Here is a 50384-nt window from a genome sequence, read left to right on the forward strand (position 1 = left end):
TGGTAAACCCTTGATTTTAAAATCAAGGGTTTACCATTAATTAAAATGTATTAGCTTATGAATAAAGTATTAGATAGAAAGAAGCATGGCAATCTCTATAGATTTTGCTATAGAGATAACTGTACAAATGCTGTGTTTGACGATTAATTAGAAGGAAATAGGAGGGAGGGAATTAGTTATTTTGAACAACAAAGACGAGATTATTTTCCCTCATTATTATTAAAATAACGTTCAATGTATTCGCTTGGAGATTGAGTTGTAATGCGTTTAAATACCCTATTAAAATTTGTAATACTGTTGAAGCCACAACTATATGCCACATTAGCAATGGTCTCGTTGTTACTATTGGTTAATTTTTTACAGGCTTCATTTATTCTTACTTCGTTAAGAAATGACAAAAAAGTATGGCGAGTATGTTTTTTGAAATACCTACAAAACGCATGGGGCGTCATGTGGGCTTTATTCGCCGCATCCTCAAGTGTGATAGGCTTTTCGTATTCTTGCATGATAAAATTATAAATATTACTGATTCTTACGCCTTCGTTTTCGCTATAATTCTGCGGTTGAGTACTCATTGAAAGGGGTAAGAGTGAGGGAATTAATGCGATACTTTTAAGCAAATCAATAAAATATAGCATCTGGCTAACCCCAGTACTCTTTTTAATCAATAGTATTTTATTAATTACTTCCGCTACATTTTCTTGCGGAATTTTAAAGCCATTAGAATGTTGTTGAAGGAATCGTTTTAGCAAGTTAATTTCTGGTAAGTCGAAAAATGAAGCTAATTGTCCGCTTGGGTTAAAGAAAATAGCAGTAGCTATTACTTTTTTTTTGCTTTTTGGCTGAAAATACGAGGCTTCACTTTTGAAAAGATGAGGTTGGTTAGCACCCAACCAATAGATTTCATTTGAACGAAATCTGTGCATATTGTTATCAGCAATCAATGTGCCTTCTCCTTGCTGAATCCACATAATCTGAATTTCCTGATGCCTGTGTAAATGGGGATAAAAATGAGGGAGAACGTCCTTTTGAACAATGATAGTTTTATCATGAGGCACTGGAATCGTAAATGGCAGGACTTTCATATTGATTGTGTTTCTTAATGAATTAGAAGCTATAATATTCTAATTACATAAAAATAAAACATTGGCTTTATTTTAACAAGCACAAGCGTAAATTATTCAAAATGATGTTAATATTCGAGTAGTCATTGCTAAGATATGCTAATTATGAGGTAAGCATTGCTACCTCATAATTAGCATAAACTATTATAAACTTTTCACTTTTATATTACGCCATTTTACCTTTATACCACCACCGCTATGAATTTGAAGGGCAATAATACCTGCACGTCCTCCAATTTTATCATCATTCAAGATAATCATTTCTTGTCCATTCACCCAAGTAGTTACTTGATTGCCCACCACTTTTATTTTCATGGTATTCCATTCGCCCATTTTCAAAGCTTTGTCTTTATCGTCCGTTGGTTTAATCAGCCATCCTCTACCATAAGATTCATAAATCCCACCAGTCCAACGCCCTGGAGGAGCTACTTCTGCTTGCCAGCCTGTAATTTTTGTACCTTCAATACTTGAGTGAAAAAACACCCCACTGTTACCGTCTGCTTCTTGCTTAAACTGAAGACTTAATTCAAAATCCTGAAAGCTTTGCTCTGTACCTAGATAGCCATATTCTTTGTCTGGCCCACTTTCGCAAATCAATTCACCGTTTTCAACATACCATTTTTCGGTACCATAAATCTTCCAACCACTTAAATCTTTTTGATTAAAAAGATTAATCCACTTACCTTTTTTAGGTGTCTGGGCCTGTGTAATAAAGCTTAGCAATAAGCTTATGATGAGTAAGTACGCATTGATTTTTTTCATATTTATTGTTTTAATTAGCATTTAGCCGTAAATGTTTATTTTTTTAAATGACAACTTCGCATTCCAAACTCAAAATTCCTTACTTTACAAGTTTCCTTTTCTCAATTCTTTTACAGCATAATCTGCTGCACGGGCAGTAATGGCCATAAAAGTTAATGATGGATTCTGGGTTGAAGTTGAAGTCATACAGGCACCATCTGTTACGAATACATTTTTACAAGTATGCAACTGGTTCCATTTATTCAACAGAGACGTTTTAGGGTCTTTTCCCATGCGTACACCGCCCATTTCATGAATATCTAGTCCAGGGGCTTTATTAGGCTTATCATGGGTTTGGATATTGATAAAACCAGCTTTGGTTAACATCTCTGACATCTCGTTATGAAAATCTACAATCATCTTTTCATCATTATCATCATAAGCCACTGAAATTTTCAATTGTGGAATTCCCCAAGGATCTACCAGATTGCTATCTAAAGCTACAAAATTACTTTCTTTAGGAATGGTTTCGCCCATCATGTGTGAGCCCACTCGCCAATTTCCATATTGTTGTTCGTTTAAGCTTGCTTTTAACGATTCGCCTATGCCCGAAGTATCATTTGAAGTAATTCTACTTGAGCCAAATCCTGCGGCGTAGCCTCTTAAGAAATCCGTTTCTTGCTTGAAAACATTCCTAAAACGAGGAATGTAACTACTGTTTGGACGAATACCTTCTGTAGTAGTATTTAAAAAACCTTCGTACTCAGCTGTAATAGTAGTTCTGAAATTATGAAAAGCCATATATTTACCCAACAAACCATTATCATTTCCTAAGCCGTTCTGGAAACGATTTGATTTAGAATTCAGCAAAATCAAGTTAGAATTCAATGTAGCAGCATTCACAAAAATGATTTTAGCATAATACTCCGTCATTTCCTTCGTATGCGCATCAATCACCCTAACGCCTGTTGCTTTGTTTTTCTTTTCATCAAAAATGATAGAATGTACTACTGAATCAGGCTTCAATGTCATTTTGCCAGTACGAGCCGCCCAAGGTAGGGTAGAAGAGTTACTACTGAAATATCCACCATAAGGACAGCCACGTTGACATAAGGAACGGTTTTGACATTGCCCTCTACCTTGTTGAAAATGAATTGGTTGAGGTTTGGTAAGGTGCGCACATCGTCCGATAATTACAGGACGAGTATTATTATAATGCTTGGCTGTTTGTTCACTAAAGTGCTTTTCTACACAAGACATCTCGTGAGGTGGTAAAAACTCACCGTCTGGCAAACTGGCTAAACCATCTTTATTCCCTGAAATCCCTGCAAATTTTTCAACGTAACTATACCAAGGAGCAATATCTGCATAACGAATGGGCCAATCTACAGCAAAACCATCACGAGCGGGGCCATCAAAATCATGTTCTGACCAGCGTTGTGTACCTCTTGCCCACATCAACGATTTCCCTCCTACCTGATAGCCTCTAATCCAATCAAAGGGCTTTTCTTGTACATATGGGTGTTCAGCATCTTTTACGAAAAAATGGGCTGCGTCTTCGTTGAAAGCATAACATCTGCTGACAATAGGATTGGCATCTTTAATCGCTTTTGGCAATTGACCAAGGTGTTCAAACTCCCAAGGATTCATCATCGTGGTAGGGTAGTCGGTAACGTGCTTTACGTCACGGCCACGTTCCAATACTAAGGTTCTTAATCCTTTTCCTGTTAGTTCTTTAGCAGCCCAACCACCGCTAATCCCAGAGCCAATCACGATGGCATCAAATGTACGGTCTTTTACAGCGTTGATATTTAAATATGACATCTTATAATTCATTTAGTAATTGAGAGAATGAGTGAGTTGTGCATTAACATCACCCTAAAATTTTATGCCGAAGCTGATGACCGACGACTGAAGGCTATCTAGGAATCGGTACACAGCCATGATAATAGCCAGGAGCCATATTGAATTTCAATTGATTCACCATGTAATATTCTGAATTGGTGTAGCCCTGAATAGTCAATCGCTTAATCATGTCTGCAAATTGCTTTGCAACAGGATTAGCCTCAGTATTCATTTTAAGCAAGACATTGGTGCGTTGATTGACATTGCTTTCCAGAAAAGTCTTATTATTTATTTGTTGAGAAAGCTCATTTACTAGTACAAGACCTTGTTTGAGCGTATTCTGTGCTACTTCGCCATAACAATCATTAATCATGCGCATGGCAAACTGATGCACTTTTAATGATTTGGCCCCGGGGGTATTCGTTTCTGGAATGATGGTCTCTACAATCTCAGCAAGAAGAGCTTCATCATTGATGGCTAAAGTAGAAAATTGTCCGATACTTTGGCTCGTCCAACCCGAAGCCCAAGTAGGTAAACTTACCAAGCCACCTATAGCCATCGATAAGTTTTTAATTGCAGAGCGTCTTTTCATTACATTTAAAGGTTTGTTAATATTAAATCTATACAAATCTATATTTTTTAATCTGTATACCTTACAGTGTTTTGACCTGTATTGTAATATATTGCTGATTGTTTATTTAAAATTAATTATTTTATTAACTAAAAATAGAAAAATGGATACAAATAACATATTTGTGACTAAAACAGGATAATTATTATCTTTGAAGTAATTAGTTTTGATAATCGTAATCTCAATTTTAACATTTAAACTTCATGACACTTCAAAAACAATCTATCAAAGTCCTCGTAGTGGGTTGCGGTAATATGGGAGCTTCTCATGCTATTGCATATCAACATACCGAAGGCTTTGAAATTTGCGGAATCGTTTCTACTGGAAAAAGTAAAGAAGTACTCAACGAACGTTTGGGTGGGGGCTATCCACTTTTTAGTGATTACGCTGAAGCACTAACCGCTACACAACCTGATGCCGTTTGTATTTCTACTTATCCGGATACACACGAAGCATTTGCAATGATGGCTTTAGAAGCTGATTGTCATGTATTTATCGAAAAGCCTTTGGCAGATACCGTAGAAGGAGCAAAAAGAGTAGCTGATTTCGCGGCTAAAAAAGGAAAGAAAGTAGCAGTGGGGTACATCCTAAGACATCATCCTTCTTGGGAAAAGTTTGTAGAAATTGCTCAAGAAATGGGCAAACCTTTGGTCATGCGCATGAACTTGAATCAGCAAAGTCATGGCGTGATGTGGAATGTACACCGTAACCTGATGAAAAGTTTAAGTCCGATTGTAGACTGTGGTGTGCATTATATTGATGTAATGTGCCAAATGACACGCTCGAAACCAATACAAGTAAATGCGATTGGAGCGAGATTGACTGAGGATATTCCTGAAGGAAATTATAATTATGGACAATTACAGATTCGTTTTGAAGATGGTTCTGTAGGTTGGTACGAGGCTGGTTGGGGCCCTATGATGAGCGAAACTGCATTTTTCATCAAAGATGTTATCGGTCCAAAAGGTTGTGTGTCTATAGTGGCCAAAGAAGCTGGCGGGGCTGGAAAGTCTGATAATGTAGATTCACATACCAAAACGGAATCTTTAAGAGTCCATTATTCAGATATTAATTCCGAAAATGCTTTTGTAAAAGCTGATGAGTGGATTAATCTTACCGATGAGCCAGACCATCAGGAATTGTGTAATCGTGAACAACGTTTTTTCTTAAAAGCAATTCAAGAAAACATGGACTTGACAGACCATCTGGAAGACGCTGTAAATAGCCTTCGTATTGCTTTTGCTTGTGACGAATCTGTAAGAACGGGCTTACCCGTGATGTTATAGTGAATCTAGTTTATCCAAAATGGTAGCATCTACAGCTTCATTGAATTTACGTGCAAAGAGTTTTCCTGAGTTAAGAAGGGTTGGTAAGTCGTTGATAGTAAATGTTTTCGGACTAGATTGCCCTTCTGACCAGTCTATATAGCGAAGGTTATCATTTACCATATCTTTTTGGTAAATAGAATTATAAAGGAGTGTCTGAAATACGAATTCGTCACTTCCCCATGTAAGTTCAAAGAAACGTCTTACATGTTTGTGTTGTGCTAAATAATCTACGATATACTTAGCATGCGTTTGAGTAATAGCAAACCATTGAGAACGCCCAACAGGAATCAAATTGTTGGGCATTTTTCTTTTAGGCAAAAGCATATTAAGATATTTTTCTACAGTATGTTTTCTCCAAAAATTATAATTAGTTAAATGATATTTTGTTACCCTTTGGATTGCCTCGTGCCATTCTTGCTCAATAATTAAAGTCTCCATAAAAGCTTTCCCTGGATTCTCTTCAAAGTATTGGTGTATCTCAGCCGTGTTTTTCAATGGATAGTCTTGTCCACTTAGCAAATTAATATAATCATATTGTTTTCCAGATAGTAATATCTCTTCCATGCTATTTACTGTTGCTTGTACAATACTGTACGCACCCCAATACACACTTTCACGCTTTTTGACAAGGGTTACATGGTCATTAGCCAGAGCAAGAAACGGAGTAATATCTGTTTTGAAATCTATATGGATATAAAAATATGCATCTGGATGAGCCAGACGATTTACTAATCTTTGTAATTGCAAAGGATTTGCATGAGCTAAAATCAAATGGGCAATCTTCATTATCCAACTGTTTTGTTTTTGAATACGTACTCCTGCAATATCATTCTAATTTCGATAAATCCAGTTTTAAAAAATCCCAATAGTGTGAAATCCAGATATTTTCTTAACCAATAATATCCAAATGCTACACCCGATAAAAATGTAAATAAAGTGGCTAAACCTACACCGACGATATTTCCGAAAACATAAATACCAATGAAGTCAAAAGTAACATTTATCGCAAGCATTACTAATACTTTATAAAAATTAATCTTGGGTTGATGGATAATATCCAAGGTAATGCCCAGAAACCTATCTATAGGGAAAAATAGCGCAAACGACATTAAAATACGATAGACAACTACAGCATTTGTACCAGAATATTGTTTTCCTCCTAATAGCGTAATAGCAAAATCGGCAAATATAATTGCCACGACAGATACAGGAAATAATGCTAACGTAAGCGTTCCAGCATACTTTTGCATGATTTCTACTACTTCTATTTTATTTCCCCTATTGAATGCTCCTGACATAGACGGCATGGCTGTTGACAAAAAGCTTCTTAAAGGAATTTCTATAATCTCCATTAAACGCATCGGAACAGTGTACATCGTTACAGCGGCTGGCCCTGCTGCCCCTAAAACCGACATAATAATAAAAGTATCCGAGCTTCTAAGCAAGTTGGTGCTAATAGTAGTTCCTACGCTGTATTTCCCAAAATGGAATAGCTCCATGATGCTTTCTCTAGTTCTCTTGCTCAATGTACTGATGCGTGTCCAACCTTTAAAAATACAATATAAACTTACGATACCAGAGCTCAATGCATTGATAACTAATAACAAATCAAGGCTTAGTTTCATAAAAAAGATAACTAGCAATACCATGATAATGAATGCTCCTTGAGTAATAAAACGCAATAATAAAAGCCTGTCAAAGCGTTCATCCGACTGTGAAATCCAAGAGGCAATCGCAGAAGGCAAAGTAAATAAGAACGTAATGCCAAACCATTTGATGATGCTAATAATACCGATACTATCAATATAGGGCAAAAAGAATGCTGCGATAATATTTACACCAACGAGCGTTCCTGTAATCAATAAACTCAAAAACCAAACAGACCCTAATACAGTATCAGCTCTGCTTTTTTCAGCACCAGTATAAAACTTTATCATGGCAATCTGTAAGAAGCCAACCCTAAAAGTATCCAATAAAACAAATACTGACTGAAAGAAAAACCAATAGCCAATTTCCCCAGGCTCCATATTACGGAGTAATATACTCACGGTTAACATTGCCAAAACAGACATTGAACCATTGCCCAGAAGAGACAAGAAATGTTTGTTTTTTAGTTTTAAGATGATATTTTGAATGTCCATATGTGGTAGTAATATGTTTTGCTGAAAAGTCCGTGTTTGTTTTTGAATAAAAACAGGAATATATCTATTGATTTCGTTTAATCTAGCTCTTCAGCAATTGTTCTTGTACTGAATAAATCTGTGCTACACAAGCTTCCCAAGTATGGCTTTTTGCACAGACAATAGCGGATTTCCTTGCTTCTTCGCTTTGTGGTAATAAAGCCTTACTGATGGCTTTATTATACCCTTCTGTTCCCAGAGCCAGCTCTACATGTGGTAAAAACATTTTCATCGCTGGTGTTTCTGTTGCTACGGTTGGTTTTCCCATGGCCAAGTATTCATCTATTTTCCTTGGGTAATTTCCAATTGTCAAAGCATTTACCAATTGAGGATTCATGCATACATCCAAGTACTGCATATAGGATGGCAACTGGCTTGAATCTTTTGAACCTAAGAAATGTACATTCTTTATTTTGTGTAAACGGCTTTGTTGAAACATGATTTCTTCAGGGCCAATTAGCACTATTTGCCAAGTAGGGTTTGCATCTGCTATGTTTTCAAGCAATTTAATGTCTAATCTTTCGCCTGTCAGAAACCCCACATAGCCAATTCTAGGATGAGGAATACTAGCCAAATCTGTAGGCTCGGTATAAGTAAAGTCTGCTTGGTAAATATCTGTTTCACATCCTTGACCAATATCTAAACTAAGCGGATTATGCTTTCGTGCATAGTCAGCTAAGTATGCGGAATTGGCAAAAACAGCATCTGCTAATGCGACTGTTTCAGGTTCAAGCCTACTGCCATGATATTTAAAGTAGGGATGTTCAACCAAATTATCTCTGATGTAGTAAAAACTCAATAATGGTTGGAGATATTTTTTGGTAAAAAGGCCAGTAAATATTTGGCTATCATTCAGTACTACAACTTTGTCATGATGCCATCCTAATTTTCTAAGAGCATTATTTAAACTCTTAAAAAAACCTTTACCATTTCGTTCATTTAAGAAATTATAGAGGCTTAAATTTTTCAGCTTATTGACAGAATAGCTAATCGTAGAAGGCGTATGAACCCATAAGTTCTCCCCGACTTTGACTGTATCTTCTCCAAAACCCAGCGAAATTTTTAGTCGCTGTTTCTCATGGGCAGTTTTTGTTTGAGTCAGGAGCGTCTTGATGCCCATTGCTGGATTGACATACAACACAGGTTTAGACTTGCTAAACTCCACTGCCAAGTTTCGGGCATTACTTCCCAAGTCTAATGCCCATTCTTGTTGTGCAATAATGATATATGCTTCAACTTTTTCTGACATTTCTTCTATTTTTAGTTTTTAGTCCTTGCATAAAACCCCAAACGAGGCATATAATGGCTGGTAAGGCAATAATTCCCCAAGGCATATTTTTAACTGTTTAATGCTCACTATCACCGTGAGGCGTATGGATAAACTGCTTACGTGCTTTCCCAATTTTCATCATGGCTTTCATCATAGAAATGATTGCTCCGGGTATTTGTAAAAATGCCATCAAAAGTTGCTTGTTATACCATCTTGTAGGAATTCCTAATAATAGCGAAATACAAAAGAGGATGAATAATCCTATGCTATAATTCAAATACTGAGAAGAAATAATAAAAGAAAACGCTAACCAAACTAACATTACTGCTACAAGCATTACCCTAGGAAATATCAAGGTTTGAAACGCCTTGTTGAAGAAGGCAATATTCCCTTTAAAAAGCTGTACCCAACCTTCTACAAAGTACTTCTCTAAAACCTCTATTTGCATGGCAAACCATCTACTGCGTTGTTGAACGAATACGTCAGATTTAGCTACTTTTTCATCATATACATATTGTCCATCCAAGAAAGCTATTTGTTTACCTTGTCTGGCAATTCTAAATTCTAATTCTTTGTCTTCACCCGAAGTATCACCAATATCTTGTATAAAATCTACAAACAATTTCCAGTCAAATGCCATTCCGCTACCAATCAAAGCTGAGGGTAAACCTACAGCTACATGACCACGGCGGAAAAAGTTGTTATTCATTTCTTCTGTACAAGCATCCAATAAGGCAAAAGGAGTTTGAAGATTTTTAGCCGTTCTATGTCCCTGTACTACTTCGTATCCTTGTTCAAAAGCATCGTTTACGGCATGTAGGAATCCTTGCGCCATGTGGTTATCTGCATCAAGGATTAATAAGATATCGACAGGGTCATTGATGGTGGCTTCAATGGCTTTTTGTAAGGCTTTTCCTTTGGTGCTTTTTTCAAAGCTTACTTCTATTACTTTGATGGGTAAAGAACGAAGAGTACTAAGAGTCTTTTCACTGAATGAGTCTGCAATGATTACGACTTCAAATAAATCTGCTGGATAGTCTTGTTTGATGGCTTCACGGGCTGTTGCAATGATAACAGCATCCTCTTTATAACCGGGAATAAAAATGCGAATTTTTCTGAGTTTACTTGCCTTTGGAAAATGTGTTTTCTTCGCAAACGTTCCTGCTAATGCAAAAAAAAGCAAATAAAATATCTGAATAGATAAGTAAACAAGGATGATCAATTGGATGGCGGTACCTATTTGCTGTATCATTTTGTTATTTAATGGTTTTGGTTCCTTTAAAAATCATTTGAATATTCGTACTTGTCAGATATTTCGGGCGTATTTAAGGCAATATCATCTGCTTTATTGACAGGTGTATCCCATCGTGGACTCAGCCAGATTAATGCCCAACTAATATATACAACTGCCGATGTAGGCATGGTATTCAATACTTCATTGCCATAACTACATAATAATATCCCTGTTGAACCAGCACATAAGCATATCAACTGGTTTTTAAGCACTGGGTCTCGTGTTTTCCAAATAATCCCTGCTGATTTTCCAGTAATATACAACATTATTCCGAACCAAGTTAGAAAACCAACAATACCGTACATACCCCATATTTTTACATATAAACTATCAGGGGCGATATGTGAAATATACTTGTCACTATTGAATGATTCTCCCCATTGTCCCATGGTGCCAACTCCCGCTCCAAAAGGCTTAGAACTCAGATAATCGCTTAATCGCTTTTGATTCATGAACCTTAATTGCAACGACGGGTCGTCTGGGTCTAGTGAACTCCTAAGACGTACAATCTCGGCACTACCGTTTCCGATATTAGTATATTTTAGTATTCCAATAAAGGTTAGCCCAACAACAGCCCCAACAATCAAGATTTCAGTTTGCTTTATCAATACTAAAAAAGCAAATCCCCCTCCAATTAAAGCAAACATTGCACCCCTAGTACCAGAAATCAACATGCCATAAAGGATAAACATTCCTGCGGTAAGGTACCATAATTTCTTCTTGAAACTATACGGACCCGTAGCCAAGATAATGCACATGATAGCTAATTGAGCTTGAGAAGCTCCAAATTGGGCGGCATCAAAATAATATGAAAAAATTCTTAATTTCCCGAAGATAACGTGTGTTACTTTCCCTCCGTTTTCCAGCCAAGTATTTTCGGCATCATCAAGTCCAATGTACAATTGCTTCATACCATACAATGCTCCAGCAAAAGAAAATAGGATGATAATATTAAGAAATAAATCAATGTCTGATCTCTTATTCAGCAATAGTATGGATAATGAAACGGTGAGAATCCAATACAACAATAGCGTTCTCATTTCATAAACCCATCCCAAGATGCTAGGTCTTTCTGGGTTCCCAATTTGCAGAATAGTCATAATTCCCCAAGCCACGATTACCCAAAACAAATCTATATTCAAATGTCTTTTTCGGAACCTGTTGCTCTGGTGAAATATTACGGCAAATAGGGTGACAAATAACAGTGCTTCCATTCCTAAACCAACTTGTAGCCCTGCTATATGCCTACCAATGGTGGGCATAACAAAACAATAAATCAAGAAACCAATAATTCCGAGACGTGGCCTAAAGAATATCAAAATCATGAAGCCTGCGGCAAAGGGCAAAACCAAAAAGACAAACCCAATTGCTATGCCTTTTTTAGCAATGACAATGCCCATAAAAACAGCAAACATGATAGCTGGAATAAGCCAGATATTACCTAATTTATTTCTTGAAGTATAAAATAAATTTTTGTCCATGCAGGTTTTTCGTCTTCACATTACAATGATTGTTATTTCTTTTCAGTGTAAACCCAACTCTTTTTGCCAAATTTTCTGTTAATCTCTTTTGCTTCAGCCAATGCTTCGGTCTGTGAAGAGAAGGCTGCAAAAGCTACTCGAACAGAACTTTCTCCTTGTTTTGGAGTAATTATTTGAGCATTTGGGAAACCTGTGTTATTAAGTTCTTTTACATACGCTTTAGCATTGGCTTCACTACTAAAATTACCTGCAACAACAAAATAGTTATTGGTAGATGATATGGGTGCTACTGTATTCTCCGATGTTTGCTCAGGAGTATTGAAGTCTGTCGTAGCGCCAAATCCATCGTCTGGTTTTGATGCAAAAGTAGTATCTGGCTGTTTCTGTACAACTAATGTGTCAGCCTTTACAGCAGTTGAACTATTTTTGCGATACATATAAATAGCAGCTGTAGACAAAAGAACGCCTGTTATCACTCCAAATATGACGATTAAGTTGCTTTTTTTAACTTTATTATTGGGCTCTTCATACCTAGCACTACTAGTATGTGCATTATTTGCAGATACTATTTTATCAATAGATTTTCTATTGCCAAACTCAAACTTGGCTACCCTTTTAACGAATGCACGTAATAGATTTCTTTTCTTTGGTACTTCACCGATATACTCTTCTGCGAAGTTTATATCAACACCATTTAAAATAAACCAAGGCTTGTTCCCAGTAGTTTTGGTAAAAATAGAGATCATTTCTTTATCTATTTTAGTCCAGATTCTATTGGCTCTGCATAATAAGATGGTAGCATTTAACCTTGGAAACGATTCTGGTTTGATAATCATGTTTTCTAATGGCGGAAACTCAATTAAACAAAAATCTGCGTTTAGGCTTTCTCTGAAATCATAATCATTATTCCAGCTATGTGTTTCTACGCTATAGTCTAAGTCTGTTAGTTCCTTCGCTAATAAGTAGGCAATCGTAGACTTTCCTTCGCTTTTTTGGGTACTAATCAAACCAATAGTAACGGGCTTCTGGGTGAGGTCAACTGTTGCGAGCAATTGTTGCATTAACCTCAAGTTTGATTTTAATAAAAAAGAAGGATTCTCATTTAGCAAGGGGTATACGCCTAGTAAGGGTAGCCCGACAATATTTTTAGCCCGTTGGGGTTCCATCAACGTTTTATTGATGAGCGCCTGCGTGAGGATAAGTGCTAAAACCAATACAAAACCAACCAAAAACCCAACGATTACTAAAACCATTCTTTTAGATGCGTTGGCCTTCAATGGTAAAAACGGAGGGTCTACCACATTAAGCTTGGCCGTAATTTCTGTATTTTGTTGATTTAGCTTTGCGGCATTCAAATTATGGAGTAAATCAAGGTATTCTTGTTCTGAAATAGCAATAAGTCGCTCAATTTTTTTCAGCATTGCCCCCATCGGTGCAAACTTTCTATATTCTTCTTGAAACTCCGCTTTCCGTTTATCCATTACAGTTAAACGAGCTTTACTTTGTTCAAAAGCAAGTGTCGTAGCTAACCATTGGTCTAATACTGTTTTGGTTGGTATTCCACTCGGCGTCATGGATTCCACGTAGAGATTCTCTAAAGATGACTTCAACTTTTTTTCAAGTCGAGCTGCCACCGTCTTTAGACTATCCATTTGGCCGTTCTTCTCGCCTTTTTTATTCATTAAATCTTCAAGGGCAATTTTGCTGTATATATCCGCCAGTTTCTCTCTTTCTTTGATTACATCGCTTCCATATAAAGTTTGATATGTTCTACCCTTAATATTTTCGTTTACTTTGGCTAAAGAAGAGCTTGATGCCATTTTATCCATTTCCAGATTATGGTTCATCGCATATAAAACCTCTCGTTCCCCTGCTACAGCTTTGGTTTGTTCATAATAGTTAATGATGTCATTATCTTTATTGAATGCCAAAAATAGTCGCTCGGCAGAGTCTAGTTTCGAAAACGCTTTTTTGGTTTCGATTTCAAAATAAGTCAATGCACTTGTTGTCTGACCCTCTTTTAACTGGCGATGTTTCAACATAAACACTTGCTCTAATAACTCAAGTGTACGCTTACAAATAAATGGGTCGTTGGCTTCATAAGAAATCTTAATCAAGTCACTATTACTAATCCTTGAAGACTTTATTTTATTAAGTACATCAATAGAATAATAATGGTTGTCTGAGTGAATGAGTTTGTAAATAGGGTTCTCTTCACTTTTTGACATATAGGCAACTACAGCGTCTCGTGTTTCGGCTACGGTTGATTTAACAAGTCTTCTTCTAAGAGATTCAGGAATCAGCTTTTGTAGTTCATCGTAGGCTCCCCATGTAATTACGTTAGGGTCGTGTTTTTTTAAGAAAAGGTGTTCAGAGAGTAGTTGTACTGCTACTTCTTCTTTGGTCTCTCTTGAATCAATTACGGTAAGTAAGTTGTCAAATGCGTTACTGGTAGCGAAATAATCGGCTTTTATAATTCCACTAAGACTGTAGCCAGAGGCTATCCCTGTATAAATAATAGACTCTGAAGAATATACTTTCTTTTCGTTTCTGGTAAAGTAAAAAATGGTAAATGCCAAAGCACAAGGGATTAAAATTAACCACTTTAGATTTTTGACAATTAGTCTTATAAAATGTAAAAAGCTCATTTAATCTGTTGTAATAATGTTGTAAGATTTACCCCCACCACAACTTCAAGTTGCATGAAAATTAATTGGAAATTATTGAGGGCAGTCTCATATTCTACTTTTGCTTTATTAAAGGATTCAAGCACACTTGATACTTGATCAATAGTAATCTGATTCTGTAAAAATTGTTTCTCTGCCAAAGAACTATTCGACTTGGCAATTTGCAGGTTATTGCTATTGATGATGAATACCTTTCTTGCCAGTCTTAACTGTTGATACAAACCTATTATTTGCTGTTTAATTTCAAGCGTAAGGTTTTCTTGTTCAGCTAGTGCAATGTTTACTTGCGCCTGACTCGATTTCAGTAAGTGTTTTCTGTTGATAATATTGGTTATAGGAAGTGATGCTGCAACCCCAAAATTATAAAACCCAGTTTGTGCTGTCGTAAAAGAATTTGCTCCGGGAACAGTGGTTGCTGTATTATTTACGGCTGAATAGTTTGTACCATAATTGTATGAAGAGATAAGGCCAATTCCACTAAAGATAACATTTTTGTTGATTTTTAACGTTGATGTTGCGATATCTACACTATTCATACTTCTCTTTATTTGAGGAGACGACTTTGTGGCAGCATCAATCAGCAAGGGCAAAAACTCTTCCGAATCTAAAGCTTTTGCTAATAAGGCATCAGCAGGAAGTGACTGCCCAGTAACCTCTAATTTACTTATACATAATACCAAAAATAAAAAAATACCAATAGTATATCTTCGTGACCCAACCATAAAAAAACTATTTAAAGAAATTTAATATTTCCTATCTTCTTTTAGAATCAAGAGATTCATGTTAAAATTTATCATTTACGAATATCAAATATACTTCGTTTTTAATAACTAATAAATGGCAAGGTTGTTTTTAGGCTATAATCCTTCTTCTCCCATTCTTTTTAAATCCTCGGTTACAATCTCTTTTACTTTAATTACCTCTGGCGAAAGTGCATTATAACGTCTTATTAATTCGTCTCCTGTTGGATTCCCTTTTGCATAAAGCTCATATTCATGAATTTTTGGGCTAATTTCAGGAAAACCAATCATCGAGAAACATGGTTTAAATTGATGGGCTAATCCGCCTACTTCGGCAAACTTTTTTTGTTGTAGTTTAGTCTGAATATCCTCCCAAATAGGTAAACTATCTTCTAAAAAAGACTCAAACATTATTTTTACAATTGTTACATCATCTCCGTAAATATTATTGAGGTGATTCACATTAACTTGAGAATTAAAGCTGAACATATCTTGGATTGTTTCTTATAACTAAATTGACAAAAACTATACCATAAAAATGACTGAATTAAAAAAAACGTGATGTTTGAAGAATTACTTTCTAATTAAACACAGTCATAATTCTGTTTAACAACTATTTACAACGATTAAAAGTACTGAAAACTCGACAAAATTAAAACTTATCATACAGTATTTTAAAGATTTATTTGCTTTGAACTTCTTTAAAACGCTACCCTCTAAGAATTTATTGAGGTATATTGTCAAATATCCTTAGTAATCAGGTAGTTATAGAAAATTCGGTTAGGGCTATCGAAAAAAATAGATAGCCCTAACCGAATTCCTAAATCTATAAATATCGCTTACTTTTTGCCTGTAAGCGCTTTAATTACCTTTACTTCTTCTGGTTTATAAGCAGTTCCGTCTGGTCTGAAAATATCATGGAACCACAATTCTGGTTCGTTTCCATTAGGCATTGGTTTGTCCCAAGCATAAATCGTGTTGGTTTTCCCTGCTACTAAACCCCAGTTATAGGCTGCGATATTCTCTTTCTTTAATAAAGGCATAATGCTGCTAAATAAACTATTTCTGCTTCTGGCCATGTATTCAGTACAAAGTAATGGACGTTTTGATAATGTTCTTAGCTTCGCTATATCATCTGTGTGATTCTGTAAATCACCATAATTATGATAAGTAGTAACGTCTGAGTTTTTAATCTGGAAATCAGATAATTCTTTCAAACTCCAATTCCAAACACCTGCAGAAAGTGGCTGACTTGGGTTGGCTTCTCTACCCCAAATAAATACCTTTTCTAGCAATGGCATACTCTTATTGCCATAGCCTGAATTGCCAGGTTCATTGTATAAATCCCATAATACTATTCGCTTATCATTCTTAAAAGTTGTCAAAACATCTTTTACATATGCTTCTAATTTTTCAATAACTTTCGGGTCGTTAAAAATCAATTCACCCGGGTCACGTACCCATCCCGAGTTATGAACTCCAGGCTTTGGTGCAGGTTGTTTTCCAGCACTATATGTTGGGTTCCAGCAATCATCAAATAATACAAAAAGCGTAGAAATATGATGCTTGTTAGCGATTGTCAAATATTGGTTAACACGACTTTTAAATCCTTTAGGGTCAACTTCCCACGCTAAATGATGTAGGTAAACTCTCATAGAATTCATTCCGATGCTTTCGGCATAACCTAATTCTCTGTCGATAGTGGTGGGGTCAAAACTCTCTGCTTGCCACATTTCTAATTGATTGATGGCTGTGCTTGGTATAAAATCACTACCACGCAACCAGCCTTTTGTTTTGTACCAAGCATTTGCCTTTTCAACTGACCAAATTTCTCTTGGGGCTGATTGTGCCACTATACTTTGAGACAACAAACTGAAAACCAGAAGGTTCAGTAATATTTTGACAATTTTCATGCGATTAAAATTTATTTATGAATTATTTTGAATTGTTTGTTGCTGGTTTTTTCAATGTTTGACTTTCTTTTACTGGAATCCCAAAATTAGGAGAGCCGTCGGCGTTCCATGTGAACTTCTGGGCTCTTGGCGAGCGAAAGCCCCCGCAACCTTGTCCTGCCTTTGAATTAGCATGGTAAAGAATCCAGTCTTCTTTACCATCTGGCGATTTGAAAAATGAATTATGCCCTGGAGCGAATACGCCATTTTCTGGCGATTGTTTAAATACAGGCTCTGGCGATTTTTTCCAACTCTTTGGGTTTAATAAATCTGCACTTGCATCAGCCGTCAACATTCCTAAGGCATAAAAGTCAGTCCAACAGCCACTTGCTGAGTAAATAATGAATAGTTTTTTGCCATGCATTAAAATCTGAGGGCCTTCGTTAACATTTACGTGAGTAAGGTTAGGGTCGCCTGTAATATCGCCATGTCTCTCCCATTCAAAGTCAGAGCCTGATATCATTGAACGATTCCCTTCAATCGTCCAAGGGTTTTTCATTTTAGCGATATAAATATTTTGTGCTCCATTCTTGTCACCTTCCCAACCCGACCAAATCATATATAACTGACCAAGGTGCTCGAACACATCACCATCAATCGCCCATTTGTCTGCTGGGTCGGCTACTTTTCCCTTAAAAGTCCACTCGCCTTTCATAGGGTCTATAGATGGGTTTTCTAATACATACATTCGGTGATGATTGTTGTCGCCATCGTCACCAGCAAAATACATGTACCATTTTCCCTGTATAAAATGAATTTCAGGAGCCCATAGCTCTTTAGAATACATTGTTCCCACAGGGGGAATCCATACTACTTTGCTTTCAGCAGTTTTTAAATCGGCTATGCTTTTTGTTTTCCAAATCACTAATTTGTTTTGAGAAGTATGGGTATAATAGTAATAACCATCTTTATAAAAACTATAAGGGTCTGCTCCTGAGGGCAATAAAGGATTATTAAAAACACCGCCTTCTTCAACAGATTGAGCACAACTTACAGTAACAAAGGCAATTAAACTAAATAATAAGAGTATCGTTTTTTTCATTGAATATTTATGTTAAAGCTATTTTTTCCAAAAAATCCCAGACCACGTATAGAGTATATTTTCTATTCTTCCCGCAATGCTTTCAGTATAATCAGCTATGTTTTACTAGCCATTCTACAGGAAAGAAAAAGAATGCCCCAATAAGATAAATCCGTTTAAGCAAAATCATTTTAAACAGCTTTATTGCTTCACGTTTGAGGGTTTTCAAGAATACTTTTCTGTTATTAAAGTATTCTCATAATTAACAGGACAAAGTGAAGAATAATTATTTGATTTTTCTGTTCAAAAGTTATTCAAAATGTCTCAATTTGCGTTAAAAATGAAATTTAGGATACCAAAAAGCTAATCTATTCTTGTAAATCTCTTTTCTTTAAGCCTTACCAAACAGATGTAATGTGATAAACTCTGCATTATCGTTCCCCAAGACCCATTAAATAAAAAACGGTTTCGACTTATCGTCCAAACCGTTTTAAAAAATATCTAGAGATTAGATTACTTACCTGCCGTTATTTCAAGTAAGTCTTTATCATGATGAAATTTTTGAACACATTCATTATCCAAAATCATGGTTGCACCATTTTCAGCAGAATATTTTTGCCAAGTTGGTAAGCCTTTGTGATTGGGATTCCCCGATTTAGCAAAGTTTATCCAAGCCTGACTGATTTTATTTGAAAGAGCATAAGCACTACTTCCACCTCCAGTCATTTCTTCGCAACGAGCGATATTATCAAATACAAAAGGAATTTCTATACAGTGAATAGCCTTGTACATACCATCCATGATAGGCGACTGCCAAGTAAACATATACATATAAACGGGTGCGGCATCAGCAGTAGCTTTAATATTTGCTTGTTTAACAGCCCCCGGGCGAAACGTTGCAACATCAATATCGATTAAGTCAGATGGTTTAGTCGTATTAGGATAAGCTTTCTCCACTGCTTTTAAATAAGCTTCTGTTTTATCTCCGTATTTTTTCTGTAAAAATGCCTTCGCTTCGTCTGTTGAAAAATTTCTAATAGCAGGGTTAATCAACGATGCCATAAATTCATTCTTTGTTGAACCAATCAATAAGGGAACATTCTTAGAAATTTCAATTCCTGCTGGATCTACTTGCTGATAAGGTAAATAGTTGCCATCATGACTTGGTCCCCAGCCTAAACCACCACCCACAAAAGCTTTTCCTTCTGCTTTCATTTTGGCTTGTACTTTTTGCTGAGCTCTTTTGCCCGCTGCATTTAAAACATCGTATGGTATTTTTTGCAAAGAATCTACTTGACTAGGCTGCAATCCTAACTCTTCTAATAAAGCGGCACTTACTTTCTGAGCATCTTCTTTTTCTAAGAAACTAGTTCTATAACTTCCACTTTGCACAATAGCTTTCTGAAAAAAGCCTTTTGCCGAAGGGGCATACATCAACGTTGTCACTTTAGCACCACCGCCCGATTGTCCGAAAATCGTCACGTTATTAGGGTCACCACCAAAATTAGCAATATTTGCTTTTACCCAATGTAAAGCCGCCTCTAAATCCATGATACCAACATTGGCAGAATATTTATATTTATCACCATAGGCCGATAAATCGCAAAAGCCCAAAATATTCAGACGATGGTTTAAAGACACAACCACTACATCGCCTTTTCTACTCAAATTTTCGCCATCATAAGAAGGGAGTTCAATAGAAGAACCTGCTGTAAAACCACCTCCATGAAGCCATACCATCACTGGTCGTTTTTTCTGGTCGTTGATTCCTGAACTCCAAACATTAAGGCTTTGGCAATTTTCATTAGTATAACCCCAATTGTGATTAAATGCGAACTCAATTACATCGTTTACCGAAGTCGTTGCATCCATCGGACATACTGGCCCATAAGTCATTGAACTTCTTATACCTTCCCAAGCTTTTGGTTTACTCGGAGGCATAAAGCGTTCTGATACGGCATAAGGAATCCCTTTGTAAGTATAGATGCCTTTGTGAACATAGCCTCTTACTTTACCAAATTCAGTCTGGACAACGCCAGTGCTTGAGTTGGCTATGATAGGAGCAGGAGTATCAGTTTTTTTCTGACTAAAACTCAACATAGGAGATATACTCATGAGCAATAGCGAAAGTATTGTGGATGTTTTCTTTTTCATTGTAAATAGAAGATTGGTATAAAATTGAGTTTTTGAAAGGTAAAATTTATTATTGTCTCAATTTGAGACTTTGTAAAACAAAAGTCTGAAAAAATATTGGAATTATTCAATATTTTTTCAGACTAAATAGTAAAATTTGTTTAAAGCTTGATTATAAAAGTTTTCATGTAGAAATGTTAAGTTAATAATTGGTAAAATTTAACCACCGTATTTTATAATAAAGTAAATTTGACAAAAACAACAATGTTATGGAGGCTACTTTTAGAATACCCGTCAACGCGCTACCAAATATTGTAAAATCAATTAAGTCGTTATTTGGCTCTACTGTAATGATAGATATTACCGTAAAAGAAAGTGAGCAAAATAAGGATATTGATTATACAGAAATGTTTAAAAGAACGGAACAAGCAAGATTGAAAAATGAAGTGATTATTGTTCCTGAAGGTTTAGACTTGTCTGCTTTGGCTAATGAAGTAAACTTATAATGCTATGCTTTATTTTGATACAGATGTTCTAATCAACTATTTATTTAATCAAAACCAACTTAGCCATAGTAAAGCAATTGCCGTTTACGAACAAGCCATAAGAGAGAAAGTATTTTTCACATCACTTCTAACTTTACAGGAGCTTAGCTATGTCGCTAATCGTTTAGGTTGTCGAGAATCTGATATTGAAATAATGATTCAAGACTTTATGATTGCAAAGCCTGTTGCTTATACAACAACAGATTTTATCAGAGGTATTCAATTAGCAAAATTGATAGGTTTCCAAAATATCAATGATTGTCTGCATACAGCAATTGCAGAGAATAATGGTTGCACTGAAATCTATACCTTCAATAAATCAGACTTCCAAAAAATACAACGTCATACCAAAGTAAAAATCACGATGTTATAATTATGCCTTTTATAATGAAATTTTATAGGTAAATTTTTACTTCCGATAATTAAACATTATCAGAAGTAAAAGTATATTTGCAAAGCTTAAAACAAAATCAAACCATGCAAGAAATTTCGACCGTTGATAACCATGCTTTGGCAAATGTTCAGACACTTGCCGAAAAAGTAAATGCTTATGGTCGCAAAGGTTTAGAAGGTGCAGCAAATACACAAAGAGCATATCGAGCAGATTTAAAGCATCTCAAAGATTGGTGCGAAGAAAATAACTTCACAATGATGCCTATTTCGGCTACTACTTTGGCTGGCTATGCGGCATATTTAGCAGATACTCATAAGTGGTCAACGATTAATCGTCGTTTTGCAGCCATTGCCAAATTGCACCATTTGAATAATGTAGATATTCCTATGCAAGACCGTCAATTTAGAGCGGTGATGGAAGGCATTAAAAGGACAAAAGGCATCCGACAAAAACAAACCCCTGCTTTTAATATCAAGGAAATTAAAAAAGTATTGCGTAGTATAGAAACAAACACCCTTACTTTATTACGAAACAAGGCTATTTTGTTATTAGGATTTACTGGGGCGTTCAGACGTTCAGAATTAGTGGCTTTAAACTTGGAAGATTTAACATTTTCAGAAGACGGTCTTATCATATCTATGGGAACAAGTAAAACCAATCAATATGGCGACTACGAAGAAAAAGCAATATTCTATAGTCCAGAAACTGCCCTTTGTCCAGTAAGAACTTTACAAAACTGGATAACGACGTTAGCAAGAACTACAGGTCCATTATTCGTTAGGATTAGAAAGGGAAATCAATTAACCGACGAAAGGCTCAACGATAAAACGGTAAACGATTTAGTAAAAAGCTATTTAGGTGAAAAATATTCGGCCCATTCACTCAGAGCTTCTTTTATCACCATTGCTAAACTCAACGGAGCTGACGACAGTGAGGTAATGAGACAAACAAAACATAAAACTTCGGCCATGATTATTCGCTATACTCGCCTTGAAAATATCAAACAACATAATGCTGCGATGAAACTTGGCTTGTAAACCGATATGATATCCTTTTAAATTAATATCTTGTTAAGAAAATTAAAAGTATTTCAATCTTACCTGATTTCTAGTAGCTTTAATCTACTTAATTATTCTCTCATATTTCATGCAAGATTTTACATTTTTCGACAGAGATATTAGCTGGTTATACTTCAACGAACGAGTATTAATCGAAGCCCAACGAAATGAAGTACCATTATTAGAAAGAATAAAATTTCTTTCTATCTATTCTTCAAACCTAGATGAGTTTTACAGAGTAAGAGTGCCTGCTTTGATGGCACTGAAAAAGCTTTCGGAAAAAGATGAGCTGGACGATGCAGGAAGAAACAAAGAGGTTCTCAATAAAATCAAAGAGATTGTGAACCATCAATTACAACGTTTTGGAAAAACGCTTTCCGAACAAATACTACCTGCTCTAAAGGGAAACAATATCCATCTTTTTTATAATGAACCCATCCCTACTACTATTCTGGATGCTACAAGAGAATATTTCTTTACACAAGTACTTGCCTTTTTACAGCCTATATCATTATTAAAAAGCGATAAAAGCTTTTTCCCTGAAAACAATAAACTGTATGCCTTAGCTGTATTATCGTCTGAAAAACATCCAGAGGAACAAATTCAAATCATTAATATTCCATCGAATGATTTACCAAGATTTCACAGTATCGTTAAGGATAAAATACAATATATTGTCTTTTTAGAAGATATTATCAAAGAGCATCTTCATCTAGTCTTTAAGAAATCAACCATTACAGGATTCTATACTTTTAAAACTACGAGAGATGCAGATTTGGCATTAGAAGATGACTATAAAGGTGATTTAGTAGAGAAGCTAGAAAAACAAATTGCGAAAAGAGATTTGGGCTTTGCCACACGTTTTTTATACGATGCCAAAGTTCCTAAAAACCACTTAGATACGCTAACGGAATACCTTAATCTGAAAAAACAAAGTATCATAGAGGGTGGAAGTTATCATAATTTAAAAGATTTCGTTTCCATTCCCATTCATCATGCTACTTTGAAATACGACAATTGGCCCGCTATTCCTCATCAAATTACTGAAGAAAAAACACTTTTTGATGAAATTAGTCAGAAAGATATGATTTTTCATACGCCTTACCAGTCTTATGATACAGTACTTCGTTTTTTTAATGAAGCGTCCATCAATCCAAATGTAGAAGAAATTTATGTAACACTTTATAGAGTTGCCAGCGATTCGAGAATTGTAAATGCCTTGATTAGTGCAGCAAAAAATGGCAAAAAAGTGACAGTTTTGGTTGAATTAAAAGCTCGATTTGACGAGGAGAACAATATCAAATGGGCAAAAAGGATGAAAGCTGAAGGTGTAAAAATCATCTACAGCGTACCATCTCTGAAAGTCCATGCAAAAATCGCTTTAGTCAAGAAAAAAATGGGTAAGAAAACCTATTACTTTGGCTTACTTGCCACTGGCAATCTCAACGAAAGTACTGCAAGGTTTTACACTGATCATATTCTATTGACAGCTCATCAAGAAATGCTTCAAGAAATGGAATTGGTCTTTCGTTTTCTTAGTAAAAAGAAACGAAAACCAAACATTTCAGATATTAGTAATTTCAAACATTTATTGGTTGCTCAATTCAACTTACAGCATAAGTTTATCGCTTTAATAGACCGAGAAATTAATAATGCTAAAAATGGGTTACCTGCTTCTATTACCCTAAAAATGAATAATTTAGAGGAACGAGTATTGATTAGTAAACTATATGAAGCCTCAAATGCTGGTGTAAAAATCAATCTCATTATCAGAGGAATCTGCTGTTTGATCCCCGGCATTGTAGGCATGAGCGAGCATATTAGCGTACGAAGAATCATTGATAAATACTTGGAACATGGTAGGGTTTTTATCTTCCATAATCAAGGAAATAAAGAAGTATATATGGGTTCTTCAGACTGGATGGATAGAAATATTTATCGAAGAATAGAGGTATGTTTTCCTATTTATAATGAAACCATCAAGCAAGAAATCTTACAAATCATTGATTTACAGCTCCGCGATACCATTCAAGCTGTTGCGATTGATGATTCATCAAACAATGTATTTTTTCCAAAAGATGAAACTGCTTTACGCTTACGTTCACAAGCGGAAATATATCGGCTGTTAAGTAAATAAATTTTGGATGGTCATTCTCCTATTAGAATGACCATCCAAAAGAATTATTTCTTAAAATTAAAGGCATTCAACATTTTATCAAAAATCTGATTGTTGAAATAAATGCCAGAAAAAGCTTCTGCTCCTACTCCATAAGCATACACAGGAATCATTACGCCAGTATGACCTTTTGTAGTGAACTTTCCCTCAACATGTCCCTCTTTATCAGCATCAATCAATGAAAAACCTCCTGTTTCATGGTCAGCAGTGATGATTACTAACGTATTTCCATCTTTATCTGCAAAATCAAATGCTTCACCAATGGCTTTATCAAAATCAGTCATTTCATTGATAATATACTGAGTATCATTAGCATGTCCGCCCCAGTCTATTTGTGAACCTTCAATCATTACAAAAAAGCCTTTCTTATTCTGCTTTAAAATATTCAACGCTGTTTTGGTAGATTTTAATAACTGCTCACCTCTCCCTTCTGATATTTTCACTTGTTCTTCATCTGCTAAAAAACCTGCTAATTTGCCAGATTTTACTTTTTCTACGTCATCAATATTGTTGGCTATTTGATAATTTTTAGCTCTCAAACTATCAATTAAGTTTCTACCATCTTTACGCTTTGCAAAGTGATTTCTACCCCCCCCTACAAAAACATCAATGTCTGTTTTCATGAAATCATTCGCTATTTCTTCAACCATACTTCTAGAAGGCTGATGTGCAATAAACGAAGCAGGCGTAGCATGTGTGATAGAACAAGTAGCCAATAAGCCCGTTGCTAAACCATTCTTTTCAGCTATTTCTAAAATACTAGGTTGAGCTTTTTTCAAGCTATCTACTCCGATAGACCCATTGTATGATTTTTGTCCAATAGCCAATGCTGTTGCCCCTGCTCCAGAGTCAGTTACAAAATCATCTGTTGCTTGGTTTTTATGAAAGCCAATGTATTGACTTCTCTCAATATTCAAATGTCCCTTGTTAGCCACAATACCCGCATAAACTTGTGCTGCCCCCATACCATCACCAATTAATAAAATGATGTTCTTAGGATGTTTTAGCTGTTTTGTGTTTTGTGAAAAGCTTGAAAAAGAGACAATTAGCAATAAAATGCAAAAAATATTTTTCATGAAATTGAAGGATTATGGTAGTGTTTATTATTCCGAAACCATTGTCGATTTCTATTTAACAACGCGATAATAAACAATTCTAAATTCAAAAAATAAAGCTAACACAAAACATTATTAATTCTTAATAATGCTTTTATGTTAGCTTATCCATATTGAAGTGTAATTACCTTAAATCTTCATGCTTTTACTCTACTTTTGGTAAAATTTCATGTTTTTTGTTTCCTCCTGCTATCTTTTCGATTAATACAAAGAGTACAGGCACTACGAAAATCGCTAAAGATGTTGCCGATAGCATACCACCAAAAACTGTCCAGCCGATAGTCTTACGAGATTCTGCGGCCGCACCACTTGCAAAAGCCAAGGGTAAAACGCCTAAGATGAAAGCAAGGGATGTCATAATGATTGGACGTAAACGCAGTTGAACCGCTTCCAAAGTTGCTGGTATCAGCTCCATTCCCCTATCTACACGCTCTTTGGCAAACTCTACAATCAAGATGGCATTTTTTGCAGCCAGACCGATTAGTGTAATTAAACCAATTTGTGCATAAATGTTATTAGAAAGATTGGGTAAAAATGTAAGTGTCAAGATTGACCCAAAAGCTCCAATTGGCACGGCAAATAATACTGAGAAAGGAATAGACCAACTTTCGTATAAAGCCGCTAAGAATAGGAATACGAATACAATAGATATGGCAAAAATAGTAGTGGTACTATCACCTGCTTTTAATTCCTCGCTACTCATCCCTGAGAACTCATAACCATAACCTGTCGGTAACGTGGTCGCTGCTACTTCTTTTAAAGCCGTAATGGCTTGTCCACTACTAAACCCTGGTTTTGGCGAACCGTTGATTTCTATTGAACGATATACGTTATAGTGGGAAATCAAAGCGGCATTTTCTACTACTTTTGCTTTCACTAACGTTTTCAACGGCACCATGTTTCCTACATTGTTTCTTACATAAAATTGTTCTATTTTATCTAAAGAAGAACGGTAACTACTATCTGCCTGCACCATTACCCTAAAGTTTCTTCCGTACAACGTAAAGTCGTTAATATACGAACTACCTAATAGTGTAGAAAGTGTACCAAACACATCTGATACTTGTACGCCTTGTTTTTTAGCTTGTTCACGGTCAACATCTATTTGATAACTTGGTGTACGTGAGCTAAAGAACGTAAATGCCATCCCAATTTCTGGACGTTGATTTACCGCTGCTAAGAACTTACGGGCTACTTTTTCAAACTGTTGTACATTATCTGGACTAGTAGTTTGTAATAATTCAAAGGTAAAACCAGCGGTTTGTCCTAATCCAGGAATTGCTGGCGGTGCAATTGCAAGGACTCTGGCTTCTTTAATATCAGCCGTACTCTTCTTGATTTTTTCAATTACCGACTGAACGTGGTGTTCTTTTCCTTCTCTGTCAGACCATGGTTTTAGGTTAACAAAGAAAGTACCCACGTTGGTTTTATTAGAAAAACTCACAATATTTAAGCCTGAAATCCCCCCTACGACTCTTACTTCTGGTAGCACCTCAAGACGCTTCATAATCGTTTGAAACAACGCCACGTTTCTGCTTGTTGAAGTAGCCTCAGGCATTTCGTAAGTTACATACAAACGCCCTTCATCTTCAGTAGGAATAAACCCTGTTGGTTTAGATTTAAACAAATATCCTAAACCTACAAACAAGCAAACCATCATTACCAATACCATTGGCGTAGCCTTAATCCATTTAGCCACACCTCTTGTATAAGCAAATGAAAGGCTATCAAACTTGGTGTTAAACCATGCAAAGAATTTCTCTAAAGCATTCTTTTTAGCATCTTTATCTTTCGATGGCTTTAGCATGATGGTACACAATGCTGGCGTTAACGAAAGGGCAACAAATGCCGAAAGAATTACAGAAACTGCAATTGTAATCGCAAATTGTTGGTATAGTCTACCTACAATCCCTGGTACAAAGCTTACTGGTACAAACACCGCTGCAAGAATTAATGCAATGGCAATTACTGGCCCAGAAATATCTTTCATAGCCTTCACCGTAGCATCCTTAGGTGTCATATCATGTTCATCCATATTATGCTGTACGGCTTCTACTACCACAATGGCATCATCCACCACAATACCAATCGCTAATACAAAGGCAAATAGTGTAAGCGTATTGATAGTAAAGCCAAAAGGAATAAAGAAGATAAACGTACCAATCAATGATACTGGAATAGCCAAAATAGGAATCAAGGTTGCTCTCCAGTTTTGAAGGAATAAGAATACCACCAGAATTACCAATATCAAAGCCTCAACCAGCGTATGGATTACTTCTTCAATTGATACTTTTACTACTGAAGCAGATTCTAAAGGCACCACATAGTCGATGTCTTTAGGGAAAGTCTTTTTCATTTCCTGTAATGCATTCATTACACCTTCATAGGTATTTAGTGCATTTCCCCCAGGTGCTAAGTAGATGATTACGAAAGCAGCAGGTTTACCAGAAACAAAGGCATTTAAACCATAGTCAAATCTTCCTAATTCTACTCTTGCTACATCTTTCAAATATACAATACTACCATTAGCAGGCGACGTCCTTACAACGATGTTTTCAAATTGGTCTTTTGTATTTAAACGACTGTTTGTCAATACACTATATTCAAATGCCTGCGTTGAAGGTTGTGGATTTCCTCCTACCGTACCCGCAGCAATCTGAAGGTTTTGTTCTGCCAAAGCCGCGGTAATATCGCTTGGTGTCATTCTCATAGCAGCCAATTTTTCTGGATTCAACCAGATTCTCATCCCAAAATCATCCGCTCTTGATACAATATCACCTACTCCTTTTACCCTTTGTAAGGCATCTTTTACATAGATATTGGCAAAGTTTCCGATAAATTTTGCATCGTGTGTTCCATTGGGCGAATACAAAGCCAAGGCCATCATGATACTTGGGTTACGCTTACGAACAGTTAATCCCAAACGCTTAACAGCATCTGGTAAAGTTGGCTGAGCCACACTTACACGGTTCTGTACATCTAGTGCGGCAATGTTAACATCAGTACCAATGTCAAAAGTTACGTTGATACTACTTTGTCCACTACTTGTACTGTTACTCGACATATATGTCATGCCCGGAGTACCATTGATTTGAGTTTCAATTGGCGTGGTAGTTGTTTGTTCTACCGTCTGGGCATCTGCTCCCGTGAAATTACCTGTTACAGTAACCGTTGGCGGAGTAATATCTGGATATTGTGAGATAGGCAACGTAGTCAAGGCAATAATTCCTACGATGACTAGCACCAACGAAGTAACAATTGCGGTGATTGGCCTTTTTATAAAAACATCTGCTATCATTTTTATGTCTTATTAAAATTGTATCTGTCGATAGTTGGAAGCTATCAACGTGATATTTATGATGTTAATTTGATGAGTTTAATACATGAGCCAACAATAACGTGAACTCATAAACACTAAGCTCATAAACTTATTTTTTAGCTGGAGGTGTTGCTCCTGGAACCTCTGTCGTATAAACAGAACCTTCTCGTAGGTTTTGAATCCCTTCGACAATGATTTTATCGCCTTCTTTCAAACCGTATTTTACAATGATATTTGTTCCTAAAGCTGTACCTAATTGTACTCTCTTTTGCGTTACCTTGCTACTATCACCCGGCACATATACAAAAAACTCACCCAATTGTTCAGAGATAGCTTTATAAGGAATTACAACAGCTTTTTTAGAAGTACTCAATACCCTAACAGTACCCGTCATCCCTGAACGAAGTAAGTTCTTAGGATTTGGGAAAGCTAATCTCGTCTTTATCGTTCCTGTTTGTGGGTCAACGGCTCTATCCATCAAAAGAAGTTTTCCTGTATAAGGATAAACGTCGCCACCAAAAGCAAGCGTAAAAGTTGAATCATTATTAGCTTTCCCTTTTTGGATTAAGTTGGTGAAGTAGTAAATATCTTTTTGGTCAACATTAAAGTCAACCGCTAATTGATTATCAGTAGAAACAGTATTCAATATCGTTTGGCCTGCTGTTACAGCCGTCCCTTTTTTCACTAATGAAATACCGATGGCTCCGTCAAATGGAGCATATACTTTAGTATAGCGTACATTGGTTTGCACGCCCTTGATATTAGCTTTTGAAGCCTCAACTTGTTTTTTGGCTACTTCCAAGGCAGCGTCTGCATTATCCACTAATTGCTTAGCAACGGCATCATTTTGAGCTAACTCATGATAACGATTAGCATCTTTTTGTGCTTTTACCAAATTAGCTTCCTGAACACTTAGGTTAGCCACTGCTTGGTCGTAGTTAGCTTCATACAATTGTGTATCAATCGAATACAACAGTTGTCCTTTACGTACTCTACTACCATCACTAAAATGTACTCCTGTGATAAAACCGCTTACTTGAGGTCTTAATTCTACCACATCCAATGCTGTTACTGTGGCTGGGTATTCATCATGATATGCAGCATCCATTACTTGTACGGCCTCAATCGTTACAGGAACCGCTGGAGGCGCTGGCATTTGTTGAGCTTTTTTATCACCGCATGAGCTTAATAAAAACAAAGCTGCAATGATTGAATATTGTGTTGATTTATTGAAAAACATGTTGGTTCTATTCGTTTAAGTTGTCTGTTATTTCCCTGCTCTTATTAGCAGCAGTAAATGATTTAGTATTGAAATGAGAGAAATATGAATGCTATCAAAATGTCAGCCTTTAATAGTTAAGTTGACCTAATGCTTTTTGTACATCTACTTTGCTTGATAATACCAAGTAAAGCGAATTGTAATAATTAATTCTGGCTGTACGAAGGTCGGTCTCAGAAGTGATTACTTCTAAATAGGTTTTGATACCCGAACGATATTGCAGTTGAATCAAATCATATACTTCTTTAGCAAGGTCCATGTTTTCTTTTTGTGAGAGAAACACGGCTAAATTGCTTTTATATGTAGCCAACGCTTGTTGATATTCTGTATTTACACTTAATTTCAGGTTCTTAACATCTAAGTCTACTCGCTTCAACTGCCATTCGGCCGAGTTGATGTTAGCTTTACGCTTTCCTCCTTGAAAAATTGGTAACGAAAGCGTTAAGTTAGCAAATGAATTAGGATAGTTTTTTGAATATAAATCTGTAAAAGTGTTATTCAAGAAGTTAAGATTATAGGCTCCGTTGAAGGAAACAGAAGGTAAATAACTCCATTTATTATACTTCAATTCAGCTTCACGAAGGTTTTTTAACGTAGCTAATTGTTTGTATTCAATGCGTGAGGTAAAATCTGACTGTTGTAAAGTATCAATCATAATATCTCTGTCTACTTGTAGGGTATCATACACAATTACTAATTCTTCATTTTCTGGATAAGCCATCAACGACTTCAAATTTTGTAATCTAGCCTTCAATAATTCTTCATTGCTTTTCTTCAAAGCCAATGTATTGTTCAACGTAATGCTTACACGTTTATAGTCTATTTTGTCAGTTGTTCCAGCACTGTATTGGTTTTTAGTATCTTTCAAGCTTCTCTGCAAACGAATAATGTCTCCTTCTGTCACTTTAATCTGTTGCTTCGTTGCCAACACTGCATAAAATGCTTTTGAAACATTTGCCGCCAAATTAATTTTGGTATTTGTCGTAGCCTGACTCGCTTGTAAACGAACATCATTTTGGCTTCTATTCGCTAAAAGAGCATCTCGGTTAAAGATATTCTGTGAAACAGAAAACTGCGCGGCCGAAGTATTATCAACCCCTAGCTTTACAGGATTGCCCCCGATGATACTTGTTTGAACCAAAAAGTTATGCTGTAAATTGTAGTTAAAGTTAATCTGCGGATACCAGTCAGCCAATTTACTCTTTATCGTGTTTTCAACGATTCGTTGATCGATAAATGACTGTTGAATTTGTGGATGATTCTTAATCGCATATTGAACGACATTTTCGAGTGTTGCATCTTCTAGTTTAGAAGCCGTTTCTGTTTTGCTAGACAGATTTTCTTGAACAACCGTTTGAGCATATAGTTTCGAGGGAATTTTTAAAACCAATAACGTTGTCAAGAACATTATCGGTAGTATTTTTCTAGTCTGGTACATGAACATTGATAGGTAAAATTAATCGTTTTGAGTAAATATTAATGCCTTTTGTATGTTTTTTGGATATTAACATGACTTTATAACCTATAAAAAATGATATTCGTTCACGATTTCAAAAAAATAGACAACAAAATTGACTATTTTTTTGAAAATAGGACTTTCCCATTATTTTTTAAGCTCTTTTTTGCAAAAAATAGCCATTTATTTCTAATTAAAACTCCTATTCTTAGTTAAGAATGTGTCTCTTTACTTTCCAAAATAAGTATTAATTTTTAATAAATGATGTTTTTACAGAGCCTCAATTAATAGAATAAGTATTTTCAGAAGATTAAAAGATTTTGATTATACAATCCTTGCTACAAGCGTTTTACATTGAAATAAATTGATTATATAAGGATACAAAGTTCGCTCAATAATCGAAATTAACTGTTATATATATTACTGGAATTCCTACCTATATTCCTGATACTATTTTATTTCGGCAAATACTTACTAGTGCTGGAAAATGGAATAAATTATGACCTTAGAAGCGCATTAAACTTAACCATGAGCCTGCTAGCAACACATTTTGATAAAATTCAAACATTTACTAAATGATTAAATTTTTGCATCATTCTGCTTAATTGCTGATTCACAATGTGCTAAACATACTTCAATATTGTTTCTTCTATTTTTCTTCAAAGTAAAATTTCAGTAAAATCTTTTCATATCTCTTTGAAGTTTTTGCGCATATTATAGATTAATTCCAATGAGTAATTGGACATAACTCATAAGATTGCCCCTAGCTGTTTGTTTAGGATAATTGAGGTAATAACTTTGTTTGATGAACTAAATATTGGATAAATCCTATTATGAATATCCAATTTTCAAACTGATATAATTCATTTTTTCTTTTTTTAGAGTTGTCCAAAAAATTAATTGATTTATGAATAGTACAAATAGTAATTCAGACAAGGTTCTTGATATAGTTTTGATTGGTGCAGGAATTATGAGTGCCACTTTAGGTGCCTTACTCAAAGAACTACAACCAGATTTAAGTATAGAAGTATTTGAACGCTTAGACATTGCCGCAGCCGAAAGTTCAGACGCTTGGAATAATGCTGGCACAGGTCATTCAGCTTTTTGTGAATTAAATTATACGCCTCAACTCTCTGACGGGTCTGTAGATATTTCAAAGGCAATTTCTATTGCAGAGTCATTTGAAGTATCCAAGCAGTTTTGGTCATACTTAGTACAAAAAAACAAAGATGTGTCGCCAGATACTTTTATTAAAAGTACACCACACATGAGCTTTGTTTGGGGAGAAAAAAATGTAGAATATCTTCGTAAGCGTTACGAACGTTTGCAGGAATCGCATTTATTCAATGGAATGGTATATTCTGAAGACCGCGAACAAATTAGTGAATGGATACCTTTAGTAATGGAAGGCCGAGACCCTGCTGAAAAAGTAGCGGCTACTCGAATGGATATAGGAACTGATGTCAACTTCGGTGCTTTAACCAGAATTATGTTTGAAGATTTACAGCATGACCAAAATGTATCTATTCATTTCAATCATGAAGTAAAGAAATTGAAGAAGAAAGATGGCTTCTGGAAAATAAAAGTAAAGGATTTAGCAACGGGTGATAAAAGAGTAATCAGGGCCAAATTTGTATTTATTGGTGCTGGCGGTGGTTCGTTACCTTTATTAGAGAAAGCGGCTATTCCTGAAGGAAATGGTTTTGGAGGTTTCCCCGTAAGTGGACAGTGGTTGAAATGTGTAAATCCAGAAGTTATCGAACGTCATAATGCTAAAGTATATGGAAAAGCTGCCGTTGGTTCTCCTCCAATGTCGGTACCTCACTTAGATACACGCATGATTGATGGTAAAAAAGCATTACTTTTTGGTCCTTATGCTGGTTTCTCTACGAGATTCTTAAAAAATGGTTCTCTGTTAGATTTACCTTTATCTATCAAGCCAAACAATATTGTTCCGATGATTTCGGCAGGTTTAGATAACATCCCCCTTACAAAATACTTAATCGACCAAGTTCGTCAATCTCCAGAAGACCGTCTGGAAGCATTAAAAGACTATCTACCTAATGCTAAAATGGAAGATTGGGAATTGGAAACGGCTGGACAGCGTGTACAAGTAATTAAGAAAGACCCAAAACATGGTGGAATCTTAGAGTTTGGAACAGAAGTTGTTAGTGCTGCTGATGGTTCTATTGCTGCTTTATTAGGAGCATCTCCGGGAGCATCAACTGCTGTTTCTATCATGCTTACTTTATTAGAGCGTTGTTATCCTAATCAATTAAGTACGCCAGCATGGCAAGCAAAATTAAAAGAGATGATTCCTTCATTTGGTGAATCGTTGAGCAAAAACGCTGAACTAAGCGAAAGCGTAAGAGAGCATACAGCTGAAACCTTGCAGTTAGTAAACGAATAATTACTCCAATATGAAAAGCCATCAGAGAACTATCTCGGGTGGCTTTTTTGCTTTACGGCTCCTGTTTAATAAAACAATACCAATTAAAAGAGGATAGAAAAAGGATGAGTATATCATTAAATTTAGCCTAACTAAATTTATACTTAACTATATCCATGATTCAGCGCAGACTACTATTAATTACCTGCTTGTTTTGCTGTATGATAGCTTCTTTGGAAAGCAATGCACAAAAACACTCTTCAAACTTCAAAGTAATAGGCTTTTATACAGCCAAAAATGACCAAGCACATATTAGTTATGTTCACGAGGCTAATAAATGGTTTGCTAAAATGGCCGAAGAACATCATTTTGTTTATGATTCTACCAATAATTGGCAAAACCTTAACCTTGATTTCCTTTCACAATATCAGGTAGTGCTATTTTTAGATACTCGCCCCGAAGTGCCAGAACAACGAATCGCTTTTCAGCAATATATGGAAAAGGGTGGTGCATGGATAGGCTTTCACTTCGCAGGTTTTGCCCTTAACAATTCAACCTACCCACAAAATTGGGATTGGTATCACGAGCAGTTTTTAGGCTCTGGTGAATACAAAAGCAATACTTGGCGACCAACGCCGGCAGTATTGAGTATTGAAAATCCTAAACATCCTGCTGTTAAGCATTTACCAAAAACGTTCAGTTCTGCTCCTAATGAATGGTATAGATGGACGAACGATTTAAGAAAAAATACAAATATTGAAGTACTCCTTTCTATTCATCCTAGCAGTTTCCCTTTAGGCACAGGGCCTAAAGCACATGAAATCTGGCATAGTGGCGATTATCCTGTGGCGTGGACAAACAAAAACTATAAAATGCTTTATGTCAATATGGGTCATAATGATATTGATTATGAACATAAAACGAATAAAGATTTATCAAATACCTTTCAGAATAAAACTCAAAATCAATTTATTCTTAATGCACTTTTATGGCTGGGCAGAAAATAAAAAATCCCAAATGGTCATCATGACCATTTGGGGTAAACGGTTATTTATTTTATCCCAATTTGGAAATTAATAGAACTATTACTTTATTTGAGCCAATAAAAATCTACTAACTACCTTCACCTTGAACTTTTCAGAACAACAAGTAGAGACACTTGCTCCAGATACCGCTTCTCTAAAAGCGGGCAAAGCATTATCGAATGCCAATCAGTGGTTAATAAAGCAATTTAATGAACGTGTACTTTGGGGCGAAATCAAAGGAAGTGGGTCAAAACCATACCGTACCCAAATTGATTTACAAAATATTGCTTATAAGTGTTCGTGCCCTTCCTTCAAATTTCCCTGTAAACATGGTATTGGTTTAATGTTAGCTTTTGCGAAACAGCCTACACTATTTTCAGAAACCAACAGTGAACCAGATTGGGTAAAAGAATGGATTGACAAAAGAAACCTAAAAACTGAAAAAAAAGTAAGCATTGAAACATCATCAGATACAGAAGAAAAAGCACAAAAAAGTAAAGAAAAACGACAGAATGAACGCCTCTTACAAGTTGAAGGTGGAATTGTAGAATTGGAATTGTGGCTAAAAGACTTGGTAAGAACGGGTTTGTTAGCTTTACCTAATAAGGATGCTAGTTTCTTCGAAAAAATTGCCGCTCGTATGGTCGATGCCAAAGCAACAGGATTGGCAGGGAGGGTTCGGGCTTTTAGAGATTTAAATTATTTAGGAAATGACGATTGGCAAAAAGACTCTCTCCGGATTGCTGCTGAAATATTTTTACTCATTGAGGCCTTTAAAAATTCCTCAAAATTATCTCTGGAATGGCAACAAAGCCTTAAAAGCCTAGTTGGCTGGAATCAATCCCCAAAAGAATTATTGCAAAACCATAATGCCGAAAAAGTAAAAGATGTATGGATTGCATTAGGGCAAGAACAACAAGAGTCGGAAGGGATTATAATACAGCGAAATTGGTTGTTAGGGGCAAAAACCAATCGTTCTGCTTTGATACTCAATTTTGGTACGCCCTATTCTCCGCTCGACAATATCGTTTTGCCAGGTGCTTTGATAGAAGCAGAATTGGTCTTTTTCCCTTCCGTTTTACCACATAGGGCCGTTATTAATCTACAAAAAGAATTTGTCCAAAAATTAGATAAAATTCCTGAAATGTTTAATGATTGGACTGATGCATTCCAATTTCGCGCTGAACAACTCGGTAAATATCCGTTCGTCAATGACATTCCCATGGTTATCAATAATTTACGGTTCGTTTTAGACAAAAAACAACATATTCTCTGTGATGCTACCATGCATTTTCATGAAATTAGTCATTCGTGGACTGAAGAAAAAATGTTAACGCTTTATGCTTACGCAGGAAATACATCTGTGAATTTGGCAGGTATTTTTAGGCGTGATGGCTTTTTGCCATTGGGGATTTTCGAAGGAGATAATTACTTAATGTTATAAAATATGTTACTACAACTTATCAATACAGCACTCCTTGGTACAGACAAAATTGGGTTTGATGAAAAATTATTGCCTGAAAGTATTCGGATTATCATCGAGAAAATGTCTGATACAGATAAAGAAGCTAGATTTTTAAAAACGGCTGCACTTTTGGCATTTTATGAAGAATCAGGACAAAAACCTAAACGGTTTGTAGGAGAATTCCCAATAGAAAACCAACATAATAATGCTGTAGTTTCTCCGCAAAAATTTGCTACTATTTTGAATGAAATTTTGGAGATGCCATACAATCTCAGGAATGATTTATTAGATCTTTGGCTTGATAAATTGATAGAAAGGGAACAAGTCTGTACCGCAAAATCAACTGTTTCGCTCTTGATTTTGGCAGAAAGTTTACCTAAAAAATTCCATTCTAAAATCATTAAAGTGCTTAGTAAAAAAGGGTTAGACTTATTGACTTTCAAAACGAGTATTACGTTAAAAGAACTGGCTTCGGAAGAACAAATCTGGAAAGAAGGAAAGCTTGCAGAACGACGTGAATTATTTATTGAGCTTAGAAATGAGCACCCTCAAAAAGCTTTATCATTGTTAGAAACGACATGGAAAGAAGAATCTCTGAACGATAAAAGGGCTTTTATTGAGACCATAAAAACAACTTTTCAATTGTCGGATGTAGCTTTTTTAGAAAGTATTATTCCCGAGTTTACTTTTAAAATAAAAGAACGCAAGACCCAAAGAGAAATCAGGGTAATACTAAAAGGCTTGCTAATGGGCATTGTGGATACTGATACTTATATCTACACAACCAAAGCCTTAGAAATATACTTTAACCATGAAAAAGCCAAAGGGATTATGGGTTGGGCTGGTAAAAAAAATAAAGTTATTTCATTGCCCAATAATTACGATAGCTTCATGAATATCAGCACGATGGAATCTGAATATGGTTTTGAGCTATCTCCAGACATTGCCATTTTCACGACAAATCAGCATTATTGGCTTGCCTGTTTTCTAGAATATTTACCTTTTGATTTTTGGATTAATCACTTAGAAAAAGATTTAGAAGCAACAGTAGAATACTTTATTTCAGCACCATTTAAGGTAAAATTATCAGGAAAGGAAGCTGCTATTTTTTTAAATGCTATTATTAAAAACGCTCTTCAACACAAAAATATAGCTTTGGCAAAATTTTTATTTAAGATTACTACTTTACAAGACCAGCGTCTACTTTTAGGGTTATTACCTAAAAGTGAGCAAGAGCAATACATCATTTCAACCAAACAGTTAACTTCCCTTCAAGTTTTAGAAGCCTGTTTTGCTAATTGGAATGGCACATGGTCAGTAGGATTTTCTGATAAAATATTAAAGGAGACTTATACTATCCTCATTGAACAAAATACTTTTATTCCAGAGCAACTTGCTATTTTCATGGTAAAACATTTACATCCATCGTCTATCAGTTTCTTACAAAATGCTAAAGTATATCCTATTGTTTCGGCAAATCCATATTACAGGAATCATTGGGAAAAACATTTTGTAGATGCAATCATAAAAGCAATGGAGATAAAACAAAAAATATATTTGTAGAGATGTTGCAAGCAACATCCCCACCTTAAACAATGATAATATGAATCTTATACGCCAACATGCGGAAGAACAATTTTCGGAAGAATTAGCCGAGCTCAAAAAACAAGATACTGGACATTTGCCACCCAACTGGTTACTAACTCCACAGGCAGTAGTTACGTATTTAATGGGTGGAAAGCTCAAAAATGGCTTTGAGGTTTCACCAAAATACATCGGTGACCGTCGGTTAATGGAAATCGCAGTTGCGACACTCACAACCGACCGAGCTTTGTTACTTTATGGTTTGCCAGGAACAGCCAAATCATGGGTTTCGGAACATATTACCGCTGCAATATCAGGTGATTCTACTTTATTAATTCAAGGAACGGCAGGAACTGGCGAAGAAGCCATTCGCTATGGATGGAATTATGCGCGTTTATTGGCAGAAGGTCCAACCGAAAAAGCCTTGGTTACTACACCCATGATGACTGCCATGAAGAATGGAAAAATTGCCCGAATAGAAGAATTAACTCGTATTTCAGCCGACGTTCAAGATACGTTGATTACAGTACTTTCTGAAAAAACAATGCCTATTCCAGAATTGAGCATGGAAGTACAAGCAATCAGGGGGTTTAATGTAATAGCCACCGCTAATAACCGAGACAAAGGCGTTAATGAGCTTTCTGGAGCATTAAAGCGACGTTTTAACACCGTTATTTTACCCCTTCCAGATAGTGCAAATGAAGAAGTGGATATTGTGCGTAGGCGTGTAGCCAGTCTTGCAAAGAGTTTAGAATTGCCCGTACAAGCTCCTGCTTTGCAAGAAATTGAACGCATCGTAAAGATTTTTAGGGAATTAAGAAACGGTGTAACTGAAGACGGTAAAACAAAACTGAAATCGCCAACAGGTTCACTAAGTACTGCCGAAGCTATTTCAGTAGTGAATAACGGATTAGCTTTAGCCGCTCATTTCGGTGATGGTAATATGAATGCTCAAGACTTAGCCGCAGGAATCATGGGGGCAATCGTAAAAGACCCTGTACAAGATAAAATTGTTTGGAAAGAATATTTAGAAACCGTTATAAAAAGCCGAGAGGGATGGAAAGATATTTATCGAGCATGTAGGGAGTTATCGTAATCTCATATCACTTATCTCCTACATTAATTTAACTTATGAACACGAAAGAACACGCTATTCAACAGGCTTATGATAATGCTATATGGCAAATTGAACACAGTAATCCAAATGAAGCTAAGAATCTCTCAAAATCATTAGACAATTTAAAATCTATTTTGTTGGGTGAAATACCTGTACCAGCAAATTTTAAAGATGTCGTTATTGGTTTGGAAAATCATTATTTAACTAACTTTTTAAACAGTGCTGTTTCGCAGAATTATCAGTTTTGGGATTATCATGCCCCTATCATACAAAGTTTGATAAGACCTGCTAACCACAACTCACAAGTATATTGGTTAGTGAATGCGTACATATTTTACAAATTAATAAATTCTGAAACGGAGAGTGCTGAGGATTTTTTAGTTTTTTTGCAGAAGCAAGGATTTACAAAAAAACAAATTGTAGCTTATGTGCTTCAGTATCAAAATCATGGTACTTACTTTAAATACATACATCATAATGATGGATATTCAGAAAGAAAATTAACCCCATTTGCTAAATTCTTACTAGAACTTCTAAAGGAAAATAAGAATATTCTTGGGATTTCTTCGAAGGAAAATTATATCGATTTAGTAGATAAAGCAGTATTTAATGGCTACAATTCAAGTAATTTCAAGGATACTACACTTCAATTTTTATATGAATATTACCCTCAAGGGCTGGAGGGTAAATATGAGAAGTATATATGTGATTCACAAATCTATGATAATAGGACAATACTTCAATTTAATTTAAAAAATGCCCTTTTTATCCTTGATAAAAATACTCAAAAACATGAAGAAGTAGTTTTAAATGCCATGTTTAAAGGAAAAGCTCAATTTCAAGAGAAGTTTTCAATTTATGCCAAACTATGCGAAAGTTTTCCAAGTAAATATCAAGAAAAAGTTCTTGAACTCATAGAAGAATATATGAATGAAAGGTCTAAATATACTTTTCATAGTGATAAAGCATGGGGTATGATGTATGATAATTATGCAATTTATGAGCAAACACATTATCAATTGAGTACGGCTATGGCAAGATTTTTATTGAAATATGATGCTCAAAATGCTCAAAATAAAATACATAAATACGTTTCAACTTCCGATTTTTTGTATCCTGAGTTTATACACTTTTTAAGTGTAGAATTTAAAGAAAATAGTTTAGAATATTTAGGGAATGCGCTATTTAAATCAAATAAATATGTACGGAAAGAATACTTTTCAGCAATTTTGGCTGAATTAGAAAAATATAATTTCCAATCTATCGAAGACAAAGTCTGGGATTTTGCTGAAAATCACGCTAATAAAGCCAATCGAATATTAGCTGCTCAAACTCTTAGCAAATTAGGCAATCTTGTTTTTGAAAGGGCTAAAGGATTATTAAGTGCAAAAACCGTTGATAGTCGAGTTACGGGGGCATTGGTGTTATCATACTTAAATACAGATATTGCCTTTGATGCGCTCAAAAATGTTGTTGATACAGAGAAAAATGATGATACTCGTGATGTGATTTTAGATGCACTTTCGGAACAGCTTTACGGAAAAAAACTGACGCTTTCCAGACTTCAAGAACTCATACAAAAAGCAGAAAAGAGAGGTAAACTTAGCAAGTTTACTGAAAAATGGATTGATGAGAGTACATTACCAAAACTTTTTTGGGAGGAAGATGGCACAGAATTAAATCAATCACAAATCAGATTTTTATTCTATCGAATGGCTCGAAGCAAAGGGTTAAATTCCGATATTGAGGCTCGCCAAATAGTCAATGCGCTAGATAAAAGTAAATGTGGTGAATTTGCTAAAAAACTGATTCAAGCCTTTTTTGAAAGTGGTTCTAATACAAATTTTAAGCATTATCTCTCTACTGGTGGGCAGATAGGAGGAAATGAAATTTTACCAGTTTTGAATGCCATTTTCAGGAAAAACATGGAAGAAAAACGGTATAAAATGGCTGAATATTCCGTGGAAGCGATAGCGATGGTTGGTACAGATAAAGCACTAAGAATCGTTGAAGTTATTTCGAGAAAATTTGCCAGTAAACGCCCTTCTGTAAGTGACAGAGCTATACAAGCATTGGAAGCTGCTGCACTAGAATTAAATATAACTGCCGATGAATTAGCAGATAGAATAGTGCCAGACTTTGGCTTTGATGGCTTGTTTAAAACATTTAAGGTTGGAGAGGATGAGTATCGTGCTTTTGTTAATTCAGATTTTAACCTATGTTTTTTCGATGAAGATAACAAAATGCGTAAATCTGTTCCAAAAGAGACTCCTTCTGATTTAAAAAAAGAGTTTAAAGAAATTGAAAAGGAAATTAGAGACATTGTAAAAGCACAGAGTAGTCGCTTGGAAAAATACTTGATAGAATCAAGATATTGGGAAGCGAGGCAATGGCAAGCTATCTTCTTACAGCATCCAATTATGTTTGTCTATGCAATGAAGCTTCTTTGGGGTGTGTTTGATGAAAATGATACCTTCAAGGATGTCTTTTATTGCTCAGACGGAGCTTCCCTTTATAATGAAAAAGATGAGGAGATAGAGTTAAATAACACCGATACGATTAGGATCTTACACCCAATTTATCTAACCACAGACCAATTAGTTATTTGGAAAGATAAAGTTTATGAAATGGGTTTTAAGGGGATATTTCCACAACTCGAAAGAAAAGTTTTTCACGTTCTTGACGAAGAGAAGAATAAAAACTATACTCGCGTGCTTATCAATATGGATATTCCCAAGGGAGCAGATTTTGTTGCCTCAACGATTGAAAAATACGGTTGGATTAAGTCTAATGGTGATGGTGGACGAACGGAACTTACAAAGAAATTCAAAAAATATGATATTAAAGCATCTGCACATATTGAAGGCTTATATGCTTGGTATCAAGGCGGATCTGCTACTGCTACAGTAAAGGATATTTACTTTATTGGGGAAAATTGGCAAGACAAAATTATGCTCAAAGATGTTCCCTCTATATTTTATTCAGAGGTAATTGCTGATATTAATAAACTGATTCAAGCTACTTAAACTATGCCTATAACAATCCTCGGTATTCGTCATCATGGTGTGGGGTCGGCAAAAAATGTGGCTGAACGTCTGGAACAATTGCGGCCTGATATGATTTTGATTGAAGGTCCACCCGAAATCACAGATGCGTTAACACTAATTGGGCATTCCGACTTAAAACCGCCTGTTTCGGTGATGATTTATAACACTGAAAATCCCAAGCAATCGTCTTTTTATCCATTCGCTGAGTATTCTCCTGAATGGGTTGCGGCCATTTATGCCAATAAAAATAACATTCCTTTGCGGGCAATGGATTTGCCTGCCGCAATCTCTTTCCAGATAGCTTATCTAAAACAGCAAGAAGCTCAAGCAGTTGCTGAAAAAGATAATGATACCGAAGATAATAATACCCCGATTATCGATACTGAACCTATCCATTTGCTTGTCCCTCGTGATCCACTTAGCTACTTAGCCGAAATCTCCAACTTTAGTTCTGGAGAGGCTTTTTGGGAACATTATTTTGAGAAAAACTATATTAAGGATACCGAAATTGACCATTTTGGTGCTGTTACTTTGGCCATGAGTTCTCTCAGAGAACAACAGATTTTATCATCTTTAGATGAAGAAAATGTCTATCGTGAAGCTTATATGCGTGAAATTATTCGGAAAGCACAAAATGAATTATTTAGCAATATCGTCGTGATTTGCGGGGCTTGGCACGCACCAGTATTACAAGAATTGAATAAATCTGCAAAGGCAGATACAAAGATTTTAAAGGCTTTGCCCAAAACTAAAATCAAAGTATTGGCAACTTGGATTCCATGGACAAATCAACGACTATCGATACAATCGGGTTATGGGGCAGGTATTCATTCACCAGGATGGTTTGAGCATCTCTGGAAAACGCCCCATGAATATGATTTACGTTGGCTGACCAAAGTAGCAGAAGTTTTCAGAAAAAAGAATGTAGATATTTCTACTGCTCATATCATTGAAGCTGTTCGCTTGGCAGAAAATTTGGCAGCCTTACGGAACTTTTCTAAGCCCAGTTTAGAAGAACTCAATGAAGCCGTTTTGGCCGTTATGTGCATGGGTGATAAAATCATGCTGAATTTAGTACGAGAGCAACTAATTATAGGGAAAAAATTAGGCAAAGTACCTTCTGATATTCCAAAGGTACCTTTACAAGAAGATTTTGAGCGAATCATCAAATCTCTCCGTTTACCACTGACTGCTAATGCTAAGCAATATGATTTAGATTTACGCAATGAAAATGATTTAAAAAGAAGCATTTTTTTGCACCGGCTGGAGATTCTAGGAATTCCTTGGGCAAAACGAATAGATAGTAGAAGCAAAGGTACTTTCAAAGAATCGTGGAAATTGGAATGGGAACCTGAAATGATGATTTCATTGATTGACAAAGCATTTTTGGGCAATACTATCCAGATAGCTACACAGCAAATTATTGTGAACCAATTATACAATGAAACGTCAGTCGGAAAGGTTGCCGAATTGATTCAGAAAACAATTCCCGCTGAATTATTTGATATTATTGGCGTGCTTTTAAACAAAGTAAACGAGCTTGCTACTATTTCAGCCGACATCATGGATTTAATGTTTGCCTATCCCCCATTAGTACAGGTAAGCCGTTATGGAAACGTTCGTAAAACCGACCTTTCAATGATACAAGGTATTGTCGATAGTCTAATCACTAAAATATCCATTGGCTTGTCTAATGCTTGTTATGGATTAGACGAAGCCAATGCTGAGAATATGTTTCTTAAAATCGGACAAGTAAACGACGCCGTTCTATTGAGTGACAAACCTGAGATAGACCAAATATGGATGGATGCGTTGAGTAAGTTATTAGATAAATCAGGTGTAAACCAACTCATAAAAGGCTGTACCTGTCGCTTATTATTAGATGCACAATATCTTTCAGAAGACGAAACAGACAGACAATTATCTTATTCATTATCAGTCAATAATGAACCCATAGAAGTAGCAGCATGGATTGAAGGGTTTTTAAGGGGTAGTGGAATGATTTTGATTTACGACCATAAATTATGGAACCTAATTTATCGTTGGGTAGATCAAATTAAGGAAGAAGTTTTCATGGAATTATTACCCATTTTGCGTAGAACATTTTCCAAATTTGAATATGCTGAACGCCGCCAAATTGGTGAAAAAGCAAAAGAAGGAATTATTACGCAAGATTATACGAAAGCATCCAAGATAGGGCAAGAATTAGACAAAAAACGAGCAGAAATGGTTTTGCCTGTGTTGGAAATGTTGTTATTCTAAACGTGAAGAAAATACTAAACATTATTAACAATGAATGAAGAGCAAAAAGGCAATAGTTTAACTGAACAAGAACAAAGACTAGAGCTTCTAAAAGTTAGAAATATTATTTCGGGGTACTCGTGGGTTAATACTAATCAAAAGAGCCTCACGAATGCTGTTTTTGATTATTTATTAGGTTTAGATTCTTTTCCTCAAGGTATTATTTATGGCACCATTTCAAATTATATTATTCCGAATAAAATCATAGAAGCAATAAATCCATTAGATGCTCTGACAGATATTGATGATAGATTTTTTAACCTTGTAACATCTTATTGGATCATGGGGGAGGGATTAATGATTCAATATTTAGTGAAATATATTCCTTTTGAAAATGGAGTAAATTTGATTGATTTATTATCATTAAAACTTTCAGGATATCAAGTTTCCATTAGCAAAAATAATCTATTAAGGAGTTTATTGTATAAAGGGGGTAATGTATTACGGAATGGAGAACGCTTAACTTCTGGTGGAATCTTTGTCAAAGAACAAATAACCAATGACTTTAATAATGCCTATCAAGTACCTTTTCAAGATAATAAAGAACATATTTTTTGGGATTTTTTATTTTTTGCCAATCCTAATCTTGCGGAACAGCATATTGAAAGGTTTTTTGCATCAAATTGTAAGATTGCAGATACGTTATTGGTAATAAAAATTCTATTAGAGAAGAATACAGAAAAATATTATCCTCAGATAATAGCCTTTCTCAATGAGAAAAAGAATGCTAATTTACTTGCTTCTTGTTTTGGTCTTTTAGAGGAATATGCTCCAAAACATTTTGAAGAAGATGAGCTAGAGCTTGCAAAAAAATATTTTGAATTTGGGTATAGCTTTTATTTTCACGAAACAATAAGTATAGACCCATTTTCTGTGTCGTTAAAAATTATTTTGAAGCACTGTAAATCTTCAGAGGATTTCCTTACAAATTACCCTAAAAAAGGATTAGCAATTACTTTATCGGAAAAATATCTCATGCTAATATTTGAGGCTTATGGCGACAAAAGTCAAATTATATTTGAAGAATTATTTGAAAACCATATTTCTGAGAAAAGTAATAATAAAGCAATTTTTGAATTTATTGCGAAATTCAACTTCAATCATCTCATTCCCAAACTCCTTGTTTTTGTAAGGAGTGATAATAGAACATGCCGAGATCAAACCGTAATTCTATTAGCAAAACTTGGCGACCAAATTATACCTGAGGCAGTGAATTTGTTAGAGGAGAAAAATATCGAGAAACGGAAATCTGGAGCAAAAATTTTATCTTTAATCAAATCTGAAAAAGCCCAAGAAATTTTAACAAATGTTATTGATACAGAGAAAAATGATGATACTCGTGACACCATGTTAGAAGGTATAGTAGCCATTATTTCTAATCAAAACACACAAGAAGCTATTCTCCAGAAAGTCCAAAAAGCAAAAGCAAGAGAAAAATTAGAAAAGCCTTTAGAAAGATGGCTAGACGAATCAACACTTCCTGCTATATATTGGAGTAGCTCTAATCAAATAATTGATCTTGAAACAATTAGGTTTTTGTTTTACCGTATGAGTAGAACAAAGGATATTCGTACCGATATTGAAGCCAAGCCATTAATTATGTTGATTGATAGAACGTCGAGTGGTGATTTCGCAAAGGCTTTGATTAAAACGTATTTTGAAAATGGTGCAGATGCAAAGTACAAATTTTGTTTAACCTTGGGTGGGCTTTTAGGAGACGATGAAGTAATCAACTTATTCAGCCAAAAAGTGATTGAATTTGCTGAAACAAGTAGAGGGAAGATGGCAGAATATACTGTGAAGGCACTAGCATTACAAGGTTCAACAAAGGCTTTGAGAGCTGTTGAGTTTTTTTCCAGAAAGTATAAAGCTAAAAATAAAAATATTGGAGCGGCCGCTAATGAATCTTTTATACTTGTTGCTGAAGAATTGGGTATTACTCCTTATGATTTGGCCGATTCAATTATTCCCAATTTTGGTTTTGATGGATTGTTTAGACGATTTGAAGTTGGAGATGAAGTTTTTCGTGCTTTTATTAATACTGATTTTAAAATCATGTTTTTCAATGAAGACAATAAATTATTGAAATCCCCTCCCAAGGGCATCAATAAAGAATTGGCAGAAGAACTAAAAGAAGTTTCAAAAGAAATCAAGGATATTGTAAAATCTCAATCTAATCGATTAGAACAATACTTAATCATTCAACGAAAATGGTCTTCTGAAAAATGGCAAAGCTTTTTCCTAGAAAATCCAATCATGTTTGTATACGCAGTCCGACTGATTTGGGGCGCTTATAATTCATCAGGAGAATTACTATTTACTTTTCGATGTGAGCAAGACCAAACACTTATTAATGAAGATGGCGATGAGATAGAATTATTACCAGTATTGCAAATTGGAATGGTACATCCAATTTCACTTTCATCTCAAAGTATTGATTTTTGGAGTAGTAGTCTTTATGATGCTAACCTTATGCCTATTTTCCCACAACTTAACAGAATGGTAGTATTGTTAAAAGAGGAAGATCGTTCATTGAAAATGAGCGAAGAGTTTAGCAATGTCAAACTTGGAGGCTATTCTTTTGTAAACAAAATGGATAAATTAGGTTGGATTCGAGGGTCGGTAGTAGATGCTGGTGGAATAGCCAGTTATTACAAAGACTTTTCAGAAGCAGGAATTACTGCTATCATCATACAAAAAGGAATGATTGGCATAGGCTATCTTGAAGAAAATGCTGAATTAGGAAGTTTAATGTTTGTTCACAAAGGGAAAGTTGCATTTGGAAGTTATGTTTATGACGAGCCAGAAAATATCTACGATACACGTCTAATTGACTTTGAGAATGTTCCATCAATTGTTTATTCAGAAGTTATGGCAGATATGATTTCATTAAAAGCAATTCAGGTTCAATAATGGAAAACGAAGAACAACTTAAAAAATGGCGGTTAATTCTAGGTGGAGATGAAGCCGATGGTATTGGTTGTCAATTATCTGATTCAGAAATACAGATAGATAAAGCTTTGACTGCTTTATATGATTTCGATAAAAAGCAAAAATTTGATTATACTCAGTCAAAAAGTAAAGGTGGTAGCGAAGGTTCAAGACCAAGTGTTGCTCGTTGGTTGGGCGATATTCGTAGTTATTTCCCACAATCAGTTGTGAAAGTCATGCAAAATGATGCCTTAAAACATCCCGAATTGCAGAGAAAAATGATGCTTGAACCCGAGATTTTAGAGCAAACTACACCCGATGTTCACTTGGTGGCTACGCTGATGGAATTAGGGAAATTAATCCCTGAAAAAACGAAAGATACTGCTCGACGAGTGGTTGAAAAAGTTGTAGATGAATTGATGCAAAAATTAGAACAAAAAACAATTGCAGCTTTGTCTGGTGCATTAAATCGTTCTGTCAGAAATTATCGTCCTCGCTACAATGAAATTGATTGGAATACTACCATTAGAAAAAATCTAAAACATTATCAGCCTGATTATAAAACCATTATCCCAGAAGTAAAAGTAGGTTATGGACGTAAAGCAAAGCGTTCACTCAAAGATATTGTACTTTGTTTAGACCAAAGTGGTTCTATGGGGACATCAGTAGTGTATTCGGGAATTTTTGGAGCGGTGATGGCTTCTTTGCCTAATGTAAAAACCAAGATGGTTGTATTTGACACACAAGTGGCTGACCTTACTGAAGATCTACAAGACCCCGTTGATTTACTTTTTGGCGTGCAATTAGGAGGCGGAACTGATATTAATTTGGCTTTACAGTATTGTCAAGAGATTATCAAAAAACCTGACGATACCATTTTAGTACTGATTACAGATTTATTTGAGGGCGGAAATCTTGAACAGATGAAAAAACGTGCTGTTGCTTTAGTCGAATCGGGCGTTCAAGTGATTTGTTTGTTAGCTCTCAATGATGATGGAAGTCCTTCTTATGAGCCTTCAAATGCTAAATTCTTTTCTCAGCATAATATCCCTGTCTTTGCTTGTACACCTGATATATTTCCCGATTTGATGGCTTCTGCTATCCAGAAAAAAGACTTGTTCCAATGGGCGGGGGAAAATGATATTGTGTTAAAAGGAATTTCATAAGCCAATAAAAGAGCTTTAGAAAAGAAGAGCATTCTTGGTACACACAAAATTCTTTCTTTACACTAAAGCTCTTTTAAATAATTTATCTTCTAATCTTCTTCTAAATAATCCAAATCTTTACCATGTGTTTCAGGAATGGTTAAAATAGAATAGAATGCTAGGGTAAAGCAAATTATGCCAACAATGGCAGCGGCATGAAATACTCCTATTCCTCCTTTCAAATTTGCATAAAGTAAGGTCATCCCGATTACCGTTCCGCGTACCATATTCGGAACAGTTGTTGCGGCTGTTGCTCTAAGGTTTGTTCCAAATTGTTCTGCACCGATAGTAACAAACATTGCCCAATACCCTACTGAGAAACCCATACATATACATAATGTATATAAACCAGAGGCTGTAGAAATACCCGCATAAAGAAAGACAATGCTACAAATCAATGAAAGGATTAATAGAATTGTAACGGCTTTCTTTCTAGATTGTAATACTTGACTTATTACACCACTAGATAAGTCACCTATGGCAAGACCTACATAGCAAAACATAATAGCTTTGCCTGGTTCAATGTTTTCTGGAATGCCCAATTTCTTTCCGAATTCATTGGCAAATGTTGCCAAAATACCTATTACAAACCATGTTGGCATACCAATGGCAATACACTTTAAATATCGTTTTAATCTATTCGCATTTGTAAAAAGAGCGAAGAAATTGCCTTTGCTGACATGTTTATGTTTCTTAGCATTTTCAAACATACCCGATTCAAAAACACTTATTCGCATCAACAAAAGGATAATTCCTAATCCGCCTCCGATAAAATAAGCATTACGCCATCCCCCAAATTGTGTTACGGTAAAATAAGCTGCCACGGCTCCGAACAAACCAACACCAGCGACTAATGACGAGCCTAATGCTCTTAACTCTTTAGGCAATACCTCAGAAACTAATGTAATGCCTGCTCCTAACTCGCCTGCTAAACCTACGCCTGCTACAAATCTTAAAATAGCGTAAGTAGTAGGGTCTTGAATAAAGCCACAGGCGATATTAGCAATAGAATAAGTAATGATTGACCCAAACAATACAGATAACCTACCTCTTTTATCACCTAAAACGCCCCATAAAATTCCGCCGATTAATAATCCCCCCATTTGCCAATTAAGGATATCTTTTCCGACCGAGGAGATTTCTTCTTCATTCAATCCTAAATCTCGTAAACTTGAAACTCGAACAATGCCAAATAGAAGGAGGTCATAGATATCTACAAAATAACCTAAAGAGGCCACAATCACTGGGATACTTAAAAGATGTTGTAAAGGAGTTTTTGAAAGCGTGGTAGTCATATTCAATTTGTTAAAAACGGGTTTGTTACAAAAATCGTAAGGAAAAATAATCAATCCTATTTTATTTTCAACATTTATAGCACTAGTCTGATTTTATATATGATTTTAATCAGACTTATCTGTAGATAATATCATACCCCACAGCAACTTATATATAGTAATATTGTACAGACAATTTATAATAAGTATTTTTTTGTTACTCTTTTCAATCAATTTACGACTAACATCTTTGAAATATCGTATGTATTATTAAAAG

The 50384-nt window shown here is 35.6% G+C and carries 34 protein-coding genes; 14 read left to right on the forward strand and 20 right to left on the reverse strand.

Going from position 1 to position 50384, the window contains the following annotated elements; translation table 11 throughout:
- Positions 1 to 200: 200 nt before the first annotated feature.
- The 4 genes from AC07XN_RS04195 to AC07XN_RS04210 all read right to left on the reverse strand — a co-directional run bounded on the left by AC07XN_RS04195 (position 201) and on the right by AC07XN_RS04210 (position 4302).
- Positions 201 to 1085, reverse strand: coding sequence for an AraC family transcriptional regulator (locus AC07XN_RS04195; protein ID WP_494742128.1), 885 nt, complete (start codon positions 1083 to 1085; stop codon positions 201 to 203).
- Positions 1086 to 1268: 183 nt separating this feature from the next.
- Entirely contained in the window at positions 1269 to 1886 is a 618-nt protein-coding gene (locus tag AC07XN_RS04200) for a 3-keto-disaccharide hydrolase (protein ID WP_494742129.1), read from the reverse strand.
- A gap of 84 nt (positions 1887 to 1970) precedes the next feature.
- Complete coding sequence (locus AC07XN_RS04205) at positions 1971 to 3689, reverse strand: GMC oxidoreductase (RefSeq protein WP_494742130.1); 1719 nt, start codon at positions 3687 to 3689, stop codon at positions 1971 to 1973.
- Between the two features lie 94 nt (positions 3690 to 3783).
- Positions 3784 to 4302 carry a gluconate 2-dehydrogenase subunit 3 family protein gene (locus tag AC07XN_RS04210; RefSeq protein ID WP_492804320.1) on the reverse strand — a complete coding sequence of 173 codons (519 nt, stop codon included), beginning with the start codon at positions 4300 to 4302 and terminating at the stop codon, positions 3784 to 3786.
- A 242-nt stretch (positions 4303 to 4544) separates the two neighbouring features.
- Between AC07XN_RS04210 and AC07XN_RS04215 the strand changes: the two genes are divergently transcribed.
- Complete coding sequence (locus tag AC07XN_RS04215; RefSeq protein ID WP_309923899.1) at positions 4545 to 5627, forward strand: Gfo/Idh/MocA family protein; 1083 nt, start codon at positions 4545 to 4547, stop codon at positions 5625 to 5627.
- Here AC07XN_RS04215 and AC07XN_RS04220 read toward each other — a convergent pair.
- The 11 genes from AC07XN_RS04220 to AC07XN_RS04270 form a co-directional block, all read right to left on the reverse strand.
- Entirely contained in the window at positions 5622 to 6455 is an 834-nt protein-coding gene (locus AC07XN_RS04220) for a beta-1,6-N-acetylglucosaminyltransferase (RefSeq protein ID WP_494742131.1), read from the reverse strand. The two genes, AC07XN_RS04215 and AC07XN_RS04220, sit on opposite strands and share 6 nt — an antisense overlap.
- Entirely contained in the window at positions 6455 to 7810 is a 1356-nt protein-coding gene (locus AC07XN_RS04225; RefSeq protein ID WP_309923895.1) for an oligosaccharide flippase family protein, read from the reverse strand. The genes AC07XN_RS04220 and AC07XN_RS04225 overlap by 1 nt, the downstream gene beginning before the upstream one ends.
- Before the next feature lie 82 nt (positions 7811 to 7892).
- The gene (locus AC07XN_RS04230) at positions 7893 to 9098 is read right to left on the reverse strand and encodes a glycosyltransferase (RefSeq protein WP_494742132.1); all 1206 of its coding nucleotides are present in this window, start codon (positions 9096 to 9098) and stop codon (positions 7893 to 7895) included.
- Between the two features lie 97 nt (positions 9099 to 9195).
- Positions 9196 to 10371, reverse strand: a complete 1176-nt coding sequence (locus AC07XN_RS04235) for a glycosyltransferase family 2 protein (RefSeq protein WP_309923891.1) — start codon at positions 10369 to 10371, stop codon at positions 9196 to 9198.
- A gap of 26 nt (positions 10372 to 10397) precedes the next feature.
- Entirely contained in the window at positions 10398 to 11894 is a 1497-nt protein-coding gene (locus AC07XN_RS04240) for an O-antigen ligase family protein (protein WP_309923889.1), read from the reverse strand.
- A 32-nt stretch (positions 11895 to 11926) separates the two neighbouring features.
- Positions 11927 to 14473: an SPOR domain-containing protein gene (locus tag AC07XN_RS04245; protein ID WP_494742133.1), complete on the reverse strand. Its 2547-nt coding sequence runs from the start codon at positions 14471 to 14473 to the stop codon at positions 11927 to 11929.
- 65 nt (positions 14474 to 14538) lie between these two features.
- A complete protein-coding gene (locus AC07XN_RS04250) occupies positions 14539 to 15303 on the reverse strand; it encodes a TolC family protein (RefSeq protein ID WP_309923884.1) in 765 nt (254 codons plus the stop codon).
- Positions 15304 to 15438: 135 nt separating this feature from the next.
- Positions 15439 to 15810, reverse strand: a complete 372-nt coding sequence (locus AC07XN_RS04255; protein WP_494742134.1) for an Hpt domain-containing protein — start codon at positions 15808 to 15810, stop codon at positions 15439 to 15441.
- A gap of 350 nt (positions 15811 to 16160) precedes the next feature.
- The gene (locus AC07XN_RS04260) at positions 16161 to 17234 is read right to left on the reverse strand and encodes a glycoside hydrolase family 2 TIM barrel-domain containing protein (RefSeq protein ID WP_309923880.1); all 1074 of its coding nucleotides are present in this window, start codon (positions 17232 to 17234) and stop codon (positions 16161 to 16163) included.
- Positions 17235 to 17256: 22 nt separating this feature from the next.
- Positions 17257 to 18315 carry a glycoside hydrolase family 43 protein gene (locus tag AC07XN_RS04265; RefSeq protein WP_494742135.1) on the reverse strand — a complete coding sequence of 353 codons (1059 nt, stop codon included), beginning with the start codon at positions 18313 to 18315 and terminating at the stop codon, positions 17257 to 17259.
- A 492-nt stretch (positions 18316 to 18807) separates the two neighbouring features.
- Entirely contained in the window at positions 18808 to 20448 is a 1641-nt protein-coding gene (locus AC07XN_RS04270) for a carboxylesterase/lipase family protein (RefSeq protein ID WP_309923875.1), read from the reverse strand.
- Positions 20449 to 20696: 248 nt separating this feature from the next.
- Between AC07XN_RS04270 and AC07XN_RS04275 the strand changes: the two genes are divergently transcribed.
- From AC07XN_RS04275 to ppk1, 4 genes are all read left to right on the forward strand, one after another.
- Positions 20697 to 20933, forward strand: coding sequence for a hypothetical protein (locus AC07XN_RS04275; protein ID WP_494742136.1), 237 nt, complete (start codon positions 20697 to 20699; stop codon positions 20931 to 20933).
- Between the two features lie 4 nt (positions 20934 to 20937).
- A complete protein-coding gene (locus AC07XN_RS04280) occupies positions 20938 to 21345 on the forward strand; it encodes a type II toxin-antitoxin system VapC family toxin (protein ID WP_494742137.1) in 408 nt (135 codons plus the stop codon).
- A 104-nt stretch (positions 21346 to 21449) separates the two neighbouring features.
- Positions 21450 to 22403 carry a site-specific integrase gene (locus AC07XN_RS04285; protein WP_494742138.1) on the forward strand — a complete coding sequence of 318 codons (954 nt, stop codon included), beginning with the start codon at positions 21450 to 21452 and terminating at the stop codon, positions 22401 to 22403.
- A 109-nt stretch (positions 22404 to 22512) separates the two neighbouring features.
- The gene (ppk1, locus tag AC07XN_RS04290) at positions 22513 to 24561 is read left to right on the forward strand and encodes a polyphosphate kinase 1 (RefSeq protein ID WP_494742139.1); all 2049 of its coding nucleotides are present in this window, start codon (positions 22513 to 22515) and stop codon (positions 24559 to 24561) included.
- A 44-nt stretch (positions 24562 to 24605) separates the two neighbouring features.
- Here the strand turns inward: ppk1 and AC07XN_RS04295 are convergent, their stop codons facing one another.
- From AC07XN_RS04295 to AC07XN_RS04310, 4 genes are all read right to left on the reverse strand, one after another.
- The gene (locus AC07XN_RS04295) at positions 24606 to 25676 is read right to left on the reverse strand and encodes an alkaline phosphatase (protein WP_494742140.1); all 1071 of its coding nucleotides are present in this window, start codon (positions 25674 to 25676) and stop codon (positions 24606 to 24608) included.
- A gap of 184 nt (positions 25677 to 25860) precedes the next feature.
- Positions 25861 to 29013, reverse strand: coding sequence for an efflux RND transporter permease subunit (locus AC07XN_RS04300; protein ID WP_494742141.1), 3153 nt, complete (start codon positions 29011 to 29013; stop codon positions 25861 to 25863).
- A gap of 130 nt (positions 29014 to 29143) precedes the next feature.
- Positions 29144 to 30274 carry an efflux RND transporter periplasmic adaptor subunit gene (locus AC07XN_RS04305; RefSeq protein ID WP_494742142.1) on the reverse strand — a complete coding sequence of 377 codons (1131 nt, stop codon included), beginning with the start codon at positions 30272 to 30274 and terminating at the stop codon, positions 29144 to 29146.
- Positions 30275 to 30383: 109 nt separating this feature from the next.
- Positions 30384 to 31751 carry a TolC family protein gene (locus AC07XN_RS04310; RefSeq protein ID WP_309923858.1) on the reverse strand — a complete coding sequence of 456 codons (1368 nt, stop codon included), beginning with the start codon at positions 31749 to 31751 and terminating at the stop codon, positions 30384 to 30386.
- A gap of 925 nt (positions 31752 to 32676) precedes the next feature.
- Here AC07XN_RS04310 and AC07XN_RS04315 point away from each other — a divergent pair.
- From AC07XN_RS04315 to AC07XN_RS04355, 9 genes are all read left to right on the forward strand, one after another.
- Entirely contained in the window at positions 32677 to 34179 is a 1503-nt protein-coding gene (locus AC07XN_RS04315) for a malate:quinone oxidoreductase (protein ID WP_494742143.1), read from the forward strand.
- Between the two features lie 155 nt (positions 34180 to 34334).
- Positions 34335 to 35165, forward strand: coding sequence for a ThuA domain-containing protein (locus AC07XN_RS04320; RefSeq protein ID WP_494742144.1), 831 nt, complete (start codon positions 34335 to 34337; stop codon positions 35163 to 35165).
- Positions 35166 to 35286: 121 nt separating this feature from the next.
- Positions 35287 to 36627 (forward strand): SWIM zinc finger family protein, encoded by a 1341-nt coding sequence (locus tag AC07XN_RS04325; protein ID WP_494742145.1) that lies wholly within the window; start codon positions 35287 to 35289, stop codon positions 36625 to 36627.
- A 3-nt stretch (positions 36628 to 36630) separates the two neighbouring features.
- Complete coding sequence (locus AC07XN_RS04330; protein WP_494742146.1) at positions 36631 to 38211, forward strand: DUF5691 domain-containing protein; 1581 nt, start codon at positions 36631 to 36633, stop codon at positions 38209 to 38211.
- Between the two features lie 40 nt (positions 38212 to 38251).
- A complete protein-coding gene (locus AC07XN_RS04335; RefSeq protein WP_494742147.1) occupies positions 38252 to 39328 on the forward strand; it encodes an ATP-binding protein in 1077 nt (358 codons plus the stop codon).
- A 35-nt stretch (positions 39329 to 39363) separates the two neighbouring features.
- On the forward strand, positions 39364 to 42375 hold the full coding sequence (locus AC07XN_RS04340) for a DUF4132 domain-containing protein (protein ID WP_494742148.1): 3012 nt from the start codon (positions 39364 to 39366) through the stop codon (positions 42373 to 42375).
- A 3-nt stretch (positions 42376 to 42378) separates the two neighbouring features.
- Positions 42379 to 44658 (forward strand): DUF5682 family protein, encoded by a 2280-nt coding sequence (locus AC07XN_RS04345; RefSeq protein ID WP_494742149.1) that lies wholly within the window; start codon positions 42379 to 42381, stop codon positions 44656 to 44658.
- A gap of 30 nt (positions 44659 to 44688) precedes the next feature.
- The gene (locus tag AC07XN_RS04350) at positions 44689 to 47610 is read left to right on the forward strand and encodes a DUF4132 domain-containing protein (RefSeq protein ID WP_494742150.1); all 2922 of its coding nucleotides are present in this window, start codon (positions 44689 to 44691) and stop codon (positions 47608 to 47610) included.
- The gene (locus AC07XN_RS04355) at positions 47610 to 48794 is read left to right on the forward strand and encodes a VWA domain-containing protein (protein WP_494742151.1); all 1185 of its coding nucleotides are present in this window, start codon (positions 47610 to 47612) and stop codon (positions 48792 to 48794) included. The genes AC07XN_RS04350 and AC07XN_RS04355 overlap by 1 nt, the downstream gene beginning before the upstream one ends.
- Positions 48795 to 48883: 89 nt before the next feature.
- Here AC07XN_RS04355 and AC07XN_RS04360 read toward each other — a convergent pair whose 3' ends face one another.
- On the reverse strand, positions 48884 to 50128 hold the full coding sequence (locus tag AC07XN_RS04360) for an MFS transporter (protein ID WP_494742152.1): 1245 nt from the start codon (positions 50126 to 50128) through the stop codon (positions 48884 to 48886).
- Positions 50129 to 50384: the final 256 nt, after the last annotated feature.

The organism is Arcicella sp. GW458-12-2-14-TSB2, assembly GCF_059423785.1.

What these genes read in the sequence shown, in the direction of transcription:
- AC07XN_RS04195 (WP_494742128.1), bottom strand. Translation starts at nt 1,085, where the DNA reads ATGAAAGTCCTGCCATTTACGATTCCAGTGCCTCATGATAAAACTATC.
- AC07XN_RS04200 (WP_494742129.1), bottom strand. Translation starts at nt 1,886, where the DNA reads ATGAAAAAAATCAATGCGTACTTACTCATCATAAGCTTATTGCTAAGC.
- AC07XN_RS04205 (WP_494742130.1), bottom strand. Translation starts at nt 3,689, where the DNA reads ATGTCATATTTAAATATCAACGCTGTAAAAGACCGTACATTTGATGCC.
- AC07XN_RS04210 (WP_492804320.1), bottom strand. Translation starts at nt 4,302, where the DNA reads ATGAAAAGACGCTCTGCAATTAAAAACTTATCGATGGCTATAGGTGGC.
- AC07XN_RS04215 (WP_309923899.1), top strand. Translation starts at nt 4,545, where the DNA reads ATGACACTTCAAAAACAATCTATCAAAGTCCTCGTAGTGGGTTGCGGT.
- AC07XN_RS04220 (WP_494742131.1), bottom strand. Translation starts at nt 6,455, where the DNA reads ATGAAGATTGCCCATTTGATTTTAGCTCATGCAAATCCTTTGCAATTA.
- AC07XN_RS04225 (WP_309923895.1), bottom strand. Translation starts at nt 7,810, where the DNA reads ATGGACATTCAAAATATCATCTTAAAACTAAAAAACAAACATTTCTTG.
- AC07XN_RS04230 (WP_494742132.1), bottom strand. Translation starts at nt 9,098, where the DNA reads ATGTCAGAAAAAGTTGAAGCATATATCATTATTGCACAACAAGAATGG.
- AC07XN_RS04235 (WP_309923891.1), bottom strand. Translation starts at nt 10,371, where the DNA reads ATGATACAGCAAATAGGTACCGCCATCCAATTGATCATCCTTGTTTAC.
- AC07XN_RS04240 (WP_309923889.1), bottom strand. Translation starts at nt 11,894, where the DNA reads ATGGACAAAAATTTATTTTATACTTCAAGAAATAAATTAGGTAATATC.
- AC07XN_RS04250 (WP_309923884.1), bottom strand. Translation starts at nt 15,303, where the DNA reads ATGGTTGGGTCACGAAGATATACTATTGGTATTTTTTTATTTTTGGTA.
- AC07XN_RS04255 (WP_494742134.1), bottom strand. Translation starts at nt 15,810, where the DNA reads ATGTTCAGCTTTAATTCTCAAGTTAATGTGAATCACCTCAATAATATT.
- AC07XN_RS04260 (WP_309923880.1), bottom strand. Translation starts at nt 17,234, where the DNA reads ATGAAAATTGTCAAAATATTACTGAACCTTCTGGTTTTCAGTTTGTTG.
- AC07XN_RS04265 (WP_494742135.1), bottom strand. Translation starts at nt 18,315, where the DNA reads ATGAAAAAAACGATACTCTTATTATTTAGTTTAATTGCCTTTGTTACT.
- AC07XN_RS04270 (WP_309923875.1), bottom strand. Translation starts at nt 20,448, where the DNA reads ATGAAAAAGAAAACATCCACAATACTTTCGCTATTGCTCATGAGTATA.
- AC07XN_RS04275 (WP_494742136.1), top strand. Translation starts at nt 20,697, where the DNA reads ATGGAGGCTACTTTTAGAATACCCGTCAACGCGCTACCAAATATTGTA.
- AC07XN_RS04280 (WP_494742137.1), top strand. Translation starts at nt 20,938, where the DNA reads ATGCTTTATTTTGATACAGATGTTCTAATCAACTATTTATTTAATCAA.
- AC07XN_RS04285 (WP_494742138.1), top strand. Translation starts at nt 21,450, where the DNA reads ATGCAAGAAATTTCGACCGTTGATAACCATGCTTTGGCAAATGTTCAG.
- ppk1 (WP_494742139.1), top strand. Translation starts at nt 22,513, where the DNA reads ATGCAAGATTTTACATTTTTCGACAGAGATATTAGCTGGTTATACTTC.
- AC07XN_RS04295 (WP_494742140.1), bottom strand. Translation starts at nt 25,676, where the DNA reads ATGAAAAATATTTTTTGCATTTTATTGCTAATTGTCTCTTTTTCAAGC.
- AC07XN_RS04300 (WP_494742141.1), bottom strand. Translation starts at nt 29,013, where the DNA reads ATGATAGCAGATGTTTTTATAAAAAGGCCAATCACCGCAATTGTTACT.
- AC07XN_RS04305 (WP_494742142.1), bottom strand. Translation starts at nt 30,274, where the DNA reads ATGTTTTTCAATAAATCAACACAATATTCAATCATTGCAGCTTTGTTT.
- AC07XN_RS04310 (WP_309923858.1), bottom strand. Translation starts at nt 31,751, where the DNA reads ATGTACCAGACTAGAAAAATACTACCGATAATGTTCTTGACAACGTTA.
- AC07XN_RS04315 (WP_494742143.1), top strand. Translation starts at nt 32,677, where the DNA reads ATGAATAGTACAAATAGTAATTCAGACAAGGTTCTTGATATAGTTTTG.
- AC07XN_RS04320 (WP_494742144.1), top strand. Translation starts at nt 34,335, where the DNA reads ATGATTCAGCGCAGACTACTATTAATTACCTGCTTGTTTTGCTGTATG.
- AC07XN_RS04330 (WP_494742146.1), top strand. Translation starts at nt 36,631, where the DNA reads ATGTTACTACAACTTATCAATACAGCACTCCTTGGTACAGACAAAATT.
- AC07XN_RS04335 (WP_494742147.1), top strand. Translation starts at nt 38,252, where the DNA reads ATGAATCTTATACGCCAACATGCGGAAGAACAATTTTCGGAAGAATTA.
- AC07XN_RS04340 (WP_494742148.1), top strand. Translation starts at nt 39,364, where the DNA reads ATGAACACGAAAGAACACGCTATTCAACAGGCTTATGATAATGCTATA.
- AC07XN_RS04345 (WP_494742149.1), top strand. Translation starts at nt 42,379, where the DNA reads ATGCCTATAACAATCCTCGGTATTCGTCATCATGGTGTGGGGTCGGCA.
- AC07XN_RS04350 (WP_494742150.1), top strand. Translation starts at nt 44,689, where the DNA reads ATGAATGAAGAGCAAAAAGGCAATAGTTTAACTGAACAAGAACAAAGA.
- AC07XN_RS04355 (WP_494742151.1), top strand. Translation starts at nt 47,610, where the DNA reads ATGGAAAACGAAGAACAACTTAAAAAATGGCGGTTAATTCTAGGTGGA.
- AC07XN_RS04360 (WP_494742152.1), bottom strand. Translation starts at nt 50,128, where the DNA reads ATGACTACCACGCTTTCAAAAACTCCTTTACAACATCTTTTAAGTATC.